General features: G+C 61.1%; 51 protein-coding genes (1 of these 51 running past the window's edge). 26 read left to right on the top strand and 25 right to left on the bottom strand.

What is annotated here, in order from left to right; all coding sequences use genetic code 11:
- The 6 genes from dut to TRM7557_RS06650 form a co-directional block, all read left to right on the top strand.
- Window positions 1-9: the final stretch of a dUTP diphosphatase gene (dut, locus tag TRM7557_RS06675; RefSeq protein ID WP_058289447.1), read on the top strand. 477 nt of this gene lie to the left of the window's left edge; only the last 9 of its 486 coding nucleotides appear in the window; its start codon lies off the left edge, out of view; its stop codon occupies window positions 7-9.
- A 27-nt stretch (window positions 10-36) separates the two neighbouring features.
- Window positions 37-1,152, top strand: coding sequence for a HesA/MoeB/ThiF family protein (locus TRM7557_RS06670; RefSeq protein WP_058289446.1), 1,116 nt, complete (start codon window positions 37-39; stop codon window positions 1,150-1,152).
- Window positions 1,153-1,206: 54 nt separating this feature from the next.
- Window positions 1,207-2,010 carry a transporter substrate-binding domain-containing protein gene (locus tag TRM7557_RS06665; RefSeq protein ID WP_058289445.1) on the top strand — a complete coding sequence of 268 codons (804 nt, stop codon included), beginning with the start codon at window positions 1,207-1,209 and terminating at the stop codon, window positions 2,008-2,010.
- Between the two features lie 90 nt (window positions 2,011-2,100).
- Window positions 2,101-2,904: an amino acid ABC transporter permease gene (locus tag TRM7557_RS06660; RefSeq protein WP_058289444.1), complete on the top strand. Its 804-nt coding sequence runs from the start codon at window positions 2,101-2,103 to the stop codon at window positions 2,902-2,904.
- Window positions 2,905-3,122: 218 nt separating this feature from the next.
- The gene (locus TRM7557_RS06655) at window positions 3,123-5,138 is read left to right on the top strand and encodes a M3 family metallopeptidase (RefSeq protein WP_058289443.1); all 2,016 of its coding nucleotides are present in this window, start codon (window positions 3,123-3,125) and stop codon (window positions 5,136-5,138) included.
- Between the two features lie 167 nt (window positions 5,139-5,305).
- Window positions 5,306-6,586 (top strand): hypothetical protein, encoded by a 1,281-nt coding sequence (locus TRM7557_RS06650; RefSeq protein ID WP_165592422.1) that lies wholly within the window; start codon window positions 5,306-5,308, stop codon window positions 6,584-6,586.
- Window positions 6,587-6,659: 73 nt separating this feature from the next.
- Here TRM7557_RS06650 and TRM7557_RS06645 read toward each other — a convergent pair whose 3' ends face one another.
- A complete protein-coding gene (locus TRM7557_RS06645) occupies window positions 6,660-7,586 on the bottom strand; it encodes a 2-hydroxyacid dehydrogenase (protein ID WP_058289441.1) in 927 nt (308 codons plus the stop codon).
- On the bottom strand, window positions 7,583-7,993 hold the full coding sequence (locus TRM7557_RS06640) for a VOC family protein (RefSeq protein WP_058289440.1): 411 nt from the start codon (window positions 7,991-7,993) through the stop codon (window positions 7,583-7,585). The genes TRM7557_RS06645 and TRM7557_RS06640 overlap by 4 nt, the downstream gene beginning before the upstream one ends.
- Window positions 7,994-8,087: 94 nt before the next feature.
- Between TRM7557_RS06640 and TRM7557_RS06635 the strand changes: the two genes are divergently transcribed.
- Window positions 8,088-8,915: a LysR family transcriptional regulator gene (locus tag TRM7557_RS06635; protein WP_058289439.1), complete on the top strand. Its 828-nt coding sequence runs from the start codon at window positions 8,088-8,090 to the stop codon at window positions 8,913-8,915.
- A gap of 21 nt (window positions 8,916-8,936) precedes the next feature.
- Here the strand turns inward: TRM7557_RS06635 and rodA are convergent, their stop codons facing one another.
- Genes rodA through TRM7557_RS06610 form a run of 5 tightly spaced genes read right to left on the bottom strand, consistent with a single transcriptional unit; the run spans window position 8,937 to window position 14,608 of the window.
- Complete coding sequence (gene rodA, locus TRM7557_RS06630; protein ID WP_058289438.1) at window positions 8,937-10,076, bottom strand: rod shape-determining protein RodA; 1,140 nt, start codon at window positions 10,074-10,076, stop codon at window positions 8,937-8,939.
- Window positions 10,073-12,019: a penicillin-binding protein 2 gene (gene mrdA, locus TRM7557_RS06625; protein WP_058289437.1), complete on the bottom strand. Its 1,947-nt coding sequence runs from the start codon at window positions 12,017-12,019 to the stop codon at window positions 10,073-10,075. Before mrdA ends, rodA begins: the two co-directional genes overlap by 4 nt.
- Entirely contained in the window at window positions 12,016-12,555 is a 540-nt protein-coding gene (locus tag TRM7557_RS06620; protein WP_058289436.1) for a hypothetical protein, read from the bottom strand. Before TRM7557_RS06620 ends, mrdA begins: the two co-directional genes overlap by 4 nt.
- Window positions 12,548-13,513 (bottom strand): rod shape-determining protein MreC, encoded by a 966-nt coding sequence (mreC, locus tag TRM7557_RS06615; RefSeq protein WP_058289435.1) that lies wholly within the window; start codon window positions 13,511-13,513, stop codon window positions 12,548-12,550. Before mreC ends, TRM7557_RS06620 begins: the two co-directional genes overlap by 8 nt.
- Before the next feature lie 48 nt (window positions 13,514-13,561).
- Entirely contained in the window at window positions 13,562-14,608 is a 1,047-nt protein-coding gene (locus tag TRM7557_RS06610) for a rod shape-determining protein (protein WP_058289434.1), read from the bottom strand.
- A 245-nt stretch (window positions 14,609-14,853) separates the two neighbouring features.
- Here TRM7557_RS06610 and TRM7557_RS06605 point away from each other — a divergent pair, with 245 nt between their 5' ends.
- Window positions 14,854-15,648, top strand: a complete 795-nt coding sequence (locus TRM7557_RS06605) for a 23S rRNA (adenine(2030)-N(6))-methyltransferase RlmJ (RefSeq protein WP_058289433.1) — start codon at window positions 14,854-14,856, stop codon at window positions 15,646-15,648.
- A gap of 79 nt (window positions 15,649-15,727) precedes the next feature.
- On the opposite strand, the gene TRM7557_RS06600 is transcribed toward TRM7557_RS06605, so the two are convergent.
- From TRM7557_RS06600 to TRM7557_RS06585, 4 genes are all read right to left on the bottom strand, one after another.
- Complete coding sequence (locus TRM7557_RS06600) at window positions 15,728-17,218, bottom strand: tetratricopeptide repeat-containing sulfotransferase family protein (RefSeq protein ID WP_165592421.1); 1,491 nt, start codon at window positions 17,216-17,218, stop codon at window positions 15,728-15,730.
- Window positions 17,219-17,380: 162 nt separating this feature from the next.
- On the bottom strand, window positions 17,381-18,955 hold the full coding sequence (locus TRM7557_RS06595; protein ID WP_058289431.1) for a 2-isopropylmalate synthase: 1,575 nt from the start codon (window positions 18,953-18,955) through the stop codon (window positions 17,381-17,383).
- Between the two features lie 296 nt (window positions 18,956-19,251).
- Window positions 19,252-20,268 carry a hypothetical protein gene (locus TRM7557_RS06590; RefSeq protein WP_058289430.1) on the bottom strand — a complete coding sequence of 339 codons (1,017 nt, stop codon included), beginning with the start codon at window positions 20,266-20,268 and terminating at the stop codon, window positions 19,252-19,254.
- A gap of 16 nt (window positions 20,269-20,284) precedes the next feature.
- Window positions 20,285-21,736 (bottom strand): MORN repeat-containing protein, encoded by a 1,452-nt coding sequence (locus TRM7557_RS06585; protein WP_058289429.1) that lies wholly within the window; start codon window positions 21,734-21,736, stop codon window positions 20,285-20,287.
- A gap of 247 nt (window positions 21,737-21,983) precedes the next feature.
- Between TRM7557_RS06585 and TRM7557_RS06580 the strand changes: the two genes are divergently transcribed.
- Both TRM7557_RS06580 and TRM7557_RS06575 read left to right on the top strand, forming a co-directional pair.
- Window positions 21,984-23,651: an NAD+ synthase gene (locus TRM7557_RS06580; RefSeq protein WP_058289453.1), complete on the top strand. Its 1,668-nt coding sequence runs from the start codon at window positions 21,984-21,986 to the stop codon at window positions 23,649-23,651.
- A gap of 122 nt (window positions 23,652-23,773) precedes the next feature.
- Window positions 23,774-25,120 (top strand): NAD(P)/FAD-dependent oxidoreductase, encoded by a 1,347-nt coding sequence (locus TRM7557_RS06575; protein WP_058289428.1) that lies wholly within the window; start codon window positions 23,774-23,776, stop codon window positions 25,118-25,120.
- A 3-nt stretch (window positions 25,121-25,123) separates the two neighbouring features.
- Here TRM7557_RS06575 and TRM7557_RS06570 read toward each other — a convergent pair whose 3' ends face one another.
- A complete protein-coding gene (locus tag TRM7557_RS06570; RefSeq protein ID WP_058289427.1) occupies window positions 25,124-26,074 on the bottom strand; it encodes an MBL fold metallo-hydrolase in 951 nt (316 codons plus the stop codon).
- A 251-nt stretch (window positions 26,075-26,325) separates the two neighbouring features.
- Between TRM7557_RS06570 and gltX the strand changes: the two genes are divergently transcribed.
- Together gltX and TRM7557_RS06560 are read left to right on the top strand one after the other, a co-directional pair.
- Window positions 26,326-27,651, top strand: a complete 1,326-nt coding sequence (gene gltX, locus TRM7557_RS06565) for a glutamate--tRNA ligase (RefSeq protein ID WP_058289426.1) — start codon at window positions 26,326-26,328, stop codon at window positions 27,649-27,651.
- Between the two features lie 161 nt (window positions 27,652-27,812).
- A complete protein-coding gene (locus tag TRM7557_RS06560) occupies window positions 27,813-28,268 on the top strand; it encodes an RrF2 family transcriptional regulator (protein WP_058289452.1) in 456 nt (151 codons plus the stop codon).
- Here the strand turns inward: TRM7557_RS06560 and TRM7557_RS06555 are convergent.
- Together TRM7557_RS06555 and TRM7557_RS06550 are read right to left on the bottom strand one after the other, a co-directional pair.
- A complete protein-coding gene (locus tag TRM7557_RS06555; RefSeq protein WP_058289425.1) occupies window positions 28,265-30,787 on the bottom strand; it encodes an ABC transporter permease in 2,523 nt (840 codons plus the stop codon). The two genes, TRM7557_RS06560 and TRM7557_RS06555, sit on opposite strands and share 4 nt — an antisense overlap.
- Window positions 30,784-31,506: an ABC transporter ATP-binding protein gene (locus TRM7557_RS06550; protein WP_058289424.1), complete on the bottom strand. Its 723-nt coding sequence runs from the start codon at window positions 31,504-31,506 to the stop codon at window positions 30,784-30,786. The genes TRM7557_RS06555 and TRM7557_RS06550 overlap by 4 nt, the downstream gene beginning before the upstream one ends.
- 51 nt (window positions 31,507-31,557) lie before the next feature.
- On the opposite strand from TRM7557_RS06550, the gene TRM7557_RS06545 reads away from it, so the two are divergent.
- On the top strand, window positions 31,558-32,235 hold the full coding sequence (locus TRM7557_RS06545; RefSeq protein ID WP_058289423.1) for an arylesterase: 678 nt from the start codon (window positions 31,558-31,560) through the stop codon (window positions 32,233-32,235).
- A gap of 95 nt (window positions 32,236-32,330) precedes the next feature.
- Here the strand turns inward: TRM7557_RS06545 and TRM7557_RS06540 are convergent, their stop codons facing one another.
- Window positions 32,331-32,594, bottom strand: a complete 264-nt coding sequence (locus tag TRM7557_RS06540; RefSeq protein WP_058289422.1) for a hypothetical protein — start codon at window positions 32,592-32,594, stop codon at window positions 32,331-32,333.
- Between the two features lie 395 nt (window positions 32,595-32,989).
- Window positions 32,990-34,657, bottom strand: a complete 1,668-nt coding sequence (gene ettA, locus TRM7557_RS06535; protein WP_058289421.1) for an energy-dependent translational throttle protein EttA — start codon at window positions 34,655-34,657, stop codon at window positions 32,990-32,992.
- A gap of 242 nt (window positions 34,658-34,899) precedes the next feature.
- Between ettA and TRM7557_RS06530 the strand changes: the two genes are divergently transcribed.
- Window positions 34,900-35,556: a hypothetical protein gene (locus TRM7557_RS06530; RefSeq protein WP_058289420.1), complete on the top strand. Its 657-nt coding sequence runs from the start codon at window positions 34,900-34,902 to the stop codon at window positions 35,554-35,556.
- Between the two features lie 85 nt (window positions 35,557-35,641).
- Here the strand turns inward: TRM7557_RS06530 and TRM7557_RS06525 are convergent, their stop codons facing one another.
- The gene (locus TRM7557_RS06525) at window positions 35,642-36,520 is read right to left on the bottom strand and encodes a bifunctional helix-turn-helix transcriptional regulator/GNAT family N-acetyltransferase (protein ID WP_058289419.1); all 879 of its coding nucleotides are present in this window, start codon (window positions 36,518-36,520) and stop codon (window positions 35,642-35,644) included.
- Window positions 36,521-36,667: 147 nt separating this feature from the next.
- Here TRM7557_RS06525 and TRM7557_RS06520 point away from each other — a divergent pair, with 147 nt between their 5' ends.
- From TRM7557_RS06520 to TRM7557_RS06500, 5 genes are all read left to right on the top strand, one after another.
- The gene (locus tag TRM7557_RS06520; RefSeq protein ID WP_058289418.1) at window positions 36,668-37,294 is read left to right on the top strand and encodes a nicotinate-nucleotide adenylyltransferase; all 627 of its coding nucleotides are present in this window, start codon (window positions 36,668-36,670) and stop codon (window positions 37,292-37,294) included.
- Between the two features lie 99 nt (window positions 37,295-37,393).
- Window positions 37,394-38,899, top strand: coding sequence for a D-alanyl-D-alanine carboxypeptidase/D-alanyl-D-alanine endopeptidase (gene dacB / locus TRM7557_RS06515; RefSeq protein ID WP_082626533.1), 1,506 nt, complete (start codon window positions 37,394-37,396; stop codon window positions 38,897-38,899).
- A 297-nt stretch (window positions 38,900-39,196) separates the two neighbouring features.
- Window positions 39,197-40,192, top strand: a complete 996-nt coding sequence (locus TRM7557_RS06510; protein WP_058289416.1) for a taurine ABC transporter substrate-binding protein — start codon at window positions 39,197-39,199, stop codon at window positions 40,190-40,192.
- An 85-nt stretch (window positions 40,193-40,277) separates the two neighbouring features.
- On the top strand, window positions 40,278-41,084 hold the full coding sequence (locus TRM7557_RS06505) for a taurine ABC transporter ATP-binding protein (protein WP_058289415.1): 807 nt from the start codon (window positions 40,278-40,280) through the stop codon (window positions 41,082-41,084).
- On the top strand, window positions 41,081-42,343 hold the full coding sequence (locus TRM7557_RS06500) for an ABC transporter permease subunit (protein WP_058289414.1): 1,263 nt from the start codon (window positions 41,081-41,083) through the stop codon (window positions 42,341-42,343). The genes TRM7557_RS06505 and TRM7557_RS06500 overlap by 4 nt, the downstream gene beginning before the upstream one ends.
- An 83-nt stretch (window positions 42,344-42,426) precedes the next feature.
- On the opposite strand, the gene TRM7557_RS06495 is transcribed toward TRM7557_RS06500, so the two are convergent.
- Entirely contained in the window at window positions 42,427-43,497 is a 1,071-nt protein-coding gene (locus tag TRM7557_RS06495) for an ABC transporter substrate-binding protein (protein ID WP_165592420.1), read from the bottom strand.
- A gap of 208 nt (window positions 43,498-43,705) precedes the next feature.
- Complete coding sequence (locus TRM7557_RS06490) at window positions 43,706-44,128, bottom strand: tellurite resistance TerB family protein (RefSeq protein ID WP_058289412.1); 423 nt, start codon at window positions 44,126-44,128, stop codon at window positions 43,706-43,708.
- Window positions 44,129-44,327: 199 nt separating this feature from the next.
- Between TRM7557_RS06490 and TRM7557_RS06485 the strand changes: the two genes are divergently transcribed.
- From TRM7557_RS06485 to TRM7557_RS06470, 4 genes are all read left to right on the top strand, one after another.
- Window positions 44,328-45,128, top strand: coding sequence for a hypothetical protein (locus tag TRM7557_RS06485; protein WP_058289411.1), 801 nt, complete (start codon window positions 44,328-44,330; stop codon window positions 45,126-45,128).
- A gap of 161 nt (window positions 45,129-45,289) precedes the next feature.
- Complete coding sequence (locus tag TRM7557_RS06480) at window positions 45,290-46,933, top strand: lysine--tRNA ligase (protein ID WP_058289410.1); 1,644 nt, start codon at window positions 45,290-45,292, stop codon at window positions 46,931-46,933.
- Window positions 46,934-47,272: 339 nt separating this feature from the next.
- The gene (locus TRM7557_RS06475; RefSeq protein ID WP_058289409.1) at window positions 47,273-47,674 is read left to right on the top strand and encodes a DUF4864 domain-containing protein; all 402 of its coding nucleotides are present in this window, start codon (window positions 47,273-47,275) and stop codon (window positions 47,672-47,674) included.
- Between the two features lie 100 nt (window positions 47,675-47,774).
- On the top strand, window positions 47,775-50,060 hold the full coding sequence (locus TRM7557_RS06470; protein ID WP_058289408.1) for a right-handed parallel beta-helix repeat-containing protein: 2,286 nt from the start codon (window positions 47,775-47,777) through the stop codon (window positions 50,058-50,060).
- Here the strand turns inward: TRM7557_RS06470 and TRM7557_RS06465 are convergent.
- Both TRM7557_RS06465 and TRM7557_RS06460 read right to left on the bottom strand, forming a co-directional pair.
- The gene (locus TRM7557_RS06465) at window positions 50,057-50,536 is read right to left on the bottom strand and encodes a HugZ family pyridoxamine 5'-phosphate oxidase (protein WP_058289407.1); all 480 of its coding nucleotides are present in this window, start codon (window positions 50,534-50,536) and stop codon (window positions 50,057-50,059) included. The genes TRM7557_RS06470 and TRM7557_RS06465 overlap by 4 nt on opposite strands.
- A 31-nt stretch (window positions 50,537-50,567) precedes the next feature.
- Window positions 50,568-51,251 carry a hypothetical protein gene (locus TRM7557_RS06460; protein WP_058289406.1) on the bottom strand — a complete coding sequence of 228 codons (684 nt, stop codon included), beginning with the start codon at window positions 51,249-51,251 and terminating at the stop codon, window positions 50,568-50,570.
- Window positions 51,252-51,376: 125 nt separating this feature from the next.
- Between TRM7557_RS06460 and TRM7557_RS06455 the strand changes: the two genes are divergently transcribed.
- Window positions 51,377-51,694, top strand: a complete 318-nt coding sequence (locus tag TRM7557_RS06455; RefSeq protein WP_058289405.1) for an antibiotic biosynthesis monooxygenase family protein — start codon at window positions 51,377-51,379, stop codon at window positions 51,692-51,694.
- 23 nt (window positions 51,695-51,717) lie between these two features.
- Here the strand turns inward: TRM7557_RS06455 and TRM7557_RS06450 are convergent, their stop codons facing one another.
- The 3 genes from TRM7557_RS06450 to uvrB form a co-directional block, all read right to left on the bottom strand.
- On the bottom strand, window positions 51,718-52,110 hold the full coding sequence (locus TRM7557_RS06450; RefSeq protein ID WP_058289404.1) for a hypothetical protein: 393 nt from the start codon (window positions 52,108-52,110) through the stop codon (window positions 51,718-51,720).
- Window positions 52,111-52,287: 177 nt separating this feature from the next.
- Complete coding sequence (locus TRM7557_RS06445; RefSeq protein WP_165592419.1) at window positions 52,288-52,881, bottom strand: hypothetical protein; 594 nt, start codon at window positions 52,879-52,881, stop codon at window positions 52,288-52,290.
- 40 nt (window positions 52,882-52,921) lie between these two features.
- The gene (gene uvrB, locus TRM7557_RS06440) at window positions 52,922-55,114 is read right to left on the bottom strand and encodes an excinuclease ABC subunit UvrB (protein ID WP_058289402.1); all 2,193 of its coding nucleotides are present in this window, start codon (window positions 55,112-55,114) and stop codon (window positions 52,922-52,924) included.
- A 198-nt stretch (window positions 55,115-55,312) separates the two neighbouring features.
- On the opposite strand from uvrB, the gene TRM7557_RS06435 reads away from it, so the two are divergent.
- Complete coding sequence (locus tag TRM7557_RS06435) at window positions 55,313-55,624, top strand: ETC complex I subunit (RefSeq protein WP_058289401.1); 312 nt, start codon at window positions 55,313-55,315, stop codon at window positions 55,622-55,624.
- 151 nt (window positions 55,625-55,775) lie between these two features.
- On the opposite strand, the gene TRM7557_RS06430 is transcribed toward TRM7557_RS06435, so the two are convergent.
- Entirely contained in the window at window positions 55,776-56,468 is a 693-nt protein-coding gene (locus tag TRM7557_RS06430; protein ID WP_268873713.1) for a DUF3387 domain-containing protein, read from the bottom strand.
- A gap of 29 nt (window positions 56,469-56,497) precedes the next feature.
- Between TRM7557_RS06430 and TRM7557_RS06425 the strand changes: the two genes are divergently transcribed.
- Window positions 56,498-56,678, top strand: a 181-nt coding sequence (locus tag TRM7557_RS06425) for a transposase (protein ID WP_058289399.1), incomplete at its 3' end; no start/stop codon positions are given.

Here is a 56,678-nt window from a genome sequence, read left to right as displayed (position 1 = left end):
CAGACGTAACAAAACACCCGCAGGAGAGCCCGCGCCATGATCCAGATCCTTGCCCTTGCTGCCCTGATCTGGTGGGGTGGTCAGCTGTTGCGGTTCACGCGCCCGCTCCGCCTGTCGCTGTTGGCAGTGCTCTACCTTGCGGTGCTGCTGATCCATCTGACACTTCCTGATGGCGCGCCGCTGCGCGAAGCCACCGGGGGCTCGGCCGCGACCTGGCTGATCTTGGCGGGTGTTGCGGGGCTTATTGCGGGCTATGCCAGCCTGCTGCGCCGCCTGCGGGCCCGCGCCCAGCCCCCTGAAGACACCACTATGACAGAGGATACCCCCTTGTTCACTGAAACCGAGCTCAACCGCTATGCCCGCCACATCGTTCTGCGCGAAGTGGGGGGGCTGGGTCAGAAGCGCCTGAAAGAGGCGCGGGTGCTGGTCATTGGGGCCGGGGGGCTTGGCGCACCGGCGCTACAGTATTTGGCGGCGGCTGGCGTCGGTACAATTGGTGTCATTGACGATGACATTGTGGAAAACGCCAACCTGCAGCGACAGGTCATTCACACCGATGCCGCCATTGGCACGCCCAAGGTGTTCTCGGCCAAGGCGGCCATGGAGGCGCAAAACCCCTATGTCACCGTGCGCCCCTATCACCGCCGTCTGGACGGCGAAATCGCCGCAGAGCTGTTTGCCGACTACGACCTGATCCTGGACGGCACCGATAATTTCGACACGCGTTATCTGGCCAATGCGGCGGCGGTGACGCGGGGCGTGCCGCTGATCTCCGGTGCGCTCAGCCAATGGGAGGGGCAAATTTCGGTCTTTCATCCGGCCGAAGGGGCGCCCTGTTACGAATGTATCTTTCCGGAAGCGCCTGCACCGGGGCTGGCGCCCAGCTGTTCTGAGGCCGGTGTGATTGGCCCGCTTCCGGGTGTGATTGGTGCGATGATGGCGGTAGAGGCGATCAAGGTCATCACCGGTGCTGGTGCCCCTCTGCGGGGGGAAATGCTGATCTATGACGCCCTCTATGGAGAGACCCGCAAAATCGCGCTGAAACCCCGTGGCGACTGTCCTGTCTGTGGGTCCCACAGTACTAAGGACGGGGCTGAAGACGGGGCTGAGGACAGGGCTGGGGCGGTCGCAGGGGGCATGGCGGGGGCTTGACCCCGCGTCCCCTTGGCTCCATTCCCAAATAATAGCTTCCGAAGGAGTGCCCGCATGAAGACCCTCGTGAAAACCGCCTTGTTCGCCGTGGCCAGCCTTGCCCCTGCAACGCTGAGTACCGCTGCCTTTGCCGCTGACCTGCCGGATCTGGGCGGGCGCGAAGTGGTGATGGCCTCGGAAAACACCTATCCGCCGCTGCAGTTCATCGACACATCCGGTGCCGCCGTGGGCTGGGAATATGACGCCGTGGCAGAGATCGCGTCGCGGATCAATATCACTGTGGTCTACGAGAACACGTCATGGGATGCGATGATCCCTGCCATCACCGCCGCGCAGTATGATGTGGCGATGAACGGCATCACCATTCGCGATGACCGCAAAGAGCAGGTCGATTTCTCGCGCTCCTACCTGACCTCGCAGATGCGGATGATTGTGGCCGGTGACGAGACCCGCTTTGACGACGCCGCGGGTTTTGCCGCTGACCCGGATCTGCTGGCCGCGGCGCAGCCCGGCACGACGCCGTTTTACGTGACCGTCTATGACGTGCTGGACGGGGATGAGGCCAACCCGCGCATCAAACTGTTTGAAACCTTTGGCGCTTCGCTGCAGGCGCTGCGCGTGGGCGATGTGGATCTGGCCCTGTCAGACAGCACCGCAGCCAATGGGTTTGTCGCCGCCTCGGGGGGGGCACTGAAGATCATTGGTGACCCGCTCGGCACCGAAGATTTTGGCTTCATCTTCCCCAAAGGATCGGATCTGGTGGCGGCTTTTGATGCAGCCCTTGACGCGATGGAGGCCGATGGCACGCTCGCGGCGCTCAATAAGAAGTGGTTCCTAGATTACAAAATGGGCCAGTAACGCGCTAAGACGTCACCATAGACCCCGGCCTCTGCGCAGACAGCGGCCGGGGTTTTGCTGTTCCAGAATGGGCGGCCAGAGGATGAGGCAATGAGCAATCGCAACCGACCCGGCGAGAAAGAGGATTTCCCCTGGTGGCTTTTGGCCGCGGCAGGGATGGGCGTTTATCTGGCCGTGCAGGTTTGGCAAAGCCCGCTTTACAGCCAGATCATGGGCACCTTGACCCAGGGGATCGGGGTGACGGTGATGGTCACGCTGATCAGCTTTGTGCTGGCCTCGACCCTTGGGTTGGGGCTGGCTTTGGGCGAACGGTCGCGCTGGCTGGTGCTTCGCCAAATCTGCCGGTTCTATATCGAGATCATCCGCGGCGTGCCGATCATAGTGCTCCTTTTATATGTGGCCTTTGTGCTGGCCCCGGCGCTGGTGGATTTGCGCAATTGGCTGGCGGCGTTTTTTGAGGTGGACCCCGTTCGCAGCCGGGCGTTTCCCTTGATGTGGCGGGCAGTGATGGCGCTGATGATCGCCTACTCCGCATTCATAGCCGAGATTTTCCGCGCTGGTCTTGATGCGGTGCCTGAGGGCCAGGTGGAGGCTGCCAAGGCGCTGGGCCTGTCCGGCTGGCAGCGGTTCCGGCTGGTGGTGTTCCCGCAGGCGATCCGCACCATTCTGCCGCCCTTGGGCAATGATTTTGTGGCGCTGGTCAAGGACAGCTCGCTGGTGTCGGTCCTTGGGGTGCTGGACGTCACACAGCTTGGCAAGGTGATGGCGGCCAGCAATTTTCGCTATTTTGAGACCTACAATATGGTGGCGCTGGTCTATCTGATCATGACGGTGACCCTGTCGCTGCTGCTGCGTCGGTTGGAACAGCATCTGCGCCGACGCCACGAAACCTGATCCACCTTAGCAAACCTCACGTTCTGCGGTGGTCGCGCGCGCCGAAGGCGCGCGCGCTTGCGCCCTGCGCCGATCATCAAAGATGATCGGCGCACAGCCGCCGGGGGGCCGCGTGCGCTGCGCGCCCGTGGCCGAGGCCAGACGCGATGCATTCTTTCTTTTCAGACGATTGCAGCAGGGCGAGGGGCGCACTAGGTTCAATCCAAAGGAGATTGCACATGACCAACCCGCTTTTGGCATCCTGGGACACGCCTTTTGGCATCGCGCCCTTTGACCAGATTTCCGACGAGGATTTTGCCCCTGCACTGGACGCCGCGCTGGCCGCGCATAAGGCGCAGATTGACGCCATTGCAGAGAGCTCCGAAGCCCCCACATTTGCCACTGTGATCGAGGCGCTGGAGGCGCCCTGTGTGCCGCTCGAACAGGTGCTGTCGGTGTTTTATTCTGTGGCAGGCGCAGACAGCAATGACGCGCGCGAGGCGTTGCAGCGGGAATTCTCGCCGAAACTTGCCGCGCATTTTTCCGCCATCACCGCCAACAAGGCTCTTTATGGAAAGGTCAAAGCGGTCTGGGACGCCCGCGACAGCCTTGATCTGACCGACGAACAGGCCCGGGTTCTTATGCTGACCCATCGCGGCTTTGTCCGCGGCGGCGCGGCGCTGGAAGGTGCGGCCGACGCGCGGATGCAGGAGATCAAATCCCGTCTTGCCACGCTCGGCACCGAGTTCACCCAGAACCTTCTCGCTGATGAGCGCACGTGGTTTATGGCGTTGTCAGAAGACGACCTTGAAGGGTTGCCGGATTTTGTGGTGTCCTCGGCGCGCACGGCCGGCAAAGAGAAGGGGGCAGACGGTCCTGTGGTCACCCTGGCACGGTCGTTGGTGACACCGTTTCTGCAGTTCTCACCGCGCCGCGATCTGCGCCAGAAAGCCCATGAGGCCTGGGCCGCGCGTGGCGCCAATGGTGGTGAGACCGACAACCGCGCCATCGCCGCCGAGATCCTGGCGTTGCGCGAAGAACGCGCCAAGCTGCTGGGCTATGAGAATTTCGCGGCCTACAAACTGGAGACCGAAATGGCCGGTACGCCCGAGGCGGTGCGCGATTTGCTGATGCAGGTCTGGACGCCCGCCAAGGCGCAGGCCGACCGCGACGCAGGCATTCTTGCTGCCATGATGCATGAGGATGGCATCAATGGCGATTTGCAACCCTGGGATTGGCATTATTACTCCGAGAAACGCCGCAAGGTGGAACATGATCTGGATGAGGCAGAACTGAAGCCCTATCTGCAGCTGGATCAGATGATCGAGGCGTCGTTTGCCTGCGCCAATCGCCTGTTCGGGCTGGAGTTCGCGCCGCTGGATGTGCCGCTTTATCATGCTGATTGCCGGGCTTGGGAAGTCACCCGCGGCGGCGAGCACGTGGCTGTTTTCATCGGCGATTACTTCGCACGCGGCTCCAAACGGTCGGGCGCGTGGTGTTCGGCCATGCGGGCGCAGGCCAAGTTCCCCAAGCGCCAGACGCCTGTGGTCATCAATGTTTGCAACTTTGCCAAGGGTGATCCTGCGCTGCTGAGTTGGGATGACGCGCGCACGCTGTTCCACGAGTTCGGCCATGCGCTGCATCAGATGCTGTCGAATGTGACCTATGAAAGCGTGTCCGGCACATCCGTGGCGCGCGATTTTGTGGAGCTGCCCAGCCAGTTGTATGAACATTGGCTCGAGGTGCCTGAAGTGCTGGAGGAATTCGCGCTTCACTCCGATACGGGCGCGCCGATGCCTGCGGATATGCTGAAAAAGGTGCTGGGGGCGGCGACCTATGACATGGGGTTTGCCACCGTGGAATATGTGGCCTCCGCGCTTGTGGATCTGGCGTTTCATGATGGGCCCGCCCCCAAGGATCCGATGGCCAAACAGGCCGAGGTGCTGAGCCAGATTGCCATGCCAAGCGCAATCATTATGCGCCATGCGACACCGCATTTTGCCCATGTCTTTGCAGGCGACGGCTATTCCAGCGGCTACTACAGCTATATGTGGTCCGAAGTTATGGACGCCGATGCCTTTGCCGCCTTTGAAGAAGCGGGCAGTGCCTTTGATGCAGGCCGTGCCAAGGCGCTGGAAGACCACATCCTGTCCAAAGGCGGATCTGTGGATGCAGCGGACCTCTACACTGCGTTCCGGGGACGTCTGCCGGGCGTTGAGGCCCTGCTGAAGGGGCGCGGGCTGGCCGCTGAGTAAAAACTGCGCAAGACAATGCGCTCCCCGGATCGGGGAGCGCAGCCTCCGGCGGGAGTATTTCTGGCCAAAAGAAACAGTTGATTTCCGCAAGGCGACGCTTGTCTTGTGGATGGTTTTTTAAGCTTGTTCTGAGACGGTTGTTTCGTGTTTTTTCCAGTTTCAGAGGGTTGAGCGATATGGACGGCTCTGGTGCAGATTCTGGGGTTTCGACCCGGATGTATGTGGCAACGGATGTTGCGCATATTGTGATGTTCCATCCCGACGATCTTGAGCATGCGGGCGCGTGGCCCTTGGGCTGGTACGGCGAACGCTTTGTTTACCCAGTAGAAAGCGCGGCTGGACGGTTGGTGGCCTGGGGAACCACATCAGATGGCGGCTTTGATCTGCGGGTGACCCATGCTCCGCTTTGTACTCGGGAAGAGCGGTATGCCGGACCGCGCTGGCAGTTTCCCTATACCGTGCGCCATGGCCGCGTTTATTTCGACAATACCGATGGTTTGCCGGGACAGGAACAGATGGCCGATGTCCGCAACACGGAGAGCTGCTCAGTGGCCCTGCCAAATGGCGACTATGTGGTCACGGTCACGGCAATTGAAGGCGCGGCGGAACCTGAAAGCGCGGCTGGGGGCGCGGCGGCTCTGCCCGCCTATGTCGTTCAGTTTTCACCAAAAACCGGCCCAGCGGTGCCACCTGCACAGTTCCCGCCGCAATTGCCCTGCAGGCGGGATATGGTGGGGCAGGATGCGTGTCGGCGTGAAACCACCCGCCCCGCGGTGGAAGAGGTCGATTTCACCCGCCGCTACCCGGCCTTTGTGTCGACCAATGTGGCGCGCGCTGGAGGAAGCTTCACCTCTGCCGGGGAAGCGCCGCTCTGGACGGCGGTTTCGGATCGGGGGGGGCGCTTTGCGCTATATGATGCGCCCTTTGTGGTCGCCGCCCATCTTGTGCCGGGCGCGCCTGCGATCCTTGCGCAATGTACCGGCAGCCATGGCACGCCGGGCGCGCCACGGTCGTATACCTTTCGGGCGAAGACGGCGGTGCGTATTGCGGCCGTGGATGGTTCGATCTTTGAAGGGGTGTATGAAAAACCGCGCTGGAGCGGGCTGTTTCGCAGGCAGCAGCTTCTGAAACCCGAGGGGGCCTTGGATGCGGTCCGCATCGTTCCGGTTGCCCAGATCGAAGACAGTGCGGAGGTTGTGACCCTGGAGGACGTCAGAGATCAGGTGTTGGCCGATCTCAACGGGCAGGGGCCTTTGTCACAGAAACTGGGTGGGCAGGCGACGTTTGAAGCCCTGCGCGTGGTGGCAATGGACCGTGGGGATGCTCTGGCAAACTGGCTGCTGGATGTCTTGCCCCTGAATGCCGCGGATCGTCTGGGGGTTAGCGTTCTGCCCCCGCATGCAAAGCTGGCGGCGGTGGCGGAGGCTTATGATGCGCTGTGCCTGTGACCGGTCCGTGAACCGCCCGTGACCATGGCAGCCTGTCCCCGAAGCCAAATCAGCTTCGGGGCAAAGATCCAGTTCAATAGCCGCGTGTGCGATCGACCAGATGGTGCAAGGGCGCGCCGGCCTCTGCGCGATGGATGTTTTCGGCAATAACACCAGCGGCCGTGCTGGCGCGTGTGGCTGCGGCAATATGAGGGGTGACTGTGACATTGGGGTGGGCCCAATAGGGGTTCTCTGCGGGCAGGGGTTCAACCCGGAACACATCCAATGTTGCATGGGCGATCTGGCCGCTGTCCAATGCGGCCAGCAGGGCTGTGTCATCAATCAGCGGACCACGTCCGGGATTGAGGATGCAGGCCCCTTTGGGCATCAAGGCCAGTGTCTCCGCGTTCAGAACATGTGTTGTTGCGGCGGTGTCAGGCAGAAGCAGGGTCAGGATCTCGGAACGGCGCAGCGTGGCGTGCAGGCCCGCGTCACCGTGGTGGCAGGTCAGCCCCTCGATCTGTTTTTCCGTGCGCGACCAGCCATGCACATTGAACCCCAGCTGCGCCAGCGCCTGACCACAGGCCGCCCCCAACGCGCCAAGGCCAAGGATGCCAATATGGCGGTCTTGTGCCAGCGGCGGGGCGACTGGGTCCCAGGTTGTTTGATTGGCCAGATTGGCATCAATCCCAAGGTGATAGCGCAGCACATGGCCGGTGACCCATTCCACCATGGCCTGTGTCAGGCCGGGATCCACCATGCGGCACAGGGGCTGGGTCAGGGTTTCATTGGTGACGATCTGTTCCACCCCAGCCCAGAGGCTCAGCACCGCTTTGCAGCGGGTGTAGGGGGTGAAATCCTGCAGGTCCCCGTTGGGCGCATAGACGATATAGTCGACCTCTGCAGGTGCGAAATCCTGGCGCAGCTCCACCTCCAGACCGGCCGCGTCAAAGGCGGAGCGCAGATGCGGGGCAAATTCGTCCCAGCGGGCGGGCAGGGCGGCAAAGAGAACATTGATCATGTGGCGAACACTCCGTCCATATTGGCAAAGCCTTTGATTTCAATCGGATTGCCCGCGGGGTCGTGGAAGAACATGGTGCTTTGTTCGCCCGGCTCCCCTTTGAAGCGGGTGAAGGGTGCAAGCGTGAAATCGACCCCGGCGGCGGTCAGACGTTCGGCCAGCGCCTCCCAGTCGGCCTGCGGCAGGATCACCCCAAGATGCGGCATTGGCACCATGTGATCGCCCACTTTGCCGGTGTTGGCGGTGGCAAAAACCGGCCCGAGGTGAAGCGAGATCTGGTGGCCGAAGAAGTTGAAATCAACCCAAGTGTCGGTGCTGCGGCCTTCGACACAGCCCAGCGTCTGCCCGTAAAAGCTGCGCGCGGCGGCGAGGTCGTCAACGTGATAGGCGAGGTGAAAAATGCTCATGAGGTCAAATCCTGTGGCGGTTTCACCCTTAGGGATAGCCAGCAGATTGCACAAAGGGTAACTTGTTTTTCTGTGTTCAGACATAAGGAAACCTATGGATACGCAGTTTCTCTCTTCCCTATTGGCGGTGCTGGACGAAGGCTCGATCGCGGCGGCGGCGCGGCGCGAGGGGGTGACGGCCTCGGCCGTGTCGCAGCGGGTAAGCGCCCTTGAGGCGCAACTGGGTGTGGATCTGTTGCGCCGCGCTGGGCGGGTGATGCAGGCGACGCCGGAATGCCGGGCGCTGTTACCACGGATGCGGCAGATGGTGGCGTTAGAACGGGATCTGCGCGCGACCCTGCGGGGGGCAACGCTCGCTGGGCGCCTGCGGCTGGGGGCGGTGTCGACTGCGATGGGCGACCATGCGGCGGGCGTTTTGCGCCAGCTGCGCCAAGCTGCGCCCGAGGTGACGCTGGAGCTGGTGCCGGGCACCTCTGAGGCGCTTTATGAGATGATGGAGCGGGACGGGCTGGACGCCGCTGTGCTGGTCGCGCCGCCCTTTGAACTGCCCAAATCGCTGGCCTTCTTCCCGGTCGAGGATCAGCCCATTGGCCTGTTGCGCGGGCGCGACGCCGTCGGTGATTTGCCCTATCTTCTGTATTCTCGCGCAGCCTGGGGCGGGGCGCTGTGCTGGCAGGCCTTGGCCCAACAGGATCCCACGCCCGAGGTGCTGGCAGAAATGGACGCGCTGGAGGTCATGGCGCAGATGGTGGAAGACGGCGTGGCCCAAGCGGTGCTGCCACGTTGGCGGGGGGTGTCGCGCTATCCGGGGTTGGCCTTCACACCACTTGCTGGCGCCACGCGCCGTATTGGGCTGTTGGTGCACCAGCGCGACGCAGAGGGGGCTGTGGTCGGGTTGCTCAAAGAGGCGCTTACCCCGTAGCGCCCGGTCTTAACGCGCGCCTTAGCGGGGGCGGTGGACATTGGCGCTTTGGACCATGCCAAAGGCCGCCAGCAACACCAGCATTGCAGATCCACCGTAAGACACCAGCGGCAGCGGCACACCAACCACCGGGGCCATGCCCATGACCATCGACATATTTACCGCAAAGAACAGGAAGAAGTTCACCGCGATTCCCATCGTCACCAGCGAGGCAAAGCGATCCTTGGTGGCCAGTGCCGTGACCATGCAGAACAGGATGATCAGCAGGTAGAGGCACAGCAGGGTGATACCGCCAATAAAGCCGAACTCTTCGGCCAGTGAGGTAAAGATAAAGTCGGTGTGCTTTTCGGGCAGGAAGCTCAGCCGGGACTGGGTGCCCTGCATGAACCCGCGTCCATTCCAGCCGCCTGACCCTAGCGCGATTTTGGATTGGGTGATGTGATAGCCCGCCCCCAGCGTGTCTTGGCTGGGGTCAATAAAGGTATCGATCCGGCGGAACTGGTAATCCTTGATCAGCTGCCACGACGTGCCCCGGCTTTCGAACACCGTCACAACCAGCGCCACACCCGAGGCAATGACAAAAGCGAAATAGCCCCAGTGCACACCGGCCAGGAACATCACCACGCCGCCCGCAGTCAGCAGCAGGATCGAGGTGCCAAGGTCCGGCTGTTTGAGGACCAGTAAGGTCGGCGCGACAATGATCAGCACCGGCAGGAGCACCCAAAGCGGGCGCGAAGTCTTGGCCTTGGGCAGCCAGTCGTAATAGGCGGCAAGCAGCATTACGAGGGTGACTTTCATCACCTCGGACGGTTGCAACTGCATAAAGCCAAGGTCGATCCAACGCTGTGCGCCCATGCCGACGGTGCCAACAAATTCGACCGCGATCAGCAATGCAAACGCACCAAGGTAGGCCAGCGCCGAGACATTGCGCCAGAACCAGATGGGGATCATGGCAATGGCCAGCATAACCCCCAGACCCATCAGAAAGCGCTTCAGCTGCGGCTCCATCCAGCGGGACATATCGCCGCCCGACACGGAATAGAGCATCAGGAACCCGACACTGGCAGCGGCCGAAATCAGCAGCAGCAGGGGCCAGTTCAGATACAGGATCTTGCGCAGACCGGTTGGGGCGGATTGGGCGTTGTACTCAAGATAGCTCATGCCTGATCGTTCCCATCCGTATCCCGGCGCTTCAGGCGTTCAGTTTCCAGCCGCTCCTGCTGTTCCTTGATCTTGCTGCGTTGGCTTTTGGGATAGGCCGACAGGGGCGGCGCCCCGTCGTAAAGCGCCTGCAGCATGACATCGCGGGCAATCGGCGCTGCCGCTTTGGAGCCGCCGCCGCCGTGTTCGACGACAACAGCAACCGCGTATTTGGGATTGTCAAACGGTGCAAAGCCCACAAACAGCGCGTGGTCGCGGCGCTCCCATGGCAGGTCTTCGTTGCGGATCACGCCCGCAGCCCGTTCGGCCGCCGTAATGTTGCGGACCTGAGAGGTGCCGGTCTTGCCCGCCATGCGCATGCCATCGGCAATGATACGCGACCGATACGCGGTGCCGCGCCGGTCGTTTGACACCGAATACATGGCTTTCTGGACCGCCCGCAGGTGGGTCTCTTTCAGGCCCAGATCCTCGCCTGCGCCGCTGGGTTCTTCGATGCCATCAATGGATTTGATCAGGCGTGGGGTCACCGACCGGCCCGTGGCCAGCCGTGCGCTCATCACAGCCAATTGCAGGGGCGACGCCAGCATATACCCCTGACCGATTGAGGCGTTCACCGTGTCACCGATCAGCCAGTCCTGGCCATAGCGCTGTTCTTTCCAGGCCCGGTTCGGCGTGAGGCCCGAGGCGACTGCCGACATGGGCAGGTCGTGGCGCATGCCCAGACCCAGCCGGTTCGCCATCTCGGAAATCTTGTCGATCCCCACTTTCACCGCAAGGTCATAGTAATACACATCGCAGGAGTGCTTCAGGCTGTCTTCGAGGTTCATATGACCGTGGCCCGCGCGTTTCCAGCAGTGGAACCGACGGCCGCCGACCTCCAAATGGCCGGGGCAATAGGCGGTGTCCTCAAAGCCGACAACGCCTTCTTCCAGACCCGCCAGCGCGGTGACCATTTTGAAGGTCGAGCCCGGCGGGTAGGTGCCCTGTACGGTTTTATTGGACAGGGGGCGATAGGTGTTGCCGGTCAGGTCGCGGTAGTCGCCCACCGAAATCCCGCGCACAAAGAGGTTGGGGTCAAAACTCGGCGCGGAGGCAATGGCCCGAATGTCGCCGTTGTCCACATCGATGATCACGGCAGCCGCACTTTCTTCGCCCAGACGCGCCTGCACGTAAGACTGCAGTTCCGCGTCGACCGTCAGCTGCAGATCCGCGCCCGCTTCGCCTTCCTGACGGCCAAGTTCGCGCATGACCCGGCCAAAGGCGTTGACCTCGACCTGTTTCGTGCCTGCCTTGCCACGCAGGGTTTCTTCGCGTTTGGATTCCAGCCCGACCTTGCCGAACTGGAACCGCGGGGTCAGCAGGATCGGGTCAGGATCGTCCATTTTCGACAGGTCATAATCGGACACCGGGCCAACATAGCCGATCACATGGGCAAAATCTTCGTGTTGCGGATAGTCGCGGGTCAGGCCGACCTCGGGCGCGATGCCGGGCAGGGCGGGCGCATTGGCGGCCACGCGTGCGACGTCTTCCCAGGCCACCTGATCCGACAGTGTCACCCGGTGGAACCGTTTGGAGTTTTTGATGTCTTTCAGCGCCTCTTCGACATCTTCGTCCGAAATGTCGATCACCTCGCGCAGATTGGCGATGGCCTCTTCGATATTGCCTGCGTTTTCCGGCACGATAACAATGCGGTAGGAGGGCGAATTTTGCGCAATGGTGATGCCATTGCGGTCAAAGATCCGCCCCCGCGCGGGCGGTAGCAGTTCAAAGTTGATGCGGTTTTCTTCGGCCAGCAGCCGGAACTCATCGGCCTGATCCACCTGCAAATAGCGCATACGCGCCGCCAGACCGCCGGCAAAGGCCAGCTGCAACCCGCCCAGCAGCAGCGTGCGGCGGGTCAGGGTGCGGTGGGTGGAGTCGAGCTCTTTTGGATTGCGCTTCAACTGCGGGCTCCCATGGCCTCGATCTCGGCGGGCGTCAGACGGCGCACACCCAAGAGGCTCTGGCTGATGAGGACAACAAAGGGGTAGGCGATCAGGGTCATGATACCTTGCACCAAGATGGGCGCAAGGTTGGCCTGTTCAACCCCGAGGACCCCAAGGATCATCCGGTTCATCAGGGTGATGATGGTCAGGGTGATGGCCACGGTGGTCCATTCGCCCAAGAAAGGGGTTTCGTGCTGGGGGGGCATGCGCACCTTGAGGAATTCACAGGCCAAAAGCACCAACAGCGCCCAAAGGCCGGGCGGGCGCTGCAACAGCAGATCCCCCATCAGCATGACGGCGGCAATCAGCAGCGCGGGCACAAATTCAGGGCGGCGCAGCGCCCAGGCCAGACACAGGGCGGCAAGGAAATCGGGGGGCGGCCAGCGCACGGGCAGGGTGTTAAGCGGCAGGAGGTGGAAGAACACCACCAACAGCGCGACACCCGCAAACCCCAGCCGCATCAGCCATATTGCCGTGGGCGAGGTCTTAGCCATTGTCGCCAGCCCCCGCAGTGCCCGAAGTGTTGCGTGCAGGCAGGTCACGACCGCGCAGGAAATCTTCGGGCCGTGTGGTGGGACGCAGGCGCGGCGTCAGCTCTTCGGAAAACGGTGTGATCAGCTGGCCCGGATCCTCGATCCCTTCGGTGCCGTGATGGCGCAGCACGCGCAGGAACTCCAGCCGCTCGTAGTCGGCGGACAGGCGCACCCGCAGACGGCCGCTGCGGTCTTCGGCCACTTGCCCGATCAACAGACCGGCGGGAAACACGGACCCATCACCCGAGGTGATCACCCGGTCACCGGGGCGTACCAGTTCGGGGTTTTCGACAAATTCCAGCGTCGGCGCGGCAGAGTTGTCGCCGCTGACCAGCGTGGTTTGGCCCGAGGGCTGAATGGTGGCAGGCACGGTGCTGGCCGCATCGGTCAACAGAACCACCCGCGCGGTGGTGCGCCCGGTGCCGGAAATGCGGCCCACAAGGCCAATCCCGTCCATCGCGGCCCAGCCGTCCTGAATGCCATCCTGCGCGCCGACGTTCAGCAGCACGGATTGCCGGAAGGGCGACCCGCTGTCGGCCATCACCACCCCGGTCACATAGGTGAGTTTCGGGTCCAGACGCACATTGTTCAGATCCAGAAGCCGGGCGTTTTCCTGCTCCAACTGCAAAGCGGCCTCTTTCCAGGCCCGCATCTGGCGCAGTTCAGAGCGCAGCTCGCGGTTCTGTTCTGCCAGCGCATGATAGCTTTGGAAATCGCGGATCAGGTTGATGGTGCCGTTCACGGGCACCATGGCCCATTGCATTGAAGGCACCATGCGGTCCACCACCTGCGCGCGGAACCGTTCAACGCGCGGGCTGTCAATGCGCCACACGAGGAAAATCGCCCCAAGGCAAATCACCAGCACCGCGAGCAGCAGGCGCTTCAGCGGACCCGAATACTCGTCACGCTCCTTGGCCAAGGCGTCCTTTCCTGAACCAGAGCCCCGCGCAGCGCAGGGCCGGGTTCATCAGCTTTCGTAGTCGATGGCGTGGGCCAGTTTCTTCTCGAACTCCAGCGCCTTGCCGGTGCCAAGCGCCACACAGTTGAGGCTCTCGTCCGCGATAGAAACCGCAAGGCCGGTCTGCTCGCGCAGGGCAAGATCCAGATCGCCCAAGAGCGCTCCACCGCCGGTCAGCATGACGCCCCGGTCCACGATATCTGCGGCCAGATCCGGCGGCGTGGTCTCCAGCGCGGTCATCACCGCCTCGCAGATCTGCTGCACCGGTTCGGCCAGGGCTTCAGCGACCTGAGCCTGCGAAATCTCGATCTCTTTCGGGACACCGTTCAACAGGTCGCGACCGCGGATCTGCATCGACTGGCCGCGGCCATCGTCGGGCATGCGCGCGGTGCCGATGGAGGTCTTGATACGCTCTGCCGTGGCTTCCCCGATCAGCAGGTTCTGCTGGCGGCGCAGGTAGGAAATGATTGCCTCGTCCATACGGTCGCCCCCGACGCGGACAGAGCGGGCGTACACAATATCGCCCAGCGACAGAACCGCGACCTCGGTGGTGCCGCCGCCGATGTCCACAACCATGTTGCCGGTCGGGTCGGTGATCGGCATGCCCGCGCCAATGGCGGCAGCGATCGGTTCTGCGATCAGACCCGCGCGGCGCGCCCCTGCGGCCAGAACCGACGAGCGGATCGCGCGTTTTTCAACGGGCGTCGCGCCGTGGGGCACACAGACGATGACTTTGGGTTTGGAGAACGTCGACCGCTTGTGCACCTTGCGGATGAAGTGTTTGATCATCTCTTCGGCGGTGTCAAAGTCGGCAATCACCCCTTCGCGCATCGGGCGGATCGCCTCGATAGACCCCGGCGTCCGGCCCAGCATCAGTTTCGCGTCTTCGCCCACGGCGAGCACTTTTTTCACGCCATCTTTGACGTGATAGGCGACAACGGACGGCTCCGACAGAATGACACCTCGACCTTTGACGTAAACCAGCGTGTTAGCGGTGCCGAGGTCAATGGCCATGTCCGAAGTGAACAGACCGCCGAGATTTCCGAAAAGCGACATATATGAAGGATCCTGTCAGAACTGCCTTATTGGCCAATGCGACTCTAGGATAAGAGCCACCGGTTAGAGATCTTATAAGCAGCCATGGGTTAGCGCGAAAGGGTGGATTGCGCGGCATCTTTCCCTTTTGCGGTGCTGAATCTGTGCAAAGGCGCAAGATTTGGGCAAACTCCCGCCGGTGAGCGCATCGCTTTGCGGACCGATTGACCGTTTCCCATGGGAGACAAACGGGCTAAGGAGGGCACATGCTGTCCTATCAACATATCTTTCATGCTGGCAACTTGGCCGATGTTCAGAAACATGCGCTTCTGGCCTGGATGCTGGCGTATCTCACGCGCAAAGACAAACCGCTGAGCTATTTGGAAACGCACGCCGGGCGCGGGCTTTATGACCTTGCGTCAGAAGAAGCCGTCAAAACCGGCGAGGCCGCTTCGGGGATCGAAGCCGTGCGGGAGTGGTTTGGTGCCGATCACCCCTATGCCAAAGTGGTCGCTGAAATGCGCGCACGCCACGGTGAGGCGGCCTATGCGGGGTCTCCTTTGCTGGCCGCTGAAATGCTGCGCGCCTGTGATTCCATGCATCTGGCCGAACTGCACCCGCAGGAATGTGCCGCCCTGCACGACGCGATGCAGACCCTGCCAAAGGGGCGCGGTGCGCGTATTCACCAGCAGGACGGTTTTGCCCTCGCGCAGTCCCTTGTGCCCCCGGAACCACGCCGGGGGCTGTTGCTGATTGACCCTTCTTACGAGATCAAAGACGATTACGTCCAGATCCCCAAGACGATCGGCAAACTGCATCGCAAATGGAACGTTGGGGTGATTGCGCTGTGGTATCCGATCCTGACCAATGGTGCGCATGAACCAATGCTGGCGGCACTTGAGGCGCAGAACCTGGCTGGGGCTGAACGGCACGAGGTGCGTTTTCCCCCGGCGCGCGACGGCCACCGGATGGTGGGATCGGGCATGTTTGTGGTCAATGCGCCCTTTGGTCTGAAGGACGAGGCGCAGGCGCTGGCGGCGCGTTTCGCGGCGCTAAGGTAGGGGTAGGAGTAGGGGGCGCTGCCCCCGGCCTGCGGCCTCCCCCGGGATATTTTTGAAAAGATGAACGGGCTGTGCTGGCCTATGGGGTGGCGGCGATTTTGGCATCCGCCGCTTCCCAAGCATGGATCCAGTCCCAGCCGCCAAGCGCCTCGATTAGGGGGGCGAGCTCTGCTTCAAATGGGCGCCATTTCTCCAGCCCCTTTTGATTGATGCCCGCGCGCAGCTGTACCACGGAGGCCGTGCGTACCGCGTCGCTGCGGGTTTCGGGAGACAGGCAGCTGGTTTGCCAGTCTGCCCCGATGTGGTCGAGGACGGCGCGCATCTGTACCTCGGGCTGCTGGACCAGCGCGCGATAGCTCTGCTGGCGCAGCCGTGGCCCCAGCTTGGCCACGCAGTCGTCCACAACCGCATAATTGGCGCGAATATAATGGCCGATCCAGTTTAGCTGTTTGCTGAAGCCATGGCCGGTCCGAAACGCATTTGAGATCAGCGAAAGCCCCACATCGAGCGGATGGCGCCGCACAAAGACAAAGCGCGCTTCGGGCAGGGCCAGTCCCGCAAGGGCCATGTCAAAAACATTGCCGGGCATTTTGTCGACAACCCAGTGGGGGCGGCTGGCCCCGGGGGATTGCGGCGGCAGGCTGCTGTTTTCGCGGTAGAGAAGTGCAATACGGTCCAGAACCTGCTGACGTGGCCCGTCCGGCAGTGCGCCCCACCAAGCCCAGGGATCGTGGCCAGATAAGGACAATTGCTGTTGCAGGGCCGCTTTCAATCCGGCGCTGGCCTGTGTCAGGGCCATGCTTTCCCCAACCGTCGCAATGTCGCTGTGTCCCAGCGCCATGCTTTCCAAGAGGGTGCTGCCAGAGCGCGGCAGGCTGGTGATAAAAACAGGTATGGGGTGGTCCCGCGGGGGCGGAGGTCCGGCATCCACTGCGGCGGGCAAGTGTTTGATGTGGCTTGCGACCAAAGCGTCGAAACTGGCCGGAGCATAGGAGCCGGGAGTGGCGTCTTTGGACGCCAGAAAATGCGCCATTGCGGCAGCGGGGTCAGAGGTGAATTTGATCCGCCCCAGCGTGTTCTGTGCGGTGACAAACTCTGGCGCTGGCAGGCCGGGGCGGGCGGCAAGCCGTTCGATGGTTTTGGCCTCGGCGCTGTTTGGGGCAATCCCCTCCACCCTTTCTAGTGCCGAAAGGAATTGCAGGTTGTTCGGTGTAAGCTGAAGAGCGGCACGAAAGTCCCGCGCGGCGTCTTGTTTCTGCCCTATCGACAAATGCCGCGCCGCACGTTTGCCAAGTAGTGCTGCGTTTTCTGGCCATAGGGTGACCATTACATCCATGATCTCCATCGCGCGGGCCAAATTGCCAAGCTCCCAATAACAGGTGGCCGCCATGTCCAGAGGCGCGGTCTGGTCGGGGTGTTCGGCGATCATCGGCTGCAGCAGCACCAGCGCACGTCTGAAGGCGCGCGCGTCAAAGGCCGACTTTGCCAGCGCAAGGTCCGCCGCATAAAGGGATAGGGCCGCATTGTCGGTGATGGGCGTGTTGGCAGAGGGGCGCTGGCGTTTGGTCATCAAAGAGGAGCCGTTGGCAGTGGGTATTTCCACAACCATAGCCGCCAATTCCTTTCCAAATCGGCAAGGAGCCCACCCAGTGGTTTTGGTGTTTGCTGGACACAAAAGAGGCGCAGACTGGTGCCTGCGCCTCTTTGATGTGTCATCTTGATCTGCGGACGATCAGTGCACGTCCTTATAGGAAATCTCGCGGGCATCGACGCCTTCGCCCACCTTGCCCCGGCGTACGATCAGACGGTTCAGCGCGTGGATATAGGCCTTGGCCGAGGCCACAACCGTATCGGTATTGGCGCTTTCGCCGGTGGCAATATTGCCCTCTTCTTCCAGGCGCACGGTGACGGTCGCCTGCGCATCGGTGCCTGCGGTCACCGCGTGCACCTGATAGAGCTGCAGGCGCGCCGTGCTTTCGTGGATCTTGCGGATCGCCTTGAAAGTTGCATCGACCGGGCCGTCGCCTTCGGAGGTGGCGGTGATGTCTTGGCCATCCACTTCCATCTCAACCGTGGCTTCTGCCGGGCCGCCGGTGCCGCAGGTGACTTTCATCGACACCAGCTGCAGCGCATCATCTTCGCCGCCTTCGCCAACGCGCATCAGCGCGACGATATCGTCGTCAAAGACCTCTTTTTTGCGGTCGGCCAGTTCTTTGAAGCGGACAAACAGATCCTTCAGCTGGTTGTCACCGATCTCGTAGCCCAGCTGCGCAAGCTTGTCGCGCAGCGCCGCACGGCCCGAGTGTTTGCCCAGGGGCAGCGAAGTGCCCGACAGGCCCACATCTTCGGGGCGCATGATTTCAAAGGTTTCTTTGTTCTTCAGCATGCCATCCTGGTGGATGCCCGACTCATGCGCGAAGGCGTTTTTGCCCACAATCGCCTTGTTCGGCTGCACCACGAAACCCGACACGGTCGAGACACGGCGCGAGATATGCATGATCTTCTGCGTGTCGATGCCGGTGTGGAAGGGCATAATGTCATTGCGCACCTTGAGCGCCATAACGACCTCTTCCAGCGCGGTATTGCCCGCGCGTTCGCCCAGACCATTGATGGTACATTCGATCTGACGCGCGCCGCCCGCTACCGCGGCCAGCGCATTGGCGGTCGCCATGCCAAGGTCATTGTGGCAGTGGGTGGCAAAGATCACATCATCGGCACCCGGCACGGTCTCGATCAGGCGTTTGATCAGATCGGCGCTTTCCACCGGCGCGGTATAGCCCACGGTGTCGGGGATATTGATGGTGGTGGCGCCTGCTTTGATCGCGATCTCGATCACGCGGCACAGGTAATCCCATTCGGTCCGGGTGGCATCCATTGGCGACCATTGCACATTGTCTACGAGGTTGCGCGCATGGGTCACGGTGTCGTGGATCTTTTCGGCCATCTCGTCCATCGACAGGTTCGGAATGGCGCGGTGCAGCGGCGAGGTGCCGATAAAGGTGTGGATGCGCGGGCGGGCCGATTTGCGCACGGCCTCGGCGCAGCGGTCGATGTCTTTGAAATTCGCACGCGCCAGACCACAAATGGTGGAGTTCTTGGAACGCTCGGCGATCTCGGACACCGCGCGGAAGTCGCCTTCAGAGGCGATGGGGAAACCTGCCTCAATAATGTCGACGCCCATGTCATCCAGCAGCTCTGCAATCTCGAGCTTTTCGTCATGGGTCATGGTGGCGCCGGGGCTTTGTTCACCATCGCGCAGGGTGGTGTCGAAGATCAGGACGCGATCTTTGTCGGTAGCAGTGGTCATGTCTGTAAACTTTCTTGCTCTGTCATCAAAGCCACCCGTTTGGGTACGCATCTTGTTGGGGGCTTGAAAAATGGGGTCCAGTCCTTGGCGCGCATGCACATCCTCTGAGCGGGCGCGCCGGATGGCACGCTCAGAGGCGGACTAGGAGCAGTAGGCCACGCAGAGCCGCGCCACGGGTGGTGGCGTCCAGAGAAAGGATATCTGCGTTCATGGTCATGGGGCGTTTTTATACAGGCCAAGCCGTGAATGGAAAGAGGAATTTTTTCCCCAAGGCAGGGGCGGGGATTAGACGGGGCTCACCCTCGCCAGAAGGCCAGCCAGCGCGCGGTGGTGTCAGGCCGCAGTTTGGCGGCGTCCAGAGCGTCCTGCGCAAGCCGGGGCAGGGCACGTGCCAGCCTGTCGCGCGGGGCGAGGGAGGCCTCTAGGTGATCCAGCGCAATATTGGCCCAGACATCGCGGCCATCGTCCGTGGGTGCGGCAAAAGCACAGAGATAAGCGTGGTAGCCCGCAGTCGTGCCAAGGCCGAAACCGCGTCGCATCGCCCCCAGTTTCGCCCGCAGTCGCAGGCCAAAGGGGCTGGGGGGCATTTTCACTTCCGGCAGTCGCGACGCCAGCGCGCAGTTCACCGGCTGACCGGCAGGGAACATCGACCGTTGCATCCCGTGATAGACATGGCGGATGGGGTGACGGCGTCCGGTGTAAAGCGTGACAAGGGCGTCAGCGACATCAGGTCGGCCCAAGGACGCGATGCGCTGAATCAGGTCGAAATGTTCGAAATTTGATCTTTCTGAGGTATTGATTCCTATGGAAGAGTTGTTTTTGTTGAGAAATGAAAAGTACCCCCGCGAGGGGTCAAGGCCCAATACCCCTAGATCATAGGCCGGGGCGTCGGCTGCGGGTCTGGTGCCGCTGTGTGCGATGATGTGGTCGACAAAGGTCTCGTACCCCGCTTGGGAGGACAGCAGGCCGGTCTCGGACTGCACCAACGGGCGATCCGTCAGACCGTCAAACAGACGCGCAGGCGGCGATTTGAAGACGCTGGCGGTTGCGACCATCACGAAGGGGGCCGCAAGGTGATCGGCCACCATCCGGAGCCCGCCGCAAAGGCCGGGGTCGGTGTCGTGGATCAGATGGTGGACCGGCAGATCGCTGCGCTGATTGGCGGCGTCACAGAACAGCAGGATCTGAACCGGCGCAGCGCCCTCGACCTCCAGCCCCTGTTTCAGGGCGGACAGCACGGCAAAGGACAGTTCGCCCTGTTGGCGCGTGGCAGCAGCGCCCGTGCCAAATACTGTGAAAACCAGCCAAGCCATCGACGCCTGCGATGACTTATTCGCTGGTCGGCTGTTCAGGCGCCTGCTCACCGGCCCGGCCCGAGGTCAACGCCCCATCGTCCCAGAGCCCAGAGGCCTCCTGACCGCTGGCATAGCGCATGGTGCCCGGACCCTGACGTTTGGAATCAACAAAGGTGCCGGTGTAGACGTCACCATTGGCATAGCGCGCCACGCCTTCGCCGCTGATCTTGCCTTCGCGCCATTCGCCTTCATAGACGAACCCGTCGGGCATGGTCACTTTGCCCTGACCCTGACGTTGACCTGCGGCGAACTGGCCTTCGTAGACAGAGCCATCCGCATAAACCACCTTGGCGCTGCCCTCGCGCAGCCCGGCTTTCCAATTGCCTTCGTATTGGTAGCCATCCGCATAGGTCATGATCCCAAAGCCATCGAATTTCGCGCCTTTGAAGTCCCCGGAGTAGGTGACGCCATTGGGATAGGTGGCAACGCCAGTGCCATCGATCATGCCGGCTTTCCACTGGCCCTCGTAGGTGCCGCCATCGGCATAGGTGATGCGGCCCACGCCATGCGACAGGTCATCCTGAAATTCACCCTCGTAGATCGAACCATTGGCATAGGTCACTTCGCCCTTGCCGTGGATTTGCCCGGCCTTCCATTCCCCGTGGTAGACATAGCCGTCAGCGCCGCGAAAGGTGCCCATGCCTTCGCGCAGGCCATCCATGAATTCGCCCTCGTAGACATCGCCATTGGCATAGGCCAGACGTCCCTGTCCCTGCCTGCGACCATCCACCAGCGGGCCATCATAGATATCGCCATTGGGCTGTGTCAGGCGACCGGTTCCGGTCATCTGGCCCTCGGTCCAATCGCCCTCATAGACCAGCCCATCCGGCAGGGTCAGCTTGCCCTTGCCGTGCAGTTTGCCGCCCTTTATCGCGCCCTCATAGACCGCGCCAGTGCCATAGGTGATGCGGGCGTTGCCCTCTTTGCGTCCCTCGACCCAGTCGCCGTCATAGGAATAGCCGCCCGGCATCATCATCACGCCGCGCCCATGCTGGCGGGCGTTCAGGAACTGCCCGTCGTAGCGCACGCCATTGGCATAGATCGCCACACCCTGGCCGTTGATTTCGCCATCGGACCATTCGCCCTCGTAGGTGCCACCATCGGTATAGGTGATCTTGCCGATGCCTTCGGGTTTGCCTTTGGCAAATTCACCCTCATAGACCGATCCATTGACAAAGCGCGCCACACCCTGACCGCGGATTTCGCCTTCGACCCATTCGCCGGAATATTCATAGCCATCGGGCAGCCGGTAGGTGCCCTGCCCATGCTGCAAGCCGCCTTTGAATGTGCCCTCATAGACGCCGCCAACTTCGTCCTGCTTGCTGGAAATCTGGCTGCTTTGGGCAAAGGCCGGCGCGGCCACAAGAGGCAGCTGCACCAGGGCGAAGCTTGCGGTCAGCAAAAGAGCAGGGTGGATGCGGGGCATGACGTACCTCTTGTCGCAAAATTGGGCCGTGTGTGTGGCCGCGTGCCAAATGGGTAGCGGTTTGCCCAGACCCTAAGCGAGCACAGCCCGCCCCGCAACGGTTTTGCCGGTGCTTTCCTGCGCGTGCGCAACGGGTTGCTGCCCGGTACAGCGCGTCGCGGGGCCTTTGGGCTGGCCCTTCGCGCCGGTTGCAGGTAAGGGCTTTGGACAGACATTGGACGAAATCTGCGAGCAGGGGATCCTTTCCATGAGCTTCACGGGCGACCGTTTTCGCGTGACACTGGCACAGTTGAACCCGACAGTGGGCGATCTGGACGGCAATGCCGCCAAGGCGCGCGCGGCATGGGAGCAAGGCCGCGAGGCCGGGGCCAATCTTGTGGCGCTGCCGGAGATGTTCATCACCGGTTACAATACGCAGGATCTGGTGATGAAGCCCGCCTTCCACCGCGCGGCCATGGCTGCGGTGGAAGCCCTCGCGGTGGAGGTCGCCGAAGGCCCAGCGCTTGCCATTGGGTGTCCCTGGGCCGAAGATGGCAAGCTTTTTAACGCCTATCTGATCCTGAAGGATGGCAATATCGCCTCCAAGGTGCTGAAGCATCACCTGCCGAATGAAACCGTCTTTGACGAGGTGCGGATCTTTGATGCAGGCCCTCTGGGTGGTCCCTACAGCGTTGGCAATACCCGCATCGGATCGCCCATCTGCGAGGATGGCTGGCACGAAGACGTGGCCGAGACGCTGGAAGAAACCGGGGCAGAGTTCCTGCTGATCCCTAATGGGTCGCCCTATTTCCGCAATAAGATGGAAGTGCGCCAAAACCATATGGTCGCCCGCTGCATCGAGACAGGCCTGCCGGTGATCTACCTCAATATGGTCGGCGGTCAGGACGATCAGGTCTTTGACGGCGGCAGCTTTGCCCTGAACCCTGGTGGCGCGCTGGCCTTGCAGATGCCGGTGTTCGACGAATGCGTCACCCATGTGGATCTGGAAAACCCGGGCGATGGCTGGCGCATTGTTGAGGGTGAAAAGGCGCCCATCCCGGATGAATGGGAACAGGACTATCACACCATGGTGCTGTCCTTGCGCGATTACATGCGCAAGACCGGCTTCAAGAAGGTGCTGCTTGGCCTGTCGGGCGGGGTGGATTCGGCCATTGTTGCCACCATCGCCGTGGATGCGCTGGGTGCGGAAAACGTCCGCTGCGTGATGCTGCCTTCGGAATACACCTCTCAGGAATCGCTTGAGGATGCCGAGGCCGTGGCAGAGGCGCTGGGCGTGCATTACGACTATGTCCCGATTTCCGAAGGTCGCGCGGCCATCACCAATACGCTGGCGCCGCTGTTTGCGGGTCTCGATGAAGGGCTGACCGAAGAAAACATCCAGTCCCGCCTGCGCGGCCTCTTGTTGATGGCGATGTCCAACAAATTTGGTGAAATACTGCTGACCACCGGCAATAAATCCGAGGTCGCCGTGGGCTATGCCACCATCTATGGCGATATGAACGGCGGCTATAATCCGATCAAGGATCTCTATAAAACGCGGGTGTTTGAAACCTGCCGCTGGCGCAATGCCAATCACCGCGCGTGGATGATGGGCCCGGACGGCGAAGTGATCCGCCCCAATGTTATCGACAAGCCGCCAAGTGCGGAGCTGCGCGAGGATCAGAAAGACAGCGATTCCCTGCCGGATTACCCGGAACTTGATGCCATTCTGGACATTCTGGTCGACCAAGAGGGGGCCATTGCAGATTGTGTCGAAGCGGGCTTTGACCGGGATGTGGCCAAACGGGTGGAACACCTGCTGTATATCAGCGAATACAAGCGCTTTCAGTCCGCCCCTGGCGCGCGTCTGACGCCACGGGCGTTCTGGCTGGACCGCCGTTACCCGATCGCCAACCGCTGGCGCGATCCCTCCTGATTGGCCGGATCTGGCATCAATCAGGGCGTCAACTGAGGCGCGAATAACACAGGCGCGGGCCATTGGCCCTTGCCTCCGTTTGCCAGCTAGCCGCGCCTTCGGGGGCACTCTAGAACGGGGGCATGTCTGCACCCGCGCTGCCCCAATTTGATGCGGATCGCACCCTGCCTGCTGAGGTCGATGTTGTTGTCATCGGCGGCGGCATTATTGGCGCGACTACCGCTCTGGAACTGGCCGAGAGAGGCCACTCTGTCCTTTTGTGTGAAAAGGGCCAGCTGGCGGGCGAACAATCGTCGCGCAATTGGGGCTGGGTGCGGCTGAGCCAGCGTGACCCGCGTGAACTGGCGCTGATGATGCAGGCCTTTCCTCTGTGGGAAGGCCTGGAGGCGCGCACCGGCCAGCGCACAGGCTATACCACCTCTGGCATTGTCTACACCGCCCGCACGGCGCGGCGCGAAGCACAGCTTGAACGCTGGTCACAGCATCTGCGGGATCTGGACCTGCCGGGCGGGATGCTGCGCGGGCAGGGGCTGGACGCCCTGCTGCCGGGCTATGGCGGCCGCCTGCGATCCGGGTTCCATACCCCTTTTGATGGCCGGGCAGAGCCGCAATGGGCCACCCATGCCATTGCCACCGGCGCGCAGGCGGCGGGGGCCACGATTGTCACCGGCTGCGCCGTGCGGCGCCTGGATGTCGAAGGCGGCGCGATCTCGGGTGTGGTGACGGAAAAAGGCCGCGTGCGGGCGACCGCTGTTGTGGTGGCGGGCGGCGCGTGGTCGCGCCTGTTCCTGCGCAATGAAGGGATATTTCTGCCGCAGCTGAAGGTTCTGAACTCGGTCATGCGCCTGTCAGGGGTCGATGGCATCCCCGACACCACCGTCTGGTCGCGTGGCTTTTCGATCCGCAAACGCGCGGATGGTGGCTTTACCGTCGCCGGGGGCGGCAATAATGTTGTGGATCTGGTGCCGGATCTGCTGCGCCTTGGACCACGGTTCCTGCCCGCCTATCTGCGGGATATGGGCAATGTCCGTCTGCGTATGGGCGACCGCTGGGGCGATGAGGTCGCCGACAGCTATGGCTGGGGGGCGCAGGACCGGTCGCCTTTTGAACGCACCCGCGTTCTGGACCCAAAACCCTGGCCCACCGCGATCCGCAAGGCCCTTGCGGCCGCGCGCGATGCTTTCCCGGTGCTGGAGCAGGCCGATGTGACCCAAAGCTGGGGCGGGCTCATTGATGTGACCCCGGATGAAATCCCGGTGATCTCCGAGGTGCCAACCCTGCCGGGGCTGTTTGTGTCCACGGGCTATTCCGGCCATGGCTTTGGCATTGGGCCTGCCGCAGGCAAACTGACCGCCGATCTGGTGACCGGCGACCCTGCCATTGTGGATCCCACACCGTTTGCCCTGTCACGGTTCACCCGCAAGGGGCGGCGTGCCGCGCCAGAGGCTGTGGCCCAGCCCGCCAGCTGATCTTTACAGCTGATAGCTGACCGGCACATAGCGGAAGCCGTCGCCGCGTGTTTCCACAAACCCCGCCGCCGGGAAAGGCATATGATAGCCAATCATCGGCAGCCGGTCAGCGGCCAGCATGCCCAGCATCTCACGCCGCGCGGCGGTGGCCGCTGCCTTGTCCATGTCAAAGCGCACCTCCCATTCGGGACGGGCAAAGCTGAACACATAGTGGTTGGCCAGATCCGCAATCAGCACCATCTGCGCGCCATTGCTTTCCAGCATGTAATTCATATGCCCCGGCGTGTGGCCATAGGCAGGCATCGCAGTCACGCCAGAGATGACCGCGCCGCCGCCATCAATAAAGCTCATCTTTTCCGCCAGCGGGGTGACGTTCTTGGCCACCAGATCACCAACCCTGTTCCCGGCCTCCATGGCAGCCCAGAAATCATACTCGCGCGCAGCTGTGACATAGCGGGCATTGGCGAAGGTGGGGCGGCCATCTTCGCTCATCATGCCGCCAATATGGTCAGGGTGCATATGGGTGAGGACCACCACATCCACGTCCTCCGGCGTCCTGCCCGCATCCGCCAGCGCCGCGGTGATGGATCCGGCATTAAGCCCAGTATCAAACAGGATGGTTTCGGAAGATGGTGTGGTGACCAACGTGGGCGTGAAGTAAAACTGCCCCGCATCCGGCGAGACAAAGTTCTCCTCCGCCACGCGGGTCCAGTCGGCATCCGCCGCGCCGCCGCCAAAGATCTCCTTCATACCATCCCGAGCGACGCTGCCGGACAGCAGTGTTGTGACGGTGAAATCGCCAATCTGAAAAGCGCGGGCTTTGGACGGTGCCGCAGGGGCTGCGGCCTGAACTGGGGTGGCAATGGTTGCAGTCACGGTCGCGGCCAAGGTTGCGGACAGGGGCGCGGCTGCGGCTCCGGCAAGGGCCGCGCGGCGGCTCAGTTTTAGGGACATTTGGACCTCCTGATGAACGTCTGTTCTATCCAGATCGAGCTAGCCCAGTGCAGAGGCAAGGCGAGGGGACTTCACGAATTGTTTTCCGCCGCGCCCTACAAAGGGGGCTCTGCCGATGTTCTGCGGGCGGGGTTTCATCTTTTTCCAAATATCCCCGCCGGAGGCCGCGCCCGTCAGGGCGCGCTCTTTGCCCCGCCAAACTGGACAAACCGCCCCCCATGTGAGACAGACCGATCAACAGGAGATAGTTGATGACCACCACCCGTTTTGCTCCGTCGCCCACCGGATATATTCACGTGGGCAACCTGCGCACCGCGCTGATGAATTACCTGATCGCCCGCAAGGCGGGCGGCACCTTCATCCTGCGCATTGACGACACCGACCCAGAACGCTCGAAAGAAGAATACGTCGATGCGATCAAGGAAGATCTGGAATGGCTGGGTCTGACCTGGGACAAAGTGGAACGCCAGTCCGAACGTCTGGATCTTTATGCTGAAGCCGCCGACAAGCTGCGCGAGATCGGCCGCTTCTACGAGGCGTTCGAGACGCCCACTGAACTGGACCTCAAGCGCAAGAAACAGCTGAACATGGGCAAGCCGCCGGTCTATGACCGGGCAGCGCTGGCGCTGTCGGACGCAGAAAAAGACGCGCTGCGCGCCGAACGCGGCGATGGCGTCTGGCGCTTCAAGCTGGACCACGAACGGATTGAGTGGACCGACGGCATCCTTGGCGACATCTCCATCGATGCGGCCTCGGTTTCCGATCCGGTGCTGATCCGCGGCGACGGTCAGGTGCTCTATACCATCGCCTCTGTGGTCGATGACACCGATATGGGCGTGACAAATGTTGTGCGCGGCTCGGACCACGTCACCAACACTGCAACCCAGATCCAGATCATCAACGCGCTGGGCGGCAACTGCCCCGATTTCGCGCATCACTCGCTGCTGACCGGCCCTCAGGGCGAGGCGCTGTCCAAACGTCTGGGCACCTTGGCGCTGCGTGATCTGCGCGAAGCAGGTGTGAAACCAATGGCGCTGCTGTCGCTGATGGCGCGTCTGGGCTCCTCTGATCCGGTGGAACTGCGCTCTGAAATGTCCGAGCTGATCGAAGGTTTCGACATTTCCCGCTTTGGCTCTGCGCCGACCAAATTTGACAGCAATGACCTCTACCCGCTGACCGCCCGCTATCTGCAGGGTCTGGACGTTGCGGACGTCAAAGGTGAACTGGACGCAATTGGCGTGCCTGCTGACAAGCAGGGGGCCTTCTGGTCCATGGCCAAGGAAAACATCTCCACCCTCAAGGATCTGGGCAAATGGTGGGATCTCTGCGTCAATGGGTCCGATCCGCTGATCGCAGATGAGGACAAGGACTTCATCGCGGAAGCCATGGCGATGCTGCCCGAAGGCCCTTATGACGGTGACAGCTGGAAGGCTTGGACAACCGCCGTCAAGGACGCCACCGGTCGCAAAGGCAAAGGCCTGTTTATGCCGCTGCGCAAGGCGGTAACCGGCATGGAGCGCGGCCCCGACATGGGTGTGCTGCTGTCCCTGATGCAGGTGGTGCGCGCGCGCGGCTAAGGCGCGAGCGAAAACAGCAATCAAAGACGGCATCCCTCGGGGTGCCGTTTTCGTTTGCCCCTCTTTGAAGGAAAAACTGCGGCGATTTGATGCATGTCAAATCAGGCTTTTGTGATCCGTGCCATAGCAGACCCATCGAAACCCAGATGGAGGCATGGATCATGCGCATTACCAAACGGACCAATATCGCCGTCAGACTGCTGATGTTCTGTGCCACGCACCGGGATCGACTGGTGACCAAATCGCAGGTGGCCGAGGTCTGCAATATCTCGGAAAACCATCTGGCACAGGTTGTGAACCAGCTGAGCCAGCTTGGTTACGTCACCACGCAGCGCGGCCGCAATGGCGGGTTGATCCTGCGCCGGGATCCAAAGGAAATCGTCATTGGCGATGTCTTTCGTGATGTCGAAGGTGACTTGCCGATGGTCGAATGTTTTGCCGACGTGGACAACACCTGCCCGCTGACCGATGCCTGCCGCCTGCGCGCGGCGCTGACCCGCGCTGCCGAGGCCTTTTACAGGGCATTGGATGATGTGACGCTCGAAAGCCTGATCTGCGACAATGTCGAGTTGGAAAAGATCCTGAACCCGGTCAGTTGCGGTGCCGCGGCCCGCTAGTCGCGTGCCCTGAGGACGCGGGTTGGTTTCGCCGCCAAAGGCCCCCAGGCAAAGGCCAGCCCGGCCAGCAGGGTGACCAGCACACCGCCCGAGATCACCATCAGCACATTGGGCCAGATCACCACAAAGTCGGCCTCGAACATAAATGTGTTCACCGCCCAGGCGCCGACAATGCCCGCAACCAGCGCAACAACGCCCGCCGCCAGCCCCAACAGGGCCGATCGCAGGGCAAAACTGCGCAGGATCTGGGCACGTTCGGCCCCCAGCGCTTTCAGCACAGCTGCCTCGTACCGCCGTGCGGGTTCTGCCGCCGCGGCGGTGCCTAACAGCACCAGAAACCCGGTCAGCAGTGTTGCCGCCGCCCCATAGGCCGTGGCGCGGGCCAATTGGCCAAGGATTTCAGACACGCGGTCAATCGCGTCCCGGACGCGGATGGCGGTGATATTGGGCATGGCCCGCGCCAGATCACGCAGGATTGCGGCCTCTGCCTCGGGCTGTGCGTAGACACTGGCGATATAGCTGTGTGGCGCGCCCGCCAGCGCGGCCTCGTTCATCACCAGAATGAAGCCCATGCCCGCGTTTGAAAAATCCACCTCGCGGAAGGATGTGACGGTGCCGGTGATGTCCCGGCCCAGCACGTTTACGGTCATGCTGTCGCCCAGCCTCAGGCCCATTTCCTCGGCCTCTTCAGCGGCAAAGGAAATCTGCGGTTCCCCGACATAATCCGGCCCCCACCATTCGCCTGCTGTGACAGTGGTGTTTGCAGGTTTCGCGCCCGCATAGGTCACCCCCCGGTCGCCGCGAATGACCCAGTGGTCGCCTGCAACCTCGGTTGCGGGTTGGCCATTGATGCGGGTGATCACCCCGCGCAGCATCGGCGCGCTTTCGACGCGGGACACGGCGGCGTCGCCTTCGGTGCGGGCCAGAAAACCGGGCATCTGGTCGCGCTGAATGTCGACAAAGAAATAGGATGGCGCCACGTCCGGCAGGTTACCGGCAATGGCACGGCGCATATTACCGTCGATCTGGCCAATGGCAGCCAGCACAGTCAGCCCCAGACCCAGGGCCAGCACGGCGGGTGCAGCCCCATCGCGCCCCGATGCAATCGCGGCGAGCGCCCACCGCAGGGCCGGGCGACCGCGCGCCCAGCGGTTTGCCACCCGTGACAGCCGCGACAGCAGCAAGGCCGCGACCAGCAGAACGGCCAACGCCCCGGTCAGACCGCCCAGCGTCCAGAGCGTCAGCAAAGGCGAGCCGCTGAACAGCGCGGCAGAGCCGACCAGAACAGCCAGTAGCACAGCAGTGGCCACCAGAAAGCGGGGCGCAGGCACATGGAAGCCACCGGTGCGGGCCTCGCGGAACAGGGTGGCTGCACGTACACGCTCTGCCCCCGCCAGCGGCCAGAGGGTGAACAGCAGGGCTGTCAGCACACCGTACAAAGCGGCCTCGGCCAGTACGGAAGGGTAGACGGAGAACACCGCCGGAAACGGCAGCTGCGCGGCGATCAGCGGACCCAGAAGCACGGGCCCCAGTCCCCCGAGCAGAAGCCCCAGCGCAATGCCTGCAAGCGACAGCGCGCCGACCTGCAGGAAGTACGTCAGGAAAATCACCCGGCGTTCCGCCCCCAGCGTGCGCAGGGTGGCAATGGTCGCGGTCTTGCCCGCCAGATAAGCGCGCACAGCGGTCGAGACCCCAACGCCGCCCACAGCCAGCCCCGACAGGCCGACCAGAACCAGAAACCCGCCCAGCTGTTCCACAAACCGGGCAATCCCGGGCGCGCCATTGCGCGCATCGCGCCAGCGCAGACCCGCATCGGCGAATTGCGCTTTGGCAGCGCGTTCCAGTGCCGCAAGATTGGCACTCGCGGGCAATTCCAGCCGGTATTTGGTGGAAAACAGCGTCCCCGGTGCCAGCAGCCCCGAGGTCGCCAGCGCCTCGGTCCGCACCAGCGTGCGGGGGCCAATGGCAAAACCGGATCCGGCCGCATCGGCCTCCCATGTCAGGATTGCCGACAGGGTGAAGGCCTGATCGCCCAGGCGGAAGCTGTCGCCCACTGCAAGGCCCAACCGGTCGGCCAGAACCCGCTCCATCACGCCCTGATGACCGGCGAGGGCGTCAGGCAGCGCCAGGGGCGGATCAAGCCGGATTTCACCACGCAGGGGGTAGAGGTCATCGACCGCCTTCACCTGCGTCAGGGCACGTTCTTCGCCGACGACAGCCATAGAGCGGAACTCCACGACCTCGGACAAGCGGGTGGCGTGGGAGGCAAGCCAGGCGCGTTCTTCGTCGCTGGCAAAGCGGTAGGTCAGCGTCGCTTCGGCGTCGCCGCCCAGAAGGCTTGCGCCTTCGCGGGCCAGACCGGCCTCGATTGAGGCGCGGATCGATCCGATGGCGGCAATGACGCCCACGCCAAGCGCAAGACAGGCCAGAAACAGACGGAACCCGCGCAGGCCGCCCCGCAATTCGCGCAGGGCAAAGGTCCAGGCCAGCGCCAGATGCGCGCGGAAATGTGCGTTCATTCGGCGGCCTCTTGCGCGCTGTCTTCGGGTTGAATGCGCCCGTCCCGCAAGGCGATCACCCGGTCACAGCGCGCGGCCAGTTCCGGGGCGTGGGTCACCATCACCAGCGTCGCCCCATGGCGGTCGCGCAGCGAAAACAGCAGGTCCATGACGGCGGCGCCATTGGTCTGATCCAGATTGCCCGTGGGTTCATCCGCCAAAATCAGCGCCGGGCGCGGGGCCAGCGCGCGCGCCAGCGCGACGCGCTGCTGTTCGCCGCCCGACATCTGCGCAGGCAGGTGATCGGCGCGATGAGCGAGGCCCACGGCCTCCAGCTCTGCCTTGGCACGTTGAAAGGCGTCCCGTGCTCCCATCAGTTCCAGCGGGGTGGCCACGTTTTCAAGGGCGGTCATGGTTGGGATGAGGTGGAAGCTTTGGAACACCACGCCCATATGCGCGCGGCGAAACCGCGCCAGCGCGTCCTCGCCCATTGCGGTGAGATCCTGCCCTAGCGCGGTGATCCTGCCTGCGGTTGCCTGCTCCAGCCCGCCCATCAACATCAACAACGACGATTTCCCCGACCCGGACGGCCCCACCAGCGCCAATGTTTCGCCTTTGCGCACCTCCAACGAGATATCATGCAGGATCTCCACCGGGCCGCTATTGCCATCCAATGTCAAAACCGCATCTTGGAGTGTCAGGAGCGCGTCCCCATCTTGGGGATGTTGGGCAGGGGTCATGAACACGGGCCTCCGGCTAAATCTTTGAATGGATATGGAGTTGCACAGGCCATGCGCAAGCAGATTGGTGCATTTTTATTGAGTGTTGGGCTGCTGGCGGGCGGATCTGTCGCAGCTGAGACCGGATCTGCACCGCTGCAGATCACCGCGTTTGGCGACAGTCTGGTGCAGGGCTATGGGTTGCCGCAGGGCGAAGGGCTGGTGCCGCAGCTCGAGGCGTGGCTGCGCGCGGAAGGGGCCGATGTCACCGTGACCAATGCCGGGGTTTCTGGCGACACCACAGCCGGAGGGGCGGCACGGGTTGCCTGGACCCTGTCAGAGCAGACGGATGTTCTGGTTGTGTTGCTGGGGGGCAATGACCTTTTGCGGGGGCTGCCGCCAGAGCAAAGCCGCGCAAACCTGCACCAGATCCTGTCGACGGCCACGCAGCAGGGCGTGACGCCTGTGCTGATCGGCATGAAGGCCCCGTTGAACTATGGTGCCGGGTACAAGACGTCCTTTGATGCCATCTACACGGATTTGGCAGCAGAATTTGATGCCCCGCTTGTTGAGGATGCCTTTGCCGGGATGCGCCTTCAGGCTGGTGAGGATCCGCAGGGCTGGCGCGCCTTTATGCAGGCGGATGGCATCCATCCAAATCGCGACGGGGTGGCGGCAAATATCGCGGTGATTGGGCCGGTTGTGCTGGATATGGTGGACAGGTTGGCTGCAGCGAGGCGCGTGGACTAGGCGTGGACTAGGGTGATTGCATCGGCAGTCCGCATTTCATCGGCTCGGTGGCGCACCAATGCCCCGTATCAGGGTCCCGTAACAGGGCCCCGTATTTAGGCAACGTCGATGTGGAAATCGCTTTTTCGCGCGCGACCTTCGCGGGACATTTGGCGATCAAACTCTGCGTCGATGTCGGTCGGGGCGTCCCAATGCCCCCCCCGCGCATAGAGCCCCAGAATGGTCAGCATCGTGAATGCCGCGCCGGAGAAGGCATAAATGAGGAAACAGAAAAACAGCGGAACGCCCAAAAGCGTGTAGGCCAGAACGGCGGTTGCGAGGCCGAAAATCGTGCCGAATGTCAAACCTACGAATGCCATAACGCGTCTCCTCCTCCGTCGACATTTGATCCCGATACGCTTTCAGCCCGCTGTCCTATCAGCCCTCCCTCTCGCCAATTTCAGGGCGAAAAAGGGCTTCATATTGCGGATCTGACGGCTCTTCCTACAAGACGTTGCGCTGGCGAGGTCCCATGCTGAACAGGTCCTTACGCAGCCATCCTAGCATTAACACTACACTCACTTCTCCTAAGAAGTTGGAAAAGTTAACGTAATGGTTAAGCAACCGTTGCTGAAATATGAATAAAACCACCAAAAATGAGAGGGTTGGCGGAAACGCGCCAAGTCATAAAATATTCGTTAAATTGTTTCGTTAACGGAAACAGGGCAGCCCTAAGGCCGCCCCGTTTGAGTGATTGTTTATTTATTAGGCACTGTTAGCGCGCAAATTTCTTGTGCTTGAGACGCTTGGGCTCCAAGGCATCAGGACCGAGTCGGCGCTTTTTATCCTCTTCATAGTCCTCAAAGTTGCCCTCGAACCATTCCACATGCGCGTCGCCCTCAAAGGCCAGAATATGGGTACAGATCCGGTCAAGGAAGAAACGGTCGTGCGAAATGACCACGGCGCAGCCCGCGAAATCCACCAGCGCGTCCTCGAGTGCCCGCAGGGTTTCGACGTCCAGATCGTTGGTCGGTTCGTCGAGCAGCAGGACGTTGCCGCCTTCTTTCAGTAGACGCGCCATGTGGACGCGGTTGCGCTCACCACCGGACAGCAGGTTCAGCTTCTTCTGCTGGTCGCCGCCTTTGAAGTTGAACGAAGAACAATAGGCGCGAGAATTCACCTGCGCATCGCCGAGTTCGATGATTTCCGCGCCGCCAGAGATCGCTTCCCAGACGGTGTCGCCATCGTTCAGGTCATCGCGGGACTGGTCCACATAGGACAGTTTCACGGTGTCACCATAGGTGACAGAGCCCTCATCCGGCTGTTCCTGACCGGTCAGCATTTTGAACAGGGTCGATTTACCGGCGCCGTTGGGGCCGATCACACCGACAATACCCCCCGGCGGCAGGGAGAAGTTCAGACCTTCAACCAGCTGCTTGTCGCCATAGTGTTTGGAGAGGTTCTCGACCTCGATTACCTTGCCCCCCAGACGCGGGCCATTGGGGATGACGATCTGCGCGCGGCCGACCTTTTCACGCTCGGACTGAGAGGCCAGATCGTTATAGGCGGCAATACGGGCTTTGGATTTCGCCTGACGGGCTTTCTGGCCCTGACGCATCCATTCCAGTTCGCGCTCCAGCGTTTTTTGCTTGGCTTTGTCTTCGCGGGCTTCCTGCTCCAGACGTTTGGCTTTCTGTTCCAGCCAGCTGGAGTAGTTGCCTTCGTAGGGAATGCCACGGCCCCGGTCCAGTTCGAGGATCCAGCCGGTGATGTCATCGAGGAAATACCGGTCGTGGGTCACACAGAGGATGGTGCCCTTGTAGTCGATCAGGTGCTGCTGCAGCCAGGCGATGGTTTCGGCGTCCAGGTGGTTGGTCGGTTCGTCGAGCAGCAGCATGTCAGGCGCTTCAAGGAGCAGCTTGCACAGGGCCACGCGGCGTTTTTCACCACCCGACAGATCCTTGATCTGCGCGTCATCCGGCGGGCAGCGCAGCGCTTCCATCGAGACGTCGATCTGGCTGTCCAGATCCCACAGGTTGTCGGCGTCGATGGCGTCCTGCAGGGTCGTCATCTCTTCCATCAGCTCGTCGGTGTAGTTCTCGGCCATCTCAACCGCGATCTGGTTGAAACGGTCCACCTGCGCCTTTTTGTCGGCCACGCCCAGCATGACGTTTTCACGCACGGTGAGGCTCTCATCCAGTTGCGGCTCCTGCGGCAGGTAGCCGACCTTGGCGCCTTTGGCGGCCCAGGCCTCACCGGTGAAGTCCTTGTCCATGCCGGCCATGATCTTCATCAGCGTGGACTTACCGGCGCCGTTGACGCCGACCACACCGATTTTCACGCCGGGCAGGAAGGACAGGTGAATGTTTTCAAAGCATTTCTTGCCACCAGGATAGGTCTTGGAGACCCCTTCCATGTGGTAGACATATTGATAGGAAGCCATTGTGAGCGCTCCGTCACTAGGGGAAACTGGTTGGCGGAGGTGATAACCCAAGCGCGGGCGGGGGGCAATTGGGGTTGTTGATGACACCGAACAGACTTCAGCCGTTTGGGTAGGCGTTGGTGTGCTTCATGAAAGATATCGCGGACCGCAATCGGCCAGGATATGTGCTATCCGTTGGTTGCCACTATTATCATACCATTTGGTCAGTTTTTTGTCTATTTTAAACTTTTTGATTACGACGCATGATCTTTTTGCAGTTTGGTTTGTTTGTGTTTGAATTCTTGGATGTGTGTTTTTTGTTAATGGGTGATGAAATGAAGGTTTCTCTATTTCTGTGTGTGACGGTGTTCTTTTCCGGGTGTGCGGTGTTCACCGAGAGAAAAGCAAATCCAGTAATTGTAAATAGAACGTCCAGCGAAGGTAAGTTTGTCGAAACACTTTCCACCACAGCTGAGCGTCGTTTGGTTCTGATTAAACATCTTGGAACCGATGAAATTGCAAAAATTAAGGCACAGGACCCCGATGCTTTTGTGTCCGACACTGTTTTCTGCGCCGAACCATCCCCAGATTCACTTGAAGCCGTGGCGGCAAGCTTTGGCGGCAACGCCTCCAATACCAGTGGACAAGTGTCGCAAGAGGTCGCTTTTGAAAAATCCTTGGTCACTTCAGCCGCGCTTGCGACCAAACGGTCACAAGGGTTGCAGTTCTATCGTGATACCATTTTTGGCCTGTGCCAGGCACGCATGAATGGGTTTATGGGAAACAGGGAATTGGCAACTCAGCTAAAGTTTGCTCGTATGGAGGCCGCTTCAATGATAAAAGAAGAATTGAAGACCTCAGGGTTTAATTCCGCGCCGCAGGTGAATGTGTCTATCGCGCCTTCTAAAAAAGAACCGTGATGGCGGCTTCGTACAGCTTTGGGGTGTGAAATGCCTTCGGTGCTGGAAGGCTGTGTTTTGGGGTGTTTTGTTTCGAACGACGGTGTCATGTCACGGCTTTCTCAAAGAAATAATCCGGATAGGGATCCTCATTAAACCGCTCGATCTCGGTCCAGCCAGTGGCCTGATACAGCGCTACCGCTTCGGGCAGGGCGGAATTTGTATCCAGTCGCAACAAGCCGATCCCCAGATCCCGCGCCGCGTCCTCAACCGAACCCATCAGACGCCGCGCCAGCCCCATGCCGCGCGCGGCGGGGGAAATCCACAGGCGCTTGATCTCTCCGTATCCCTTGTCCGTGCCCTTGAGGCCGACACAGCCCAGCGGCAACCCGTCAGACAGCGCCAGCAGGAAGGTGCCGCGTGGGGGGCGCATATCATCCGCTTCGGGATCTGCCGAGAGCGACACATCAAACCCCTGATCAAACCGCGCCGCGAGCTCATTATAGTAGGCCTCCAGACAGCTGACGGATCGGGGATCCGTGGGATCGGCGACCGCAATCTCGACCTCATCACGCCCCAGCGCCGAGGCAATCAGATCCATCGCCGCCAAAAGCGCCTCGGGGCGGGGGTGGCGGTCCAGCAGCACCTGCGCCTGTGTGTTCGACAGCGCCTCATAGGCGGTAAATTCCGTGACCCCTGCCGGTGTCAGCTGGGCCCGGCGGCGGCGGCCGTCGGTGGGGGCGGGGACCAGATCCAGCAGCCCGTCTTTTTGCAGCCCCGCGAGATAGCGGCTGAGCACTGTTTTGTCCAACCCAAGGTAGCGGCGCAGGGCCTCCAGATCGCTGTGGCCCGCGCCAATGGCGTTTAGCACCCGCGCCGGGCCAAGCGGGCGGCCGCGCCCCAGAAAGCTGTGGTCCAATACGCCTGTTTCACGGGTAACAGCGCGGTTGAAGCGGCGAATGCGGGAAATGGCGTCAAAGCTCATGTGGGCGGCCTTTGGTTGGCGTTGGTCAACTATTTGCGATGGGTTTTTGCGATGATAGTTGATGAATGTCAACCATCGCAAGGAAGTGACGGGACGGCGCACGCAAGCCATTGATTTCCCCGCCCTGCTATGTGCATCAGGGAGCCGATGACCAGAATCCCTTCTTTCGACCGCCCCTTTGTTGCGCCGGGGATGACTGTGGGCCTTTTGGGGGGGTCTTTTGACCCGCCGCATGATGGCCACGTGCAGATCAGCCGTGCGGCGATGAAACGGTTTGGTCTGGATCAGATGTGGTGGCTTGTCAGCCCGGGCAACCCGCTGAAGGAACATGCGCCCGCAAGCCTTGCGCGGCGGATGTCTGCGGCGGGCGAGATCATGCAGCACCCCCGCGTGCAGATCTCGGATATCGAAGGGCGGCTGGGCACGCGCTATACGGCGCAGACGCTGCGGCATCTGCGCAAACTGTACCCCAATGTGCGCTTTGTCTGGCTCATGGGGGCGGATAATCTTGCGCATTTCCACCGCTGGAAAGACTGGCAGCAGATCCTTGAGACGGTGCCCGTAGGGATTTTGGCCCGTCCGGGAGAACGGATTTCGGCGCGGTTGTCGCCTGCGGCACGGATTTACGCACCCTACAGGCTGTCAGGCGGGCAAAGTCAGGCGCTGGCACAGGCCAAGGCCCCAGCCTGGTGTTTTATCAATGTGCCGATGAACAAGGCGAGCAGCAGCGAGATCCGCGCGGCCGGTGATTGGACCACAAAGCCCGAGGCGTGATCGCTTCGGCAACTATTTGCAGAAAACTGTGGACAGGGCCGCATTCGCTGTGGAAATCCGTTTGCGCAATCGCAGGGTTTTTGTTTCAACCTGACTGACATGATTTCACGCCGTCTCTTCCTTTCCGCCGCTCTCGGAGCTCTTGGCACTGCCGCGCAGGCACAGACCGAGGGGCTGTTGCCTTTCACCGGGCCAGACAGCGCACCGCGTCCCAAAATGCGCCCCGTCACCGGCACCACGCCCGGTGAGCGTGGGCTGGAGGCGATCCTGCGCGCGGCTAATGTCAGCGGTGAGACCCATTTTGCTGTGGCGGATGCGGCGACCGGCAGTGTTTTGGAACAGCGCGACGGTGACATTGGTCTGCCGCCTGCCAGCGTGACCAAAGCGCTGACCGCGCTGTATGCGCTGGATGTGCTGGGCCCCAGCCACCGCTTCCGCACGCGTCTGTTGACCACGGGGCCTGTGACCGCAGGTGTTTTGCAAGGCGATCTGATCCTGGCGGGTGGCGGTGATCCGACCATGGACAGTGACCATCTGGCTGCATTGGCCGACGACCTGAAGGCCGCAGGGGTGGTCGAAGTGCGCGGGCGGTTCCTCGTCTGGGACCGGGCGCTGCCTTACGTGCCAACCATCGATCCCGGTCAGCCGGATTATCTGGGCTACAGCCCGGCGATCTCGGGGCTGGCGCTGAATTTCAACCGGGTGCATTTTGAATGGAAACGGGCAGGCCAAGGGTGGAACACCACCCTGCAGGCACGGACCGCGCACCGTCGCCCGGATGTGACCATGGCGCGGATGAAAATCGTCGACCGGTCCGCCCCGGTCTTTGCCTATCTGCACGAACGCGGCGTGGACAGCTGGTCGGTGGCGCGTGCGGCGCTGGGCAAAGAGGGCGCGCGCTGGTTGCCGGTGCGCCGTCCCGGTCTGTATGCGGCGGATGTGTTCCGCACCATCGCGCGCGACAAAGGATTGCGGCTGGGGGTGCCAGAGTTTCTGGATCAGGCCCCAGAAGGCACGCCTATTGCGCAGCATTCCAGCGAACCGCTGACGAAGCTGCTGAAGGATATGTTGAAATATTCCAATAACCTGATGGCCGAGATGATCGGCCTGGCCGCAACCGCGCGGATCGGTGGGGATATGACCAATCTGGCGTCTTCCGCCCGACAGATGAGCGAATGGGCGCGGGTTAAATACGGCATGACCAGCAGCCTTTTGGTCGACCATTCGGGCTTGGGCGAAGATTCCCGCCTGTCTGCAACCGATCTGGTGCGGGCGCTGTCGGCAGCGCATGGCATGGGGCAGCTGAAGCCTTTGCTGAAGCAGGTCCACCTCAAAGACAGCAAAGGCCGCCCGCTTTATGATCACCCGGTAAAGGTGATGGCAAAGACCGGCACGCTGAACTTTGTCTCTGGCCTTGGGGGCTTTGTCACCACGGCGGATGGGCGCGAACTGGTGTTTGCGATTTTCTCTGCGGATTTGGACAAACGCGCGGGAATCGCGCGCAGCCAGCGCGAACGCCCCCGCGGCGCCAAGAGCTGGAACGCAAGGGCCAAGCGTCTGCAGCTGCAATTGATTGAACGTTGGGCCCATTTGCACAGCGCCTAGCGGCAGCGGAATCGGCGACATAGGCCAGAGCTGCATTGTTCACCTCGGCTGCGGCAAGTCTCTGAAACAGATGATGTAATTTTCACCATCTGAATGGGTCCGGCAGAGGTTTGTCTGGTTTTTGATAAGCCCAGATTGCTTTTTGGGTCGGTCCAGTTTTACTCCCCCATTGCCAGAGCGCCCCTTCGGGGGCCACGCTACCTTCAGGCCTGAGTACAGAAATTCAAAAAACAGGGCCTCTACGAACAAGAACGGGACATCCACTCCCGCGCAAAAGTTCAACAAGGAGGAAGATCCATGTCATTGAAGACCAAGCTGGCGCTCGCCACTGCTGCCGCTGCCCTTCTGGGCGCAACCTCGGCGCAAGCGCTTGATGAAATTACCGTCGCCTATTTCCTCGAATGGCCGATGCCGTTCCAGTACGGCAAAGCCAACGGCATCTATGACGAAGCGCTGGGCGTGAAGGTCAACTGGGTGTCCTTCGACACCGGGACCGCAATGTCTGCGGCGATGGCCTCGGGCGATGTACAGATCGCGGTCAGCCAGGGTGTGCCGCCCTTCGTGGTTGCGGCCTCTGCGGGTCAGAACCTGCAGATCGTCGATGTCGCGGTGAGCTATTCGGAGAACGACAACTGTGTCGTGGCCACCGCGCTGGAAATCGACAAAACCACTGCTGCTGATCTGGCAGGCAAGAAAGTCGCCGTGCCGATCGGCACCGCCGCGCATTATGGTTTCCTGTCGCAGATGAACCACTTTGGTGTCGACGTGGGCTCCCTTGAGGTTGTCGACATGGCGCCGCCGGATGGCGCGGTTGCGCTGAGCCAGGGCAATGTCGACATGGCCTGTGGCTATGGCGGTGGTCTGCGTCGCATGAAAGAGCACGGCAATGTGCTGCTGACCGGCGCCGAAAAAGAAGAGCTGGGCATTCTGGTGTTTGACGTGACCTCCACCACCGAAGACTTCGCAGCCGCCGAAGGCGAACTGCTGAGCGACTTCTTGAAGGTCACCGCAGACATGAACGCCATGTGGAACGCGGGCGACAAAACCGCAGAGATGCTGCCGGTGATCGCCAAGGACGCAGGCATGTCCGAAGCGGACGCCGCTGCATCGCTGGCCACTTTCACCTTCCCGTCGGTCGAAGAGCAGCTGAGCGCAAAATGGCTCGGTGGTGGCGCACAGGCCTTTATGGGCGGCGTGGCTGACGTGTTCAAAGGTGCGGGCTCCATCCCGTCGACGCTCGACTCCTATGAGGGGGCGGTGGACGCCTCTTTCCTGCAGTCTGCAAGCGAATAACGCAGGCTGACCAAAAGGGGAGGCGCCGGTCTGTCCGGGCCTCCCGCTTCTTCACAAAACGAACTCACACGAACGAGGGGGGCTCATGACCGGCCTTTCGATCGAAAATATTTCTATGCGCTTTGACTTGCCTGACGGCGGTCATGTGCAGGCCCTGAAGGATGTGTCCCTACATCTGAAGAAGGGCGAGTTGATGAGCGTCCTGGGCCCCTCGGGCTGCGGTAAGACCACATTGCTGAACATTGTGGCAGGCTTCCTTGCGCCAACTGGCGGGGCCATCCAGATGAACGGCCATCAGGTCGTCGGCCCCGACGCAGAACGTGGCATGGTGTTCCAGAAGGGCGCCCTGTTTGAATGGATGAGCGTGCGCCAGAACGTCGAGTTCGGCCCCCGTATGAAAGGCGTCCCTGCAAAGGAACGTCAGCAAAGCTCGGACCACCTGCTGGAAATTGTTGGTTTGCAGGACTTTAAGGACAAGGCGGTCTACGAATTGTCCGGTGGTATGCAGCAGCGTGTCGCGCTGGCCCGCTGTCTGGCCAACGACCCGGATGTGATCCTGATGGACGAACCCTTGGGCGCGCTGGATGCGCTGACCCGCGAGAAAATGCAGGGTCTGGTGCTGAAGCTGTGGAAAGAGACCGGCAAGACCGTGATCCTGATCACCCACTCGGTAGAAGAGGCGCTGCTCTTGGGCGAACGTCTGCTGGTCATGGCGCCGCGTCCGGGCCGCATTCACCGCGAATACAACCTCCCCTTTGCCGAGCAGGGGGTGAATATGGACCTGCGCGAGGTGAAAAAGAATCCCGAGTTTGGCAAAACCCGCGATGAAATCCTGTCGATGATCTGGGAAATGGAAGAAGAGATCATGGGCCGAGCGGAGGGCGCGGCATGACCGGTTTTATGATCCTTCTGGCCTATGCGGCGCTGTTCTTTGGCGCCTATCTGGTGGTCAACTTTATCCAGACGCGTCGCGCGTCCGGGGTGAACTATACCTCGCTGAAAACGGTGACCTTTGGCGACGAAAGCGCCATTACCCCGAACCGCGCGGCGTCGGTGATTTCGGTTCTGGTGATTTTCCTGATCTGGGGCGCGTTCACGGGCTCCAAAGTGGTGCCGGTCCATGTGCCGGGCCCGTTTGAAGGTGACACCAGCTTTACCTACACCGCCACCGATGCCGGTGGTCAGACGGCGGATGCCACTGTGCATGTGCGTGTCCATGCCTTCGGCGAAGATGCCGAGGTGCCCGAGGTGGGCGCAGCCAGTGGCTTTGCGCAGGATGATGCGGCCAAAGTGGCGGCCTATCGGTCGGTGCTGATCAAGGCGGCGGGCAATGACGGCGAAGGCGTCACGGTCACCGCTGTGGAAGGTCAGGCGCTTGTGCCGGGCGAAACGGTCAAAGTGCCCAATGGCGCGGTGACCATGTCGCGCCGTGGCTCGCTCAGCTTTGCGCCTGCCAAAGGCTTCCAGATGGAGCCGATCTGGCTGCCGTCGCCCGAAGCTGTGGTGTCCCGCTTTATTGAAATCGCAACCGAGGGCTATCAGAACTTCACCCTCTGGCAGCACCTTGGCTCTTCGCTGCTGCGGGTTCTGGCGGGTTTTGCGCTGGGCTCTCTGATCGGTATTCCGCTTGGCTATGCCATGGGTCTGTCCTCCTGGGTGCGCGGTTGGTTTGATCCGATCGTGGAATTCATGCGCCCGGTGCCGCCGCTGGCGCTGATCCCGCTGGTCATCATCTGGTTCGGCATCTGGGAAACCGGCAAGGTGGTCCTGCTGTTCCTTGCGGCGCTGTGGATCATGACCATTGCGGCGCGTGCGGGTGTGTCTGGTGTGAACATCACCAAGGTCCACGCCGCTTACTCGCTGGGCGCAAGCAAGGCGCAGATCCTGCGCTATGTCATCGTGCCGAACTCTCTGCCGGAGATCTTCACCGGTGCGCGGGTTGCGATGGGCGTCTGTTGGGGCACTGTGGTTGCGGCCGAACTGGTTGCGGCACAGAAGGGCGCGGGCATGATGATCATTGCCGCCTCCAAGTTCCAGCTGACCGATATTGTGATCATGGGCATCATCCTGATTGGTGTGATCGGCTATGGCATCGACATCCTGATGCGCCGCGCCGAGACCTATCTGGTGCCGTGGAAAGGCCGCTCCTGATTGGACCGGCAGCAAAATGCAAAAGGCCGCAGCACAGCGCTGCGGCCTTTTTTTGTTTCAGGGCAGGTATCTACTGCGCCTATCTACTGCGCCGCATCAAGAATGGCCTGTGCAGAAAAATCATAGGCCCCGTCAGGGGATGCAAAGCGGGTAAAGTCGATCTTCTGCCAGTCGCCATCGCCCAGACGGTCGAGGAACAGATCAACATTTGCGCCGGTCACCGCCGACATCGGGAAATCGACCGCGCCCAGGCTGTCAGTCCCGGCCAGATCATTCAGCAGCACAACCGACCAGGCGCCTGCAAAGAAATGACCGCCATGGGTCATGGTCATACGCCCGTCTTGCACCGCCTCGAGCGCGGGGCGCGACCAGTTCAGACCGGCAAAAAACACGTCCTGTCCGGCCTGCAGCCCAGCGGCCTCGGCCTCGGACTGGGCCGCAAAGGAGATCGGGTCATTGGCGCTCCAGATGGCGTCAGCGCGGTTCTTCTGCAGGAATTTGCGGGTGCGGTTGGCGGCCTCTTCGGCATCCCAGTTCACCGACATGGCGCGCACCAGCGAAACATCTGCCGCCTCTTCAATGGCGCGTTCCATGCCCGCCGTGCGCTCCACCGCGGCCGGGGTGGCCAGATCGCCAAGCAGCGCCATGATCTGCACACCGTCCTCGTCCTTGCCCGCCGCACGCGCCGCTTGGATCAGGGATTTCGCCATCTCATAGCCTGCGATTTCATTGTCGGGGCTAAGGCCGCCCACCAGATTGTCGGTGTTGAGGCCTTTCCGTTCGGCCTCGCTCAGCTGATTGAGCAGGAACATCACCTTGATGCCTGCCTGGCTGAGGGTGGCATAGGCCTTTTTGCCCTGTTTGATCTCGTTCACGATGATCACGTAATCGGGCGGGGTGGGGCGGCTGGCGAGATCCTTGGCCGCCGTCTGCATGGCCGCGCGGTCGCGATTGGTGTGGATGATTTCAAGCCCGTGGCCAAAATCATCCGCAGCGGCCTGCATGGTGCCGCTGACATTGCCCCAGAACCCGGTGTCACCGCCGGGATTGATAAAGGCGATATTGATTGCCATGGCTTGGGTTGCGAAAAGAAAGCTCCCTGCGACAGACGCAAGGATGCGGGCGGTGAAAGCACCGCGCAATTGAGTATTCATGTGGAAATCACTCCTACCTGATCCACTGGACACCACAGGGATGTCTCCTCTGTGTGGCAGCATAAAAGCAGGATCAAAATAAGGAGTCGTAAACGCGCAAATGGCTGTCGTTATGCGTCACATCAAAGTGGCGCAAAAGGGAGGGGCAGATCCCGCGCCTCCCCGGGGGCCGTGACATGACCTTTCGACATATTGCCAGACCCTGTGATCAGACCATGTGACGCGCGCGGGCCCCGCGTTCGATGGCGGCTGCGTGCAGGCGGTCGATGTTCAGCTCGTAGCGGATTTCTTCCAGCAGGCGCAGCTCGGTCTCGGCCAGTGATCCGTCGGCGGCGGCCACATCGCAGGCCAGCGCATATGCGGTCTCGCTCAGGCGCGCGGGCAGCACGTCGCGCACCACGCCAAACAGCGCGTCGAGCCCATCTTCCTGCTCAAAGAAATCATAGACCATCTGGCTGACCATATTGGTGCGGTCGGCGTCATATTCGGCAAAGACCGGCAGCATGTTTACGGCGTTTTGAATTTTCACCAGTTCCGCGGTGCGGATGGTCTCGTCCGAGGCGGAGACCGCCACCATCAGGGCGACCAGGCAATCCTGCGGGGTCAAGAGCTGGTTGGTCTCTTCGCTCATCGGGGTATTCCTCACTGCTTTCGCGACCTCTTGGTCTGTCGCACCGAACATAGGCGCAGCCGGGCCCGCCTTCAACACAAGCGATGGTGCCGTCCCGAATTTTCACGCAGCGGATGAATGGGTTGTGAAGTAGCCTTTGCCCCAGTAAGTCATTGCGGTTAAGAGAGGCACGGACGATGGCCGGAGCCGAGAGAGCAATATGACCAAGCAAGTGATCTGCATCAATTGGGGCACCAGATACGGCGCTGCTTATATCAACCGCCTGTATGGGATGGTTGCGCGCAATATCACCCCGCCGTTCCGCTTTGTCTGCTTCACCGATGTGACCGAAGGCGTGCATGAGGCGGTGGAGTGCAAACCCCTGCCAGACCTGCGCGGCGCCCATCCCGAACGCACCATTGGCAAATGGGGCAAGTCGCGGCTTTGGGAAACCGGGCTTGGCGGGCTCGAGGGGCCGGTGCTGTTTATTGACCTTGATGTGGCCATTGTCAGCTCGCTTGATCCGTTTTTTGACTTTGGTGACCCGGATGATGTCGTGCTGGCGCATAATGCGGCCAAGCCGTTTCACCGGCTGGGTCAGACGTCGCTTTATCGCTTCCCGGTGGGGAAACTAGCGCCGATCCTCGAAATCTATGCCGCCGATCCACAGGGCGTGGCGGATAAGTACCGGTTCGAGCAGCATTTTGTGACCAAGAACGCCCCCGGCGGGATCAAGTTCTGGCCGCGCGCCTGGGTGCGCCATTTCCGCATCCAATGCCTGCCCCGGTTCCCGATGAACTATTTCGTGACGCCAAAGCGCCCCGGTGGCGACGCAAAAGTGGTCATCTTTGCGGGCTCCCTTAACCCGACCGATGCCATTGCCGGGCGCTGGCACAAGGACGAAGCCGTTGTCGGTCCCTGGGCACATATCAAACGCTGCTGGAAGGCACGGGCAAAGTTTTCGGCCTATCGACGCTATCTGCGCCCGGCGCGCTGGATCGAAGAGGTCTGGCGCGAATAAACCTGCGCGCTTGGTTGTGGCCCACGTTGCGCTTTCCGACCCGTCCAAAGACCGCGCCATGTTGACTCTGACGTCCCCGATACCATAGAGGGATGCGTCGGCGCGCGCCGTTGTGCGCGCCCTTATTCCTATCACCCAAAGACACCGCCCGGAGTACACCCATGTCTGATCTGCGCGAAGAAGCTCTGAAGAGCAAAGCCTGGCCGTTTGAAGAAGCACGTCGCATCGCCAAACGTTACGCCAAAGGCGCGCCGGAGAAGGGCTATGTGCTGTTTGAAACGGGCTATGGCCCCTCGGGCCTGCCGCATATCGGCACTTTTGGCGAAGTGGCGCGGACCACGATGGTCAAGCGCGCCTTCGAGGAGATCTCGGACATTCCGACCAAGCTGATCTGCTTCTCCGATGACCTCGATGGTCTGCGCAAGGTGCCGTCGAATGTGCCGAACCCTGAAGCGCTGGAAGAACACCTGCAGCGCCCGCTGACCTCGGTGCCGGATCCCTTTGGCACCCATGACAGCTTTGGTGAGCACAACAACGCCATGCTGCGCCGGTTCCTGGATACCTTTGGGTTCGAGTATGAGTTCTATTCCGCCAAGGAATTCTACAAATCCGGCCAGTTCGACGCGATCCTGAAGCTCGCCGTCGACCGCTATGACGAGATCATGAAGATCATGCTGAAGTCCCTGCGCGAAGAGCGCGCGGCGACTTATTCGATCTTCCTGCCGATCCACCCGGAAACCGGCCGCGTGCTGTACGTGCCGATGAAAAAGGTCTGCGCCGAAACCTATACCGTCACCTTTGACGATGAGGACGGCAATGAGCTGACCCTTCCCGTGACCGGCGGCAATGTGAAACTGCAGTGGAAGCCGGACTTTGGCGCGCGTTGGGCGGCCCTTGGCGTTGATTTCGAGATGTATGGCAAGGAACATGCCACCAACGAGAAGATCTATGACGCGATCTGCCGCGCCCTTGGTGGCCGTCAGCCCGAGCATTTCTCCTATGAGCTGTTCTTGGATGAGAACGGCCAGAAGATCTCCAAATCTTCGGGCAATGGCGTGTCGATTGACGAATGGTTGACCTATGCCTCGACCGAGAGCCTGTCGTACTTCATGTACCAGAAGCCCAAAACCGCCAAGCGGATGCATTTCGATGTGATCCCCAAGGCGGTGGATGAATACCACCAGCAGCTGCGCGCCTATGCGGGCCAAGACGCCAAAGCGCGCCTGAACAACCCGGTCTGGCACATTCACGGCGGGAACGTGCCTGCATCGGATATGGTGGTGCCCTTCTCCATGCTGCTGAACCTGGCGTCTGCCTCCAGTGCTGAGGACAAGGCAACCATGTGGGGTTTCATCAACAAATACGCGCCTGATGCGACGGCTGAGAGCCATCCGGGGATGGACAAGGCCGCAGGCTTTGCCGTGGCGTATTTCAACGACAAGGTCAAACCGACCAAAACCTTCCGCGCACCGAGTGATCAGGAGCGCGCTGCACTTGCCGATCTGGCAGATGCGCTGCGCAGCCCCGAGGCCGCGCTGGCCGCGATTGCCAAGAAGAACGAAATCGTCGGCAATGAAGACCCGCTGCCCGAGGCGGATTTTGCCTCCGAGGAATTCCTGCAGTCCGTCGTCTTTGCCATTGGCAAGATCCACGGGTTCGAGCCGCTGCGCGCCTGGTTCACCGCGATCTATGAGGTGCTCTTGGGGGCGTCCCAAGGCCCGCGGTTTGGTGGCTTTATCGCGCTTTATGGCGTGGACGAAACCATCAATCTGATCGAGAAAGGTCTGGCGGGCGAGCTGGGCTAAGGCTGGCTGCGAAAGATTTTTGAGAGGGGCTCCCAACTGGGGGCCCCTTTTTGTGGTGGCCGGGGCAGGGGGCAGCCGAGAAAGGTCAGCTCCGGGCTCACCAAAGCAAAGCTTGCGAAGTCCCCCATCGCCTGATCCCCTGCTTGCCGGACCGTCAGCCAGCGGCAAGCCCAATGACGGTTTCCACGCCTGATCGGCGCGGAGCCTCCGCAATTGCGCTGGCAGCTGTCTTCCTCGTCCGGCCTTTGGGGCGCAGGCGATGGGCGGCTCCGAAGCAAAGCTTTTGACCGGGTCACCTTGCGCGCTAGGTCGCAAGAGAGGCGACAGGAGGATTGCAGGATGTGGGCATGGCTGCGGATATCTGTGTTGGCGTTGGTTCTGGCTGGGCCAGTGAGCGCGCAGCGGGCGCCGATTGTGGATGTGATTGACGCGCAGATCGCCGCGTTTCTGCGGGATGATTTCAACCGCGCATTCACCTTTGCCTCGCCCAATATTCAGGGGCTGTTTGGCAGCCCGGAACGTTTTGGTCTGATGGTGCGTGAAGGCTACCCGATGGTCTGGCGCCCGGCCGAGGTCACTTATGGCCCGTTACGTGAAGTGGCGGGCAACCTGTGGCAACGGGTCGAGGTTCTGGATCAGGCGGGGCGGTTGCATCTGCTGGACTATCAGATGGTGGAAACCCCTGAGGGCTGGAAAATCAACGCGGTACAGCTGCTGCGCCCGCCGGAAGCCAATGTGTGAACCGGACGTGTTGCGCCCCCAGCGTCCGGTCTGATCGGCTGCATTTAAGACGCGGTTGGTAGCTTCTTTCCCGATCCGAACGCGGGAAAGGGGTTCTCTGATGAACAAGGCAATTACTGAGGGTCTGCAACTGATGCCGCCTGCCTTTGAGGCAGGCCTTGGCGTATGGTCGCGCGGCGACGGCACGCCCGGCTCTGATACCTATGCGGGGGCGGCAGATGCAGCGCTGGTGACAGGCGACAGCGACTTTGGCAGCTGTCTTGAGCTGCAAAAAACCGAAAGCACCCAGCGCCTGCGCTTTATGGGGCAGACCCCGATCGAGCCCGGTTGTTATCTGCAGATCCGTGTGCGCCTGAAGGCGATGAGTGGCGCATTGCCCACTGTGCGGGTGGCGGGGTTCGCCGCCACTAGCGCAGGTGATGCGCTGTCGGGGGTGGTAACCACCGGGGCAGGGGTGACGCTATCGGCCTATGGCCGGGTGGAAGAGGTCACCGCCATTGTCGGCGTTGGCACCCGTGGTGGAGTGGACATGCCCTGGGGGCTGGACGCGGAATACGGGCATTTTGGTCTGGATCTGAGCGGCCCTTCGGGCGGTGTGGTGCGGATTGAGGATATAGAGATCCGGGATGTGACCTCGGTCTTTGTGCGGGACATGCTGAGCCTTGTGGATGTGCGCGATTTCGGCGCATTGGGGGATGGCAGCACCGATGATCACGCCGCGTTCGAGGCCGCAGATGATGCCGCCGACGGGCGCCGCATTCTGGTGCCTGCGGGCACGTATCGGATCAATGACACGCTGTCCTTGGCCCATGAGGTGATTTTTGAAGGCAGGCTGTCGATGCCCACCGATGCGATCCTCTTGCTGACCAAGGATTTTTCCTTCCCGCCTTATGCGGCGGCCTTTGACAGCGAGGAAGAGGCGTTCAAGAAGGCGTTTCAGGCGCTGATCAACAATGTCGACCACGCCACGCTGGATCTGGGCGGGCGGATGATCGCGGTGACCGCGCCAATAGATATGCAGGCCGCCGTGCCCAATCGCACGAGTTACGCCACCCGCCGGATCATCCGCAACGGGCAGTTCAACGCGCAGGCCGGATCGGCCTGGGACACCGAGGTCGTCACCCAGCGCGCCACCTATTCGGCCAGCAACAACCGCAGCCTGACAAACGTGCAGAACATTTCGTCTGTGCAGGTGGGGGCGCGTGTGTCCGGCGCGGGCGTGGGGCGCGAGATTTATGTGAAGTCCAAGAACACTGCGACCAGCGAAATCACCCTCTCAGCGCCGCTGTATGACGCCGAGGGCACCCAGAATTTCACCTTCACGCTGAACAAATACATGCTGGATTTCACCGGGTTTTCCTCGATGGAGAAATTCGGGATTTCGGGCGTGGAGTTCCAGTGCAATGGCGAAGCAAGTGCCGTGAAACTGCCGCCTGCGGGCAAGGTGTTTGTCTTTGACGACTGCTTCTTCACCAAACCCAAGGACCGGGCGATCACCTCGATCGGGACGGGCTGTCAGGGGATGTTGGTGGACAATTGCCAGTTTCTGTCGGACGAGGACCCGCTGGATGTGTCGGACCGCACCTCCATTGCGATCAATGTGAACGGCAATGATGTAAAGCTGCGCCACAATCGCGCCACGCGGTTCCGGCACTGGGCGATACTGTCGGGGCAGAACCACACCATCACCGGCAACCATTTCTTCCAGGGCGACAGTGTTGCGGCGGGGGTGCGCTCGGCGGGCATTGTGCTGACGCAGACCTTCTGTTCCACCACGATCAGTGACAATTACATCGACAATTGTTTTGTCGAATGGAGCAACGAGTATGACGCGACACCGGATTTCGATGCTGGGTTCTCCTTCTCGGCCTTGTCGGTTGCCAACAATGTGTTCCTGTCGGGCGATGTGGCACCGTGGTTCAGCTATCTTGTGATCCGCCCCTATGGCACGGGCCATTTCCTCAATGGCCTCAGCGTGGTGGGCAATAAATTCCGCTCGCTGGGGGACAATATTGACCGGGCCGAGCGGGTCGATACTTCTTTTGCCGCCCTTGATTTCAACCGCACGCGGGATGTGTTTTTTGAGGGCAATACCTTCCACAATGTATCGGCCAATGTGATGAACCCCTTGCGGATCAACCACGATCAGAGCTCCAAATCTGCGACCTGGCGCATTGGCACGGACAATCGCCTGCCGTTTCAAGGCTGGGCGCGCGGTGTCGATGCGGTGATGGGCAAAAATGCTATTCGCAACACCAGCGGGGCGGCGGTCTATCACATGCCCTATGCAGATACCGAGCAGGGCACGGGGCGCGACGAGATCGATTTGAAATGGCCCGAGGCCGTGGATGGCGAGGTCACCCTCACCATCCGTATGGATCGCTAAAGGCCCAGATCGGCGGGGCTGAGGTGAAACGCCTTGCCAAACCCGCCGTTCAGAAACGCACCCGTGACGGTGATCTTCAGGAAGTGGAAATCGCCGAACCCAACATAAAGCTTGGCCTTGGGATGGTCGCGCAGGTAATGCGCGGCCATCTCTGTATGGGCGTTTGTGTTGTTGGGCAGGATCTCGGCCCGCCCCTGCAGGGTCAGGCGCGGATGGGTCAGCGGGTCGCCTTTGTCGCCCGGCTCCCCGACCATCAGGGCACAGTCCGGACGCGCCATGAGCGCCTGCGTGTGGCTGGCGAGCGTTGACACCAGCGAAACCGGTGCGCCCGCGGGCGACAGGCCAAAGGCCACCCGGCTGAGCGTCGGGCAACCCGCGTCATCCGTCACCGCAAGGGCTGCAAAGCGGGCGTCTTGCATCAATTGGCGCGCTAGGCTGCGGGCCTCATTATCGGTGGGGCGGATGGGGGAGGTCATCGGCGGCGCTGTCTTTCAGAAAATCCGGGTCTCAGAAATCCTGCCACAGGCCAAAGCGAATGCCCAGCACCTGATCCTCACCTTGCGTTCTGCGCCATTCCAGACCGCCGAGCCATGTCCGTTTTGCCCGCCGCGACAGGCGCAGGGAGGGCAAGAGGGCGAAGGTGCCTGCGCCGTCGTCGGGGCGGTGCAATTCGATCTGAAACATCGGCGCAAGGCGCCGCCCTTTGGGCGGGCTCAGGCCAAGGGTGGCATCCAGCTTCCAGGCTTTGCTGTATCCGCCACTGCGGCTTTCGCGGGTCAGATCCGCGGTGACCCAGCCAGACCGTGCGCCCAGCTGCACTCCGCGCCCAACCGACAGCCCATAGCGCTGCATCACCAGCCAGTGTCCCGCGTCGCGGTTTGCCCCAACAGCCAGCTCTGTGGCGATCTGCCAGCCGCTGTCCGCCTGTCGCAGGGGCAGCCGCACAAACCCCAGCGCATGGGCCGATCCGCGGCTTGTATCATTTATGTCCAAACCCAGCGTCAGCCGTTCAGACAGCCCATAGGTGCCATAAAACCCCAGCTCGCGCCCCTGCGTGGGCCGATAGCGCAGGTCCAGTGCCGCAAAGCCCGTCTTGGGTCGCTGCATCCAGGCACCCGCGTCCACCGGGCGGCCTGCGCCAAGGGTCCACATCAGGGCCAAGAGCCCCAGAGCCAGCCTGTGCTGCCGCATTGCGCCTGCCTTTGCCTCTGCCCCGCGCCCACCCGCATAGGTTGAGCCTAGGGCAAAAGACCATCGACTTTCAAGCGTTTGCGGTTACGCTGGAGCAGAGGAGCCAGCGACAGGAGGAGCCAGCCATGCCGAAAATCGAACTTTCCACCGAGGTCCAGACCGTCATCACCACCTTTGAGGTCACGCCCGGAACCTGTCAGGACGTGCTTGAACTGTTGCAGGATGCGATCTCCGACTTTGTGTCGAAGCAGCCGGGCTTTATTGCGGCGGGGCTGCATGTGAACGACGCCCAGTGCCGGATCGCCAATTACAGCCAATGGGCGCGGCGCGAGGATTTCCTGGCCATGCTGCGCAGTGCGGAGATGCGCGAGCGCAGCCGCAAGATCAATGAAATGTGCAAAAGCTTTGAGCCCGTCTTGTATGACGTGGCAGCGGTCTACTGATCCTCTGTGCGGCGCGCGCCCCGTTATTTCGGGGGGTGCGCCGCGCGGCATTGTTCGGTCACGCTGTCGTGGCGCGGTTGCAGCGCCGCGCGTTCGCGGCTCAGGCGTTTCAGCCGCTCGCGTTCTGAGGGCACAGAGATCACCACCGGGGTTTCAATCTCGCGGTAATACGTCTCGGGGCAGAGGCGGTAGCCAATGATTTTCCCATCCTTATAGCGCGGGCAGTGCTCCCAAACCGTTTCCGGAACGGTCTGTGTGTGGATCGCGTAGCCGCGGTCGATATTGCCCTCGGTCGTCTCGATCTGTGCGCTCAGCCGCAGATAGTCGCCGCTGTTCTGTTTGACACAACGATCATAGGGCGAGGCGCAGGCGGCCAGGAGGGGCAGGGCGAGAAGGGCAAAGGGACGCATACGCATGAGGCGGGACCAACTGATGAGGGTTCAATAGGTATATAGGTCGCGCAGAGGGCGGTGTTATTCAATAGCGGTCACGTTTTTGAAGGCCACCCCGTCCGTGCAGAGCACGGACTGCGCCCGACCTCCCCCACGGGAGGGCGCATTCGCTTCCTCCCGAGGTCGGGCGCATTTTCCGCCCTACATGACAACGGCGCCAAGTTGCCCGAAAACAAAAAAAACAAGACAGTACGCTGAAAAAGTCAATGCTTGCTTCTGTGTTCGAGCAAGGTTAGCCATGTCCTTTAGATTTTGTTCGATACGGTAGTCATTTTCCTCGGCTTGCGATGAAATGGCATCGTAGAAGGTGTCGTTTTCATCTATGTGCCCTACCCAATCCTTCCAGTTGTGGCCGCGCACATAAAATCTTCTTGGGCTACCTGATTTAACGGACAGCACGAAACAGAAAACGAACCCCACACAGCTTAGGAATGCGACAGGTGGGCTAGGGCAAATTCCAGACAGCGTCACGACCACAGTAGCTAAACCAATATTTGCAGCGGCCATTGCCATCGCCCTCTGGTCCGAATTGTTCGCCAAAGAGATGAAATCTTCCAATTGCAACTCGGTTTGCCTCAGTGCTTCACAAGCAATTTTTAGTTTTGTATCGTCGTGGAAAGATAACGATTTAGGAATTTCAATGGCCAAGCGTCCAGCTCCTCCACCAACACGTGGAATAATGAATGACAATAAAGGTGCACCGAAACCTGCACCGCGTCCTACACCACCGCCCAAATCAACAAAAAAATAGCTTTTGGGAATAGCGTTGGAGGGGTTATCTGCCCCTTCGCTTCACATTACCCCCACGTTGGCCTGCTCGTCCAGCGGTTGAGCGGCCCCTTGACTTCACGGCGGCCTCGGAGGCGGCCTCTACCGCCGATTGCCGGGCCAGCGGGTCGTCGCTTACGGCGAGGTCCACGGCCTCCAGCCGTTTGACCTCGTCGCGCAGGCGGGCGGCTTCCTCGAACTCCAGATTCTCGGCAGCTTTGCGCATTTCTTCCTTGAGGCCGTTCAGATGCGCCTCCAGATTTGCGCCATGCATCGGCTTGTCGACGGTGGCGGTGACGCGGTTCATGTCCACGTCGCCCTCGTAAAGGCCCGCCAGCACGTCTTCGACGTTTTTCTGCACCGTCTCGGGCGTGATGCCGTGTTCAAGGTTATAGGCCATCTGCTTTTCGCGGCGGCGGTTGGTTTCATCCATCGCGCGTTCCATCGACCCGGTGATCTTGTCGGCATACATGATGACGCGGCCTTCGGCGTTGCGCGCGGCGCGGCCGATGGTCTGCACCAGCGAGGTCTCGGACCGCAAGAAGCCTTCTTTGTCCGCGTCCAAAATGGCGACCAGCCCGCATTCGGGGATGTCGAGCCCCTCGCGCAACAGGTTGATGCCCACGAGCACGTCGAAGGCCCCAAGGCGCAGGTCGCGCAGGATCTCGATCCGCTCCAGCGTGTCGATGTCGCTGTGCATGTAGCGCACCTTGATGCCCTGTTCATGCAGGTATTCGGTCAGGTCTTCGGCCATGCGTTTGGTCAGAACGGTGGCCAACGTGCGGAAGCCCTTGGCGCTGACCTGGCGGATTTCGTCCAAGAGATCATCAACCTGCATGGCGACGGGGCGGATTTCGACCTCGGGGTCCAAGAGCCCTGTAGGGCGAATGACCTGTTCGGCAAAGACACCGCCGGATTGTTCCAGCTCCCAGGCTGCGGGCGTCGCGGAGACAAAGACCGACTGGGGCCGCATGGCGTCCCATTCCTCGAACTTCAGCGGGCGGTTGTCCATGCAGGAGGGCAGGCGGAAGCCGTGTTCGGCCAGCGTGAATTTGCGCCGGTGGTCGCCCCGGTACATGCCACCGATCTGCGGCACCGAGACATGACTTTCGTCAGCAAAAACAATGGCATCGTCGGGGATGAATTCAAACAGGGTGGGGGGCGGCTCTCCCGGTGCGCGGCCGGTGAGGTAGCGCGAATAGTTCTCGATCCCGTTGCAATGGCCGGTGGCCTCCAGCATTTCAATGTCGAAATTGGTGCGCTGTTCGAGGCGCTGCGCCTCGAGCAGTTTGCCTTCGCCGGTCAGCTGATCCAGCCGCTGGCGCAGTTCGTTTTTGATGTGGATCACCGCCTGTTTCAGGGTCGGCTTGGGGGTCACGTAGTGGCTGTTGGCGTAGACACGGATCTTCTCGAAACTGCCAGTGCGTTCGCCGGTGAGCGGGTCGAATTCGGTGATCTGCTCCAGCTCTTCGCCAAAGAACGACAGCTTCCAGGCGCGGTCCTCAAGGTGGGCGGGGAAGATTTCGAGCGTGTCGCCGCGCACCCGGAAGGAGCCACGCTGAAACGCCTGATCGTTGCGTTTGTACTGCTGGGCCACCAGATCGGCCATGATCTGGCGCTGGTCATAGTCCTGGCCCACGATCAGATCCTGCGTCATGGCCGAGTAGGTTTCGACCGAACCAATGCCGTAAATACAGGAGACCGAGGCGATAATGATCACATCGTCACGTTCCAACAGCGCCCGCGTCGCCGAGTGGCGCATGCGGTCGATCTGTTCGTTAATCTGGCTTTCTTTTTCGATGTATGTGTCGCTGCGCGGAACGTAAGCCTCGGGCTGGTAATAGTCGTAGAAAGACACAAAATACTCGACAGAGTTTTCGGGGAAGAAGCCCTTGAATTCACCGTAAAGCTGCGCAGCGAGGGTTTTATTGGGCGCAAGGATGATCGCCGGGCGTTGGGTTTCCTCGATGATCTTGGCCATGGTGAAGGTCTTGCCGGTGCCGGTCGCCCCCAACAGCACCTGATCCCGTTCGCCGTCCCGCACACCCTGTGACAGCTCTGCAATGGCCGTCGGCTGATCGCCTGCGGGGCTGAATTTTGTGTGCATTGTGAAAGCTTTACCGCCCTCGAGCTTTTCACGGCGTTCAGGCGCGCGGTCCGCCATCATGGGCAGGGAATTGTCGGAATTGGCATAGGGCATGGGCGGGTTCCTTGTCAGCCGTCCGTCAGCATTTGATCTGTTTTTGTTCTGTTTCAAGAGGCCTGTCAAACATCCTGTCAAATGTGCATGTCGCGCAACGGTCGGGTAACCCTTTAAAGGCACTCTATTTGTGGCCTTGCCGCTTGCCCGTGATGGGGGATAAAAGGCAGGGGATAGATTCACCTCGTGGAGAGAGACATGCGCGCACGCATCTACCGTCCGGCCCGTAATGCTATGACTTCTGGCATGGCAAAGACCCGTAAATGGGTGCTGGAATTCGCACAGGAGAGCGCGCGCGAAGTGGACCCGCTGATGGGGTGGACCTCTTCCACCGACACGCAAAGCCAAGTGCGCCTGAAGTTCGCCACCAAGGAAGAGGCGCTGGAATATGCCTCTGCCCATGGGATTGACGCGCAGCTCACCGAACCCAAATCCCGCGCGGCCAATATCCGCGCCGGTGGCTACGGCGAAAACTTTGCCACCAACCGCCGCAGCCCCTGGACGCACTGAGCGTGTAAATCGGGGTAAAGTTGTCTCGAAATCGGGGCAAAGATTTCGCGAAGCTTTGGTTTGATCAAGATATAGAGCGCCTTTCGGCGCTCTATCCATATGTGGTATCGGGTGAATTCGGGAAAACCCGATACCTCACTGGTGCGCGGGCCTATTTCCACTTCAGGAGTGCTTCAGCCTGACTGAGCACGGTACTGATCGCCACTGGAGCGAGATCTGGTGGATAGCCGAACTTTTTCAAAATACGGCGGACCAAAACTCGCAACTTGGCGCGTGCGCTTTCCTTCAGGTGCCAGTCAACGGTGACGTTTTGTTGGAGCTGCTCAACCAAAACGTGGGCGATTTTCCGAAGCTCTTCGTTTCCCAGAACCTCCACAGCGCTGTGGTTTTGCGAAAGGGCGTCATAGAAAGCCAACTCTTCTTCGCTCAAGCCAAGGTCATCTCCTCGTTGGACTGACGCATTTAAGTCCTTGGCCATATTGATAAGCTCTTGGATCATCTCAAGACTCGTGATTGCGTTGGCGTGGTAACGCGCCACGGCCGCTTCCAGACGTTCTGAGAAGGCTTTGGCCTCTACGACGTTCCTTTTCTGTCGGGCTTTAATTTCACCCGCAAGTAGCTTTCTGAGCGCATCTAGAGCGAGGTTTTTTTGCTTGATGTTCTGAATTTCGGAAAGGAATTCTTCGGAGAGAACAGAGATCTCGGGGCTTTTCATTCCCGCCGCGGCAAGCACATCAATTATGTTTGCGTCCGCAATAGCATCTGAAATAAGTTGCCCGACAGCGAACTCCCTTTCGCGTTTACTCATTCTGGACCTGTCACGGTTTGATGCCGCTCCTTTGATAGCATTTATTGCAACAAAGGAGACGAACTATGGGATTGAAACGGACGGATGAGTTCCGGGCTGACGCGGTGCGGATCGCGCTCACGAGTGGGCTGACACGCAAACAAGTGGCCTCAGATTTGGGTGTTGGCTTATCGACATTGAACAAATGGGTCACCGCGCATCGGGACACCGATGTGGTGTCCGACAAAGATCTGGATCTTGCTCGTG

This window comes from Tritonibacter multivorans, from assembly GCF_001458415.1.
Lineage (GTDB): Bacteria > Pseudomonadota > Alphaproteobacteria > Rhodobacterales > Rhodobacteraceae > Epibacterium > Epibacterium multivorans.
This window is presented reverse-complemented; position numbering and strand designations above follow the sequence as displayed.

Excerpts from the sequence above, each read along its gene's own strand:
- TRM7557_RS06530 (WP_058289420.1), top strand. The coding sequence starts at position 34,900 with ATGATCTTTTTGCAGTTTGGTTTGTTTGTGTTTGAATTCTTGGATGTG.
- TRM7557_RS06575 (WP_058289428.1), top strand. The coding sequence starts at position 23,774 with ATGTCTGCACCCGCGCTGCCCCAATTTGATGCGGATCGCACCCTGCCT.
- TRM7557_RS06645 (WP_058289441.1), bottom strand. The coding sequence starts at position 7,586 with ATGATCAATGTTCTCTTTGCCGCCCTGCCCGCCCGCTGGGACGAATTT.
- uvrB (WP_058289402.1), bottom strand. The coding sequence starts at position 55,114 with ATGCCCTATGCCAATTCCGACAATTCCCTGCCCATGATGGCGGACCGC.
- TRM7557_RS06540 (WP_058289422.1), bottom strand. The coding sequence starts at position 32,594 with ATGGCATTCGTAGGTTTGACATTCGGCACGATTTTCGGCCTCGCAACC.
- TRM7557_RS06545 (WP_058289423.1), top strand. The coding sequence starts at position 31,558 with ATGCGCAAGCAGATTGGTGCATTTTTATTGAGTGTTGGGCTGCTGGCG.
- TRM7557_RS06475 (WP_058289409.1), top strand. The coding sequence starts at position 47,273 with ATGTGGGCATGGCTGCGGATATCTGTGTTGGCGTTGGTTCTGGCTGGG.
- ettA (WP_058289421.1), bottom strand. The coding sequence starts at position 34,657 with ATGGCTTCCTATCAATATGTCTACCACATGGAAGGGGTCTCCAAGACC.
- TRM7557_RS06455 (WP_058289405.1), top strand. The coding sequence starts at position 51,377 with ATGCCGAAAATCGAACTTTCCACCGAGGTCCAGACCGTCATCACCACC.
- TRM7557_RS06665 (WP_058289445.1), top strand. The coding sequence starts at position 1,207 with ATGAAGACCCTCGTGAAAACCGCCTTGTTCGCCGTGGCCAGCCTTGCC.
- TRM7557_RS06510 (WP_058289416.1), top strand. The coding sequence starts at position 39,197 with ATGTCATTGAAGACCAAGCTGGCGCTCGCCACTGCTGCCGCTGCCCTT.
- TRM7557_RS06655 (WP_058289443.1), top strand. The coding sequence starts at position 3,123 with ATGACCAACCCGCTTTTGGCATCCTGGGACACGCCTTTTGGCATCGCG.
- TRM7557_RS06590 (WP_058289430.1), bottom strand. The coding sequence starts at position 20,268 with ATGGCTTGGCTGGTTTTCACAGTATTTGGCACGGGCGCTGCTGCCACG.
- TRM7557_RS06605 (WP_058289433.1), top strand. The coding sequence starts at position 14,854 with ATGCTGTCCTATCAACATATCTTTCATGCTGGCAACTTGGCCGATGTT.
- TRM7557_RS06490 (WP_058289412.1), bottom strand. The coding sequence starts at position 44,128 with ATGAGCGAAGAGACCAACCAGCTCTTGACCCCGCAGGATTGCCTGGTC.
- TRM7557_RS06435 (WP_058289401.1), top strand. The coding sequence starts at position 55,313 with ATGCGCGCACGCATCTACCGTCCGGCCCGTAATGCTATGACTTCTGGC.
- TRM7557_RS06660 (WP_058289444.1), top strand. The coding sequence starts at position 2,101 with ATGAGCAATCGCAACCGACCCGGCGAGAAAGAGGATTTCCCCTGGTGG.
- TRM7557_RS06610 (WP_058289434.1), bottom strand. The coding sequence starts at position 14,608 with ATGTCGCTTTTCGGAAATCTCGGCGGTCTGTTCACTTCGGACATGGCC.
- rodA (WP_058289438.1), bottom strand. The coding sequence starts at position 10,076 with ATGAGCTATCTTGAGTACAACGCCCAATCCGCCCCAACCGGTCTGCGC.
- TRM7557_RS06550 (WP_058289424.1), bottom strand. The coding sequence starts at position 31,506 with ATGACCCCTGCCCAACATCCCCAAGATGGGGACGCGCTCCTGACACTC.
- TRM7557_RS06555 (WP_058289425.1), bottom strand. The coding sequence starts at position 30,787 with ATGAACGCACATTTCCGCGCGCATCTGGCGCTGGCCTGGACCTTTGCC.
- TRM7557_RS06465 (WP_058289407.1), bottom strand. The coding sequence starts at position 50,536 with ATGACCTCCCCCATCCGCCCCACCGATAATGAGGCCCGCAGCCTAGCG.
- TRM7557_RS06505 (WP_058289415.1), top strand. The coding sequence starts at position 40,278 with ATGACCGGCCTTTCGATCGAAAATATTTCTATGCGCTTTGACTTGCCT.
- TRM7557_RS06595 (WP_058289431.1), bottom strand. The coding sequence starts at position 18,955 with ATGACCACTGCTACCGACAAAGATCGCGTCCTGATCTTCGACACCACC.
- TRM7557_RS06580 (WP_058289453.1), top strand. The coding sequence starts at position 21,984 with ATGAGCTTCACGGGCGACCGTTTTCGCGTGACACTGGCACAGTTGAAC.
- TRM7557_RS06640 (WP_058289440.1), bottom strand. The coding sequence starts at position 7,993 with ATGAGCATTTTTCACCTCGCCTATCACGTTGACGACCTCGCCGCCGCG.
- TRM7557_RS06585 (WP_058289429.1), bottom strand. The coding sequence starts at position 21,736 with ATGCCCCGCATCCACCCTGCTCTTTTGCTGACCGCAAGCTTCGCCCTG.
- gltX (WP_058289426.1), top strand. The coding sequence starts at position 26,326 with ATGACCACCACCCGTTTTGCTCCGTCGCCCACCGGATATATTCACGTG.
- dacB (WP_082626533.1), top strand. The coding sequence starts at position 37,394 with ATGATTTCACGCCGTCTCTTCCTTTCCGCCGCTCTCGGAGCTCTTGGC.
- TRM7557_RS06635 (WP_058289439.1), top strand. The coding sequence starts at position 8,088 with ATGGATACGCAGTTTCTCTCTTCCCTATTGGCGGTGCTGGACGAAGGC.
- TRM7557_RS06470 (WP_058289408.1), top strand. The coding sequence starts at position 47,775 with ATGAACAAGGCAATTACTGAGGGTCTGCAACTGATGCCGCCTGCCTTT.
- TRM7557_RS06450 (WP_058289404.1), bottom strand. The coding sequence starts at position 52,110 with ATGCGTATGCGTCCCTTTGCCCTTCTCGCCCTGCCCCTCCTGGCCGCC.
- TRM7557_RS06570 (WP_058289427.1), bottom strand. The coding sequence starts at position 26,074 with ATGTCCCTAAAACTGAGCCGCCGCGCGGCCCTTGCCGGAGCCGCAGCC.
- TRM7557_RS06520 (WP_058289418.1), top strand. The coding sequence starts at position 36,668 with ATGACCAGAATCCCTTCTTTCGACCGCCCCTTTGTTGCGCCGGGGATG.
- TRM7557_RS06620 (WP_058289436.1), bottom strand. The coding sequence starts at position 12,555 with ATGGCTAAGACCTCGCCCACGGCAATATGGCTGATGCGGCTGGGGTTT.
- TRM7557_RS06670 (WP_058289446.1), top strand. The coding sequence starts at position 37 with ATGATCCAGATCCTTGCCCTTGCTGCCCTGATCTGGTGGGGTGGTCAG.
- TRM7557_RS06525 (WP_058289419.1), bottom strand. The coding sequence starts at position 36,520 with ATGAGCTTTGACGCCATTTCCCGCATTCGCCGCTTCAACCGCGCTGTT.
- TRM7557_RS06600 (WP_165592421.1), bottom strand. The coding sequence starts at position 17,218 with ATGACCAAACGCCAGCGCCCCTCTGCCAACACGCCCATCACCGACAAT.
- TRM7557_RS06495 (WP_165592420.1), bottom strand. The coding sequence starts at position 43,497 with ATGAATACTCAATTGCGCGGTGCTTTCACCGCCCGCATCCTTGCGTCT.
- TRM7557_RS06560 (WP_058289452.1), top strand. The coding sequence starts at position 27,813 with ATGCGCATTACCAAACGGACCAATATCGCCGTCAGACTGCTGATGTTC.
- TRM7557_RS06485 (WP_058289411.1), top strand. The coding sequence starts at position 44,328 with ATGACCAAGCAAGTGATCTGCATCAATTGGGGCACCAGATACGGCGCT.
- TRM7557_RS06500 (WP_058289414.1), top strand. The coding sequence starts at position 41,081 with ATGACCGGTTTTATGATCCTTCTGGCCTATGCGGCGCTGTTCTTTGGC.
- TRM7557_RS06480 (WP_058289410.1), top strand. The coding sequence starts at position 45,290 with ATGTCTGATCTGCGCGAAGAAGCTCTGAAGAGCAAAGCCTGGCCGTTT.
- TRM7557_RS06460 (WP_058289406.1), bottom strand. The coding sequence starts at position 51,251 with ATGCGGCAGCACAGGCTGGCTCTGGGGCTCTTGGCCCTGATGTGGACC.